Source organism: Azospirillum sp. UENF 312511, assembly GCF_058780635.1.
Map to the genome: position 1 here is coordinate 2,917,304 of NZ_JBSNCG010000003.1, position 55,355 is coordinate 2,972,658.

Consider the following 55,355-nt stretch of genomic DNA (forward strand, 5'->3'; position numbering starts at 1 on the left):
GAGCGTCTGGAGCTTGGCGCCGAATTGCAGGTCCAGTTCCTTTAGGCGGGGCAGGGATTTGTCGATGACAACGACCTTCGCCTCCAGACCCATGGCCATGCGGGCGGCGTTGGTGCCGACCACGCCGCCACCCAGCACCACCACCTTGGCCGCCGGAACGCCGGGCACGCCGCCGAGCAGGACGCCGCGCCCGCCCTGGGCCTTCTCCAGGCAATGGGCACCGGCCTGCACCGACATGCGGCCGGCCACCTCGCTCATCGGCGCCAGGAGCGGCAGGCCGCCACGGGAGTCCGTCACCGTCTCGTAGGCGATGGCGACAGCGCCGGAGTCCAGCAACAGCCTGGTCTGCTTCGGATCGGGGGCGAGGTGCAGATAGGTGAACAGGATCTGCCCCCGGCGCAGCATCGCGCATTCCTGCGGCTGGGGCTCCTTCACCTTCACCACCATCTCCGCGCGGGCGAAGACGGTTGCGGCGTCCGGCACGATTTCCGCCCCGGCGGCTTCATAGTGCTCGTCGTCCAGCCCGATGGCGGCGCCGGCTCCCGCCTGCACCAGCACGCTATGCCCGTGATGCGTCAGTTCACGGACCGAGGCGGGGGTCAACCCGACGCGGTATTCATGGTTTTTGATTTCCGTCGGCACGCCGATGAGCATGGGCATCCTCCGCGGGTGGGCCGGTGCCGGACCAGGACGGGCAGCGCGCCGGCTCAGGATTTCCTACCTCAGAATTTGGGGTGTGCTCCGGCGATCCGCATCTCACTTGCGGTGCTGCTTGGTAATTTTCTTTGGATCAATTAAAACACTCCATGAAATTTGATGTAAAACTCACTGCAATAAATCCTGGTGGAGACTTCTCTATATCCACAAAAAAGTAGGTAAGGTTAGTTTTTAGAGTTGTGGAACTATTCTTCGCCACCATGGTATATGGATGTTTGTGTCGCACTGCACAAAAATCGCGACACTCAAGAAAAATGGGGGGAGCGTCCGATTCGGACGGAACGAAACCAGGAGCAAGGCAGATGGCTTCAGAGAAGGACGCGCAGACCATCGCGCGCGACACCGCCGCCAAAGGCCGGAATGTTGCCGAGGACACCACGCGCCGCATGGCGGAAACCGCCGCAGAAACGACCCAGCGCGGCGCCGACACGGCCAGCGACATGATGGGAAAGGCGACCCAGGTGGCTGGCCAAGTTGCCGGCCAGACCACCGATCAACTCAACCGCATGATGGGCCTGTCCGCGGAGGCTCAGGGCGAGGTCGCCCAGCAGGCCCGCGAGAACATGGACGTCATGACGCAGTGCGGGTCCGTGCTGATGGACGGGATGCAGTCCATCATGCGCGAATGGATGGGCTTCGCCCAGGAGGCCATGGCCCGCAACGCCGAAGGCATCAACGCGATGATGCGCAGCCGGTCGGTCCAGGACCTCTATGCGGCGCAGAGCAGCATGGTCAAAGACGAGATGGAACTTCTGCTCAACCGCAGCGTCAAGGTGTCGGAGCTGTCGGCGAAAACCGCGAACGACGCGGTGCGGCGGCTGAACGCGCGGGTCGAAGGGGCCGCGCGCCACGTCCGCCGCAGCGCCTGACGCTTCACCAACGATCCATCCTGGCCTTGCGCCCCCGGACCAGCCGGTCCAGGGGCGTTCTTTTTTGCGCGCGCTCCGGTCACTTCGCGACGATGCGGCCTTCGACCTTGGGGGCGACCGTCTTCTTCGCCTCCACGTAATCCATGACCATCGTCGCCATCAGCACGGCGCCGGAGGCGTCCACCACCGTCCGGCCGCGGGACAGCGCGGCGTAGCCGTCGCCGCCCTTCAGCATGTAGTCGTTGGTCGCCACGCGGTAGGTCCGGGTGGGGTCGAGCGGCTGGCCGCCCACCGTCACGCCGGTCACGCGGGTGCCCGACGGCAGTTTCGGGTCATAGGTGAAGGTCAGGCCCGACACCTGGGGGAAGCGCCCGGCCTTGTCCTCCACCTTCGACACGCCATGCTCCAGCGCGGCCAGAATGTCGGCGCCGGACAGCAGGGTCAGCACGGCGACGTTGCCGAAGGGCATCTCCGCGAAGATGTCCTTGCGGGTCAGCGAACTGCCCGCTGGATGCAGCGTGTCGGCGCGGATGCCGCCGCCGTTGGTGATGGCGACGTCGGCCTTCAACCCGTCGCGCAGCGCGTCGGCGATCAGGTTGCCCATCGTCGTCTCCTGCGAACGGACGACGTCCTTGCGGCTGTCCAGGTCGGTTTCCGTCCGCCCGATCACCCCGGCCAGCGTGGCGTCGAGCTGGTCGGTGTAGCGCTTGACCAGCGCCCCGACCTCGGAGTCCGGAGCCACCCCGGCGGTGGTGACGAAGCGCCAGCCGGCCGGAGCGACGGTGGTCGCCGGCCCCTTTTCGGTCGCTTTGGTGCTGACCGCCAGATCGATGACGCCGAGGTAATGGCTGTCCGCCCCGGCCTTCAGGATCAGGGTCGATCCCTCGTAGAAGCTGATAGGGTCGTGGTCGTGGCCGCCCAGCACGAGGTCGATGCCCTTCACCTTGATGGCCAGTTCACGGTCCTCCGTGATGGTCTGGTGGGTCAGCGCCACGACGATGTTCGCCCCCGCGTCGCGCAGCGCCTTCACCGCCAGGGCCGCGGCGGCCTGCACGTTGGTGAAGGTGGCCTCCGCCCCGCCGCTGGACAGATGCGCGGTCTCCGGCGTCAGGACGCCGAGGAAACCGACCTTGACGTCGCCGACCGTCTTCGTCCAGGTGGCGACCGAACCGGGAAACGGTTGACCGTCCGGTCCGGCGATGTTGGTGCCGACCCAGGGGAACTTCGATTCGGCGATGCGGGCCTTCAGCACCTCCGTGCCGAAGTCGAACTCGTGATTCCCGAAGCCGACGACGTCCACGCCCATGGCGTTGAACAGGTCGGGCATCTGCGCGCCCCGCGTCGTCCCGGAGAGCAGGGAGGGGGACAGGAAATCGCCGCCCACCGTCGTCAGCGCACCGGCGCTGCGTTCCCGCTCCGTCTTCAGCACCGTCATCAGGGGGGCGAAGCCGCCGCGGCCCTTCACCGGGGAAATCTCGTAGATGTCGTTGAAGTGCAGGAAGGTCACCGTGCCGTTCTGCGCGGCGGCGGAGGTCGGGAACAGCAAGGTCGCGGGGAACAGCAGGGTGCCGGCAAGGGCGGCGGCCCCCGCCAGCGTGCGAATCCGGGTCAGCATCGATCTCGTCTCCCTGGGGAAGTTGAAAGGCTTCCTTCGCGTCATCGCACTGTACGCCGTCCCGCGGCGCGGCGCATAGCCGCCTTGCGCCGCTTGATTTCGCCGCCTCTGCCGCTCATGAACGGGGCATCCGCTTTCACCGACGTGGCCCCTCCATGCGCATCCTGGTCGTTCAGAACAACCGAAACGCCCCCGCCGGACTCGTCGGGGACGCGCTGACCGAGTTCGGCGCGACGCTGGTCACTGTCGCCACTGACGAAGGGGAGGTTCTGCCCGCCACGCCGGAGAGCTATCACGGGCTTCTGGTTCTGGGCGGACCGCAGGACGCCTGGAACGACGGTCAGGGGCCGCACTTTCCGCGGGTCATGGAACTGATCCGCGCTTTCTCGGCGGAAGAGCGCCCGGTGATGGGCATCTGCCTGGGGGCGCAGTTGGCCGCCCGCGCCTTCGGCGCCCGCGTCTACCGCCATTCGGTGGCGGAGATCGGCGTGGGCGCGGTGCGGCTGTTCAACGCCGCTTCGGACGATCCGCTGCTCGGCGGGCTGGCGCCGGAGCTGCACATGGTGCAGTGGCACTACGACACCTTCGAATTTCCCGAGGGCGCCGTGCCACTGGCCTGGAGCGAAGCCTGCATGCGTCAGGCCTTCCGGCTCGGCCGCAACCTCTACGCCTTCCAGTTCCACCCGGAGGCCGACGCCGCCATCGTCCGCGGCTGGGCGGAGAAATTCGGCGTCGACTCGCGGGAGCGCAACCGGGCCGTCCTCGACGGGCTGGACGCCGCGCTGGAGCGGCACCTGCCCGCCGCCGAGGCGGTCGCCCGGACGATCTCCCGCCGCTGGCTGGATCTGGTGATCGAACGGGCGGCCTGACCTTACCCGCGAAGCTCCGCCAGCAGGTCCGGCGTGTCCACGTCGTAGAGAATGCCGCCGTCCTCCACCGGCACCTCGACCACCTGATCGGCGTGGGTGGCCAGCAGGGTTTTGGCCCCGGCATCGCCGCTCAGCTTCGCCATCTCCGCGAAGAAGCCGCGGTCCCACAGGACGGGATTGCCGCGCTTGCCATGGATGGTCGGGACGCAGACGGTCCGACCCTCCAGCGGGTTATAGGCGGCGATCAGCCGGTCGATGGCCTGCGGCGTAACTCGCGGCATGTCGCCGAGGCACACCACCACACCGTCGATATCCGCCGGCAGGGCGGCCAGCCCGGCGCGCAGCGAGGCGCTGAGCCCGTCGGCAAAGGACGGGTTGTGGACGATGGTCAGCGGACGCCCGGCCAGCGGCGCGGACACCGCTTCCGCCATGTGGCCGGTCACCACCACCACCGGCTTGGCCTGCGAGGCCAGCACCGCTTCGACCGTGCGGACGATCAGCGGCTCCCCGCCGACATCGGCGAGCAGCTTGTTGCTGCCGCCCATCCGGCTCGACCGCCCGGCGGCCAGAACCAGCGCGGCGATGCGCGGCGCCCGCGGCGGTTCCACCGCGACGGCGCCGGAACGGGGCAGGGGGCGGCTGGGAATCTCGGCCAGCAGGCCGCCGACGCCCATCCGCATCACGTCGGCCCGCGTTACCGGAATGCCCGCGGCGATGCGCTGGAGCACCCAATCGAAGCCGTTCAGCTTGGGCGACCGGGCGCAGCCGGGCAGGCCGAGCACCGGCGTCTCCCCGATGTGCGCGATCAGCAGCAGATTGCCGGGGTCGACCGGCATGCCGAAATGCTCGATCACGCCGCCCGCCCGCTCGATGCCCGCCGGCAGCACGTCGCGCCGGTCGGTGATGGCCGAGGCCCCGGCGATCAGCAGCAGGTCGACGCTCCCCGCCGCCGCGATTGCGTCGGCGAGCGCCGCCTCGCCATGGTAGCAGCGCGAATCGCGGACCAGCCGCCCGCCCATCGCCTCCAGACGTTGCCGCGTCACGGCCACGGTCTTGTCGAGGACGCTGTCCTTCACGCCGGGCAGGCGGGTCTGGATCAGCGCAGCGGTCAGCGGACGGAAGGGGGCGACGCGCAGCGCCGGCATCCCGGCGGACGCCTCGACCTCCGCCCCCTCCACGGCGCCGCGGGGGGCGGCGAAGGGGATGATCTTGACCGTGGCGACCATCTGGCCGGGCTCGACCGGCGCAAAGGCGGGCAGGGTGGCGACCGTTACGCTTTCGTCGATGAGGTTCAGCGCGTTGATCCGTTCGACATCCGGAACGAACAGGCCGCGCGATTCGGCAAACAGGTTGACGCGCCCGGTGAAGGCGGCCCCGACGGTGATCTCCTGCCCCTTCAGGGCGGCGGCGATGCGGGCGGCGGCGGCGTCCTCGCCCACGTCGTCAGGACCGGGCTTGGCGACGGTCACGGTGGTAAGGCCGGCGTCGCGCAGCGCCGTCACGTCCTCGGCGCTGAGGACGCGGCCCTTCTTGAAGCTGACGGAGCCGCGGCGGACCGAATGCGCCAGAATGGCGCCCTCCAGCTCCCGCAGGGGCAGCGGGCCGAAAAACATGGTGATGAACTCCTGTCAGGCCGCGCCGGCCTTACGCCGCACGGCGGTGATCTGAGCTATGACCGACAGGGCGATTTCCGCCGGGGTCACGGCGCCGATGTCCAGCCCGACCGGCGCGTGGATGCGCGCCAGTTCCGCGTCGGTCACGCCCTGCTCCTTCAGCCGCTCCAGCCGCTTGGCGTGGGTGCGCTTGCTGCCGAGCGACCCGACGTAGAAGGCCGGGGAGCGCAGCGCCACCAGCAGCGCCGGGTCGTCCAGCTTGGGGTCGTGGGTCAGGGTCACCACGGCGGTGCGGTTGTCGATCGTCAGGGCGGACAGCGCCTCGTCCGGCCAGGAATCGTGCAGGGAAACGCCGGGAAAGCGCGATTCCGTGGCGAAGGAGCCGCGCGGGTCGATCACCGTGACGGCGTAGCCGGTCAGCGCGGCGAGGGGAGCCAACGCCTGGGCGATGTGCACGGCGCCGACCACCAGCAGCCGCAGCGGCGGGTTGTGGGTCTGGACGAACAGCTGGACGCCGTCCTCATCCTCCTCCGGATCGGTGAGGAGGCCGGAACGATCCTGGCGCAGCCGCTCCCTCACCTCCTCCAGAAGGTCGTCCTCCAGCCCGAAGCCGCCGTGGATGGCGTCCTCGTAAACCAGCGTCTGAAGGCCGGTGCCGAGGTCGGTGACCAGGGCCACGGGACGCCCGGCCTTGCGGGCGGCCAGCAGCCGTTCGGTGATGTCGCGCTTCATTCCACGGCCTCGACATAGACCTGCACCCGGCCGCCGCAAGCCAGCCCGACCTCCCAGGCCATTTCGTTGCTGACCCCGAACGAGATCATCCGGGGCTCGCCATCCTCCATGGTTTTGCGCGCCTCGTGCACCACGGCCCCCTCGATGCAGCCGCCGGAGACCGAGCCGATCATCGAACCGGCGTCGTCCACCGCCATCTGGCTGCCCACCGGGCGGGGGGAGGACCCCCAGGTGGCGACCACCGTCGCCACGGCCACCTTGCGGCCCTCCGCGCGCCAGCCCGCGGCCTGCTCCAGAATATCGTCCTTCATGCGGCCTCCTTCAGCCACTTGCGCAGGCTTTCGGCCCGTCGCGGCCCGTCGCGGTTCAACGCGTCGGCGAGCCCGGCCAGACTGTTCAGGTTGTGGACCGGGCGGAAGTCGTCCACATGCGGCAACAAGGCCCGGATACCGCTGGATTTTGGTGCGAACCCCTCCCACCGCAAGAGCGGGTTCAGCCATACCAGACGGCGGCAGCTCTTGTGCAGCCGTTCGGCCTCCGTCGCAAGCCCTTCGCCGGCATCCCGGTCCAGCCCGTCGGTGATGAGCAGAACCACCGCCCCCTGGCCGAGAACCCGACGCGCCCAGGTCCGGTTGAAGGCGTGCAGCGCCGTGCCGATGCGCGTCCCACCCGACCAGTCGGCCACCGCCGCCGACACGGCGTCCAGCGCCACATCGACGTCCTTGTGCCGCAGATGGCGGGTGATGTTGGTCAGGCGGGTGCCGAAGACGAAGCTGTGCACCCGGTCGCGGTCGTTGCTGAGCGCGTGCATGAAATGCAGCAGCATCCGTGAATAGCGCGTCATGGAGCCGGAGATGTCGCACAGCACGACCAGCGGCGGCGGCCGTGTGCGGTGGCTGCGCCGTGCCAGATCGGCGAGATCGCCGCCGGAGCGCAGCATCCGCCGCAGCGTCGCCCGCGGGTCCACGCGTAGCCCCCGCGGGTCGGGGCGGTGGCGGCGGGTCGTCACCTCGGCCACCGGCAGGGCGATGCGGGCGAGCATCCGCTTGGCCTCGGCCATCTCCGCCGCTGACATTTTCTCGAAATCCTTCTCCTGCAATCGTTCCTGGGCCGAAACGGTGAAGGCGGCATCCACCTCGATCTCCGACTTCTCCGGACCCTCGGCCTCCGGCGCGGTTCCGCGCAACGCATCGGCGACGCGGCGGGACATTGGGTCCTGCGTGTCCGGCGACTCCGTGCGGATGGTCGGCAGCATCAGCCCCATCATCCGCTTCAGGATGTCGGGGTTGCGCCAGAAGACGTGGAAGGCTTGGTCGAAGACTTCGCGCTGGTCGCGCCGGTTCACGAAGACGGCGTGCAGCGCCCAGTAGAAGTCCGCCCGGTTGCCGATCCCGACCGCCTCAACGGCTTCCACGGCCTGGAGCAGCTTGCCCGGCCCGACCGGCAACCCCGCCGCCCGCAGCGCGCGGGCGAAATGCATCAGGTTGATGGCGAGGCCGCCTTGCATGGCCGCTCACCGCGCCGTGCCGGCAGCGAGTTCCGTCTTGACCTGGGCCAGGATGCGCGCGGCCTCGCTGCCCTGGATGCGGGCGATGTCGTCCTGGTATTTCAGCAGCGTGCCCAGCGTGTCGTTGATGACCGAGGGCTCAAGCTCCAACTGGTTCAGCTCGACCAGCGCCTGCGCCCAGTCCAGCGTCTCCGCCACGCCCGGCGCCTTGTAGAGGTCCATCCCGCGCAGGCTCTGTACGACGCCGACGACCTGGGCGGCCAGCCGCGCGTCGGCCTCCGGCGCCTTCACGGCCAGGATGGCACGCTCCCGCTCGGCGTTGGGGTAGTCGACCCAGTGGTAGAAGCAGCGCCGCTTCAGCGCGTCGTGAATCTCGCGGGTGCGGTTGGAGGTCAGGATGACGATGGGCGGCTCCGGCGCGGTGACGGTGCCGAACTCGGGGATCGAGACCTGGAAGTCGGAGAGGATTTCGAGGAGATAGGCTTCGAACGGCTCGTCGGTGCGGTCCAGCTCGTCGATCAGCAGGACGGGAGGACCGGCCAAGTCGGGTTCCAGCGCCTGGAGCAGCGGGCGCTTGATGAGGAAGCGCTCGGAGAAGAGATCGGCGCTGAGCGCGTCCCGGTCGCGGTCGCCCGACACCTCGGCCAGCCGGATTTCCATCATCTGCCGGGCATAGTTCCACTCATAGACCGCCGCGGCGACGTCCAGCCCCTCGTAGCATTGAAGCCGGAGCAGGCGCCGGCCCAGCGTGGCGGACAGCACCTTGGCGATCTCGGTCTTGCCGACCCCGGCCTCGCCCTCCAGGAACAGCGGGCGCCGCAGCTTCAGCGCGAGGTACAGCGCCGTCGCCAGCGAGCGGTCGGCGACGTAGTTCCCCCGCCGCAGCAGGTCCAGCGTGTCATCGACGGAAGCGGGGAGGGTGTTGGGCATGGTGGGCGGGATGCCTTACAGGGTGCGGTAACCCTCTCCCCTCCGGGGAGAGGGTGGCCCGGAGGGCCGGTGAGGGGGATGTACATGGCGGTACGTTCGGCAAAAGCGCAACCCCCTCACCCTAACCCTCTCCCCAGAGGGGAGAGGGGACTTTCACAGTGAAGGGACTTTTACCCACACGCCTCCACCGCGCGCCGCGCCATCACCCGCACCAAGTGGGCGCGGTAGTCGGCGCTGGCGTGGATGTCGGCGTTCAGCCCGGCCGCCGACACCGACGCGCCGTTCAGGGCGTCGGCGCGGAAGTCCTGGGCCAGCGCCGCCTCCATGTCGTCGGCCCGGAAGACCGACGGGCCGGCGCCGGTCACCGCCACGCGGACCTCGCTGCCGAACACGGCCACGAACACGCCGACGATGGCGTAGCGGCTGGCCGGGTTGCGGAACTTGGCGTAGGCGGCCTTGTCGGGCGTCTGGAAATGCACGGCGGTGACGATCTCGCCGGGCTCCAACGCCGTCTCGAACATGCCGGTGAAGAAGTCGTCGCCCGCGATCTCCCGGCGGTCGGTCCGCAGCGTGGCCTTCAGCGCGACGACCGCAGCCGGGTAATCGGCGGAGGGGTCGGCGTTGCAGATCGACCCGCCGAGTGTGCCCATGTTGCGCACCTGCCGGTCGCCGATGCCCTCGGCGAGGCTGGCCAGCGCCGGGATGACCCGTTGCACCGTCTCGGAATGGGCGACCTGGGCGTGGCGGGTGAAGGCGCCGACGGTCAGGCCGCCGGCCTCCTCCCGGATGCCCTGGAGCTCCGGAATCTGGCCGAGGTCGATCAGGTCGCTCGGCCGGGCAAGGCGCTGCTTGAGCGTCGGCAGGAGCGTCTGTCCGCCGCCCAGCAGTTTCGGGTCCTCGAACTGGCCGAGCAGGGCGACGGCGTCGGCGACGCTCTTGGGGCGGTGATAGGTGAAGGCGTACATGATGTCTCCTCCCTCTTATTCGGCCGCCTGGGCGGGGGTGTGGCGCCGGATCGCCTGCCAGACCCGTTCGGGGGTCGCCGGCATGTCGAGATGGGTGACGCCGTACTCGGACAGGGCGTGCACCACCGCGTTCATCACGGCGGCCGACGCGCCGATGGTCCCGGCCTCGCCGCAGCCCTTCACGCCCAGCGGGTTGTGGGTGCAGGGCTGGTCCTCGTGGTAGCGCACCGTGAAGGACGGCACGTCGTCCGCCCGCGGCATGCAGTAGTCCATGTAGGAGCCGGTGATGAGCTGGCCCGAGTCCTCGTCGTAGACGCAGTTCTCGTAGAGCGCCTGCCCGATGCCCTGTACCAGCCCGCCATGCACCTGCCCCTCGACGATCAGCGGGTTGATGACCCGCCCGAAATCGTCCACCGCGGCGAAGCTCGCCACCTGGACCACGCCGGTGTCGGGGTCGATCTCCACCTCGCAGACGTGGCAGCCGTTGGGGTAGGTGAAGTTCTTCGGGTCGTAGAAGGCCTGCTCGTCCAGCCCCGGCTCCAGCTCGTCGAGCGGGAAGTTGTGCGGGACGTAGGCCTGCAGGGCGATGTCGCCGATGGTCAGGGCCTTGTCGGTGCCCGCCACGACGAAGCGCCCGTCCTTCACCTCGATGTCGGCCTCGGCGGCCTCCAGCATGTGGGCGGCGATCTTCTTGGCCTTGCGCTCCACCTTGTCCATCGCCTTGACGATGGCCGACCCGCCGACCGCCAGCGAGCGCGAGCCATAGGTGCCCATGCCGAAGGGGATCTTGCTGGTGTCGCCGTGGACGATCTCCACATTCTCGATGGGCACGCCGAAGCGCTCGGAGACGAGCTGCGCGAAGGTCGTCTCGTGCCCCTGCCCATGGCTGTGGGAGCCGGTGAAGACCGTCACGGAACCGGTCGGATGGAACCGCACCTCCGCCAACTCGTACAGTCCCGCCCGCGCGCCCAGCGCGCCCGCGACGTTGCTGGGAGCGATGCCGCAGGCCTCGATGTAGGTGGCGAAGCCGATGCCGCGCAGCTTGCCCCGCCGGGCGGACTCGGTCTTGCGCGCCGCGAAGCCTTCGTAGTCGACCAAGGGCAGGGCGATGTCGAGATTTTTGGCGAAGTCGCCGGTGTCGTACTGCAGCGCCACCGGCGTCTGGTAGGGCATGGCGCTGGCCGGCACGAAGTTGCGGCGGCGCAGCTCCGCCTTGTCGATGCCCGTCTCGGCGGCGGCGACCTCGACCAGCCGCTCGATCAGGTAGCAGGCCTCCGGCCGCCCGGCCCCGCGGTAGGCGTCCACCGGCACGGTGTTGGTGAAGACCGCCTTCACCTCGGCGTAGATCGCGGGGGTCTTGTACTGGCCGGCCAGCAGTGTGGCGTAGAGATAGGTCGGGATCGACGGCGCGAAGGTCGACAGATAGGCGCCCATGTTGGCGATGGTCGCGACGCGCAGCGCCAGGAAGTTGCCGTCCCGGTCCATCGCCAGCTCGGCGTGGCTGACATGGTCGCGGCCGTGGGCGTCGGTCAGGAAGCTCTCCGAGCGCTCGGCGGTCCATTTCACCGGACGCCCGACCTTCTTCGCCGCCCAGGTGACGACGGCCTCCTCCCCGTAATGGAAGATCTTGGAGCCGAAGCCGCCGCCGACGTCGGGGGCGACGACGCGCAGCTTGTGCTCCGGGATGCCCAGGACGAAGGCGCCCATCAGCAGGCGGATGACGTGCGGATTCTGGCTGGTGGTGGTCAGCGTGTGCTCGCCGGTCGCCCGGTCATACTCGCCGAGCGCCGCCCGCGGCTCCATCGCGTTGGGGACGAGCCGCTGGTTGACGAGGTCCAGTTTCGCTACATGCGCCGCCTGCGCAAAGGCCGCGTCCACCGCCGCCGCGTCGCCGAGATGCCAGTCGAAGCAGAGGTTTCCGCCGACGTCGTCGTGGACCAGCGGCGCGCCGCCCTCCAGCGCCTTCAGCGAGGTCACCGCCGCCGGCAGCTCCTCGTAATCGACCATCACCAGTTCGGCGGCGTCCTTCGCCTGCTCGCGCGTCTCGGCGATCACCACGGCGACGGCGTCGCCAACGTAGCGCGCGCGGTCGCGGGCGATGGGGAAGTGCGGCGGCTCCTTCATCGGGGAACCGTCCTTGGAGTGGATCTGCCAGCCGCAGGGCAGGCTGCCGACCTTGTCGGTCTCCATGTCGGCGCCGGTCAGCACGGCGATCACGCCGGGGGCCTGCATGGCCTCGGCCGCGTCGATCCCGATGATGCGGGCGTGGGCGTAGGGGGACCGGACGAAGACCGCATGGGTCTGGCCGGGCCGGTTGATATCGTCGGTGTAGGTGCCGCGCCCGGTCAGGAAGCGCGCGTCCTCGCGCCGGCGCACGGAAGCGCCGATGCCGGTGGGGTTCGCCATCTTCGTGTTCCTCCCATGTGAGCCTTGCTTCTGCCCGTTATTCGGCGGCGGCCTTCATCGTGCCGCCCTGCATCGCTTCCGCCCCGGCCATCACCGCCTTGACGATGTTGTGGTAGCCGGTGCAGCGACAGATGTTGCCCTCCAGCCCTTCGCGGACCTCGTGCTCGCTGGGGGAGGGGTTGGTGGTCACCAGATCGACGGCGCTCATCACCATGCCCGGCGTGCAGAAGCCGCATTGCAGGCCGTGATGCTCGCGGAAGGCCGCCTGCATCGGGTGCAGCGTGCCGTCCGCCGCCGCCAACCCCTCGATGGTGGTGACCGCGGCGCCGTCGGCCTGGGCGGCAAGCATGGTGCAGGACTTCACCGACCGCCCGTCGATGTGGACGACGCAGGCGCCGCACTGGCTGGTGTCGCAGCCAACATGGGTGCCGGTCAGGCCGAGCTGGTCACGGAGGAAGGTGACCAGCAGGGTCCGCTCCTCCACCTCGCGCGAGACCGCCTTTCCGTTGACGGTCATGGAAACGGTACACGACATCCGCTGTCCTCCCATTGTTTGGTGACGTTCTGTTGCCTCGGACTTTCGCGACGCTTCTTTCGACGGGTTCTTTCGACTCTGCGGGATAAAGTGTGGCGCAGGACCAACCGGAACAAGGATAGGGGGGCGCCGTCCTATCCGGTCAAGACGCCGTTCGGCCTCCTCCGAAGGGAGAGTGCTTGTGCCGAACCGCCGCGCGCCTATCGGTTCCTACGGACTGGCGGACCCACCGACCACAAGTTAGGATAGCCAACAATCCGACGCAAACCAAAGCGTCTTACGAACGATCCGCAACGGACAGCCTTTTGGGAGGGCAGAAGTATGAAGCGTTTCCTGGCCGCGGTCGGCGTCTGCATGCTCACCGCGCTGCCGGCCCAGGCCGAGCAGTTCGTCACCGTCCTGACCGGCGGCACCAGCGGCGTCTATTACCCGCTGGGCGTCGCGCTGTCGGGCATCTACGGCAAGGCCATCCCGGGGGCGAAGGTCACGGTCCAGGCGACCAAGGCGTCGGTGGAGAACCTGAACCTCCTTCAGTCGGAGCGCGGCGAGATCGCCTTTTCGCTCGGCGATTCGCTGAGCGGCGCCTGGAAGGGCGACGAGGAGGCCGGCTTCAAGACCAAGCTGACCAAGCTGCGCACCGTCGCCGCCATCTACCCCAACTACATCCAGATCGTCGCCAGCAAGGACTCCGGCGTGAAGACGCTGGCCGACCTGAAGGGAAAGCGCGTGTCGGTCGGTGCGCCGAAGTCGGGCACGGAGCTGAACGCCCGCGCGATCTTCGCCGCCGCCGGGCTGGGCTACAAAGATTTCGCCAAGACCGAGTATCTGCCCTTCGCCGAATCGGTGGACCTGATCAAGAACCGGCAGCTCGACGCGACGCTGATCTCCGCGGGGCTCGGCGTGGCGGCGATCAAGGATCTGGCGACCTCGCAGGACATCACCATCGTGTCGATCCCGGCCGACGTGATCCAGAAGGTCGGCGATCCCGCCTACATCGCCGAGACCATCCCGGCCAACAGCTACAGCGGCCAGAGCGAGCCGGTGCCGACCGCGGCGGTGCGCAACCTGCTGGTCACCCATTCCGGCGTGTCGGACGACGCGGTCTACGCGATGACCAAGGCGATGTTCGAGAATCTCGACGCGATGGGTGCGGCCCACGCCGCCGCCAAGCAGATCAAGCTGGACGCCACGACCATCCAATCGCCGGTGCCGCTGCATCCGGGGGCGGAAAAGTTCTACAAGGAAAAGGGCCTGATGTAAGCGCGCCGCGTCGTCCCGGAACCCCCGTGCGATGAGCGCATCCCCCCAAGAGGCGGACAACAAAATCCGCCAAGCCATCGACCGTGAGAACCCCTCCACGGTCGTGGCCTTCGAAGGCGTGGCGGGCAAGGCCGTCTTCGCCATCGCCGTCGCCTTCTCGCTGTTCCAGATCTGGACGGCGGCCTTCAACCCGCTGTCCAGCATGGTCGTCCGGTCGGTCCATGTCGGCTTCCTGCTGCTGATGACCTTCACCCTGTTCGGCTTCCGGCAGGAGGCGGAACGGCGCAGCGTTCCCTGGTACGACTGGCTGCTCGGCCTGGGCGCGTTCGCACTGGGCCTCTACCATTACGTTTTCGAGGTCGATCTCATCCAGCGGGCGGGCGATCCGAACACCACGGACCTGATCGTCGGCGCGCTGACCATCGCGCTGGTGTTCGAGGCGGCGCGGCGCATCATGGGGTGGGCGCTGCCGATCATGTGCGGCGTCTTCATCCCCTACGCGCTGTTCGGGCGGCATCTGCCCTTCGGGCTGGCCCACCGCGGTTACGACGTCGATCAGGTGATCGACAACCTGTACCTCTCGACCGAGGGCATCTACGGCACGCCCACCTTCGTGTCGGCGACCTTCATCTTCCTGTTCATCCTGTTCGGTGCCTTCCTGGAGCGCGCCGGCATGATCAAGCTGTTCAACGACGTGTCGCTGGGCCTCGTCGGCCATGCCAAGGGCGGGCCGGCGAAGGTAGCGGTGATTTCCTCCGGCTTCATGGGGACGATCAACGGATCGGGCGTGGCGAACGTGCTGACCACCGGCCAGTTCACCATCCCCTTGATGATGCGCTTCGGCTACCGCCCGGCCTTCGCCGGGGCGGTGGAGGCGACGGCCAGCATGGGCGGGCAGATCATGCCGCCGGTCATGGGGGCGGCCGCCTTCATCATGGCGGAGACCATCGGCGTCCCCTTCAGCGACATCGCCATCGCCGCGGCGATCCCGGCCATCCTCTATTTCGGCAGCGCCTTCTGGATGGTCCATCTGGAGGCCGGCAAGAACAACCTCGTCGGCCTGCCAAAGGACCAGTGCCCCAGCGTCCTCAGTGCGCTGAAGGAAAGCTGGTACCTGATCCTGCCGCTGGCGGCGCTGGTCTATCTGCTGTTCTCCGGTTTCACGCCGCTGTTCGCCGGAGTGATCGGCATCGCCCTGACCGTCGCGCTGATCCTCGGCACGCGGATCGTCGGATTCATCGGCCCGACGGTCCTGCGCGTCGGCTTCTGGGTCGTCCTCGGCCTGATCGCCGCAGCGCTGTGGCGGATGGGGCTGCGGACGGAGCATCTGGCCTTCGCCATCGTCGGTCTGCTGGTTCTGCCCTGTCTGGCGCTCAAGGGTGGGCGGGAAACGCTGGCGCTGCTGGTGCAGAGCCTCGCCGACGGCGCCAAGAACGCCGTGGGGGTGGGCGTGGCCTGCGCGCTGGTGGGCGTGCTGATCGGCATCCTGACGCTGACCGGACTGGCCTCCAGCTTCGCCTCCACCATCATGGACCTGTCGGGCGGCAATCTGCTGATCGCGCTGCTGCTGACCATGCTGGCCTGCATCGTTCTGGGCACCGGCCTGCCGACCACGGCGAACTACATCATCACCGCGGCCATCGCGGCGCCGGCCCTTCTGCAGATGGGCGTGCCGCTGATCGTCTCGCACATGTTCGTCTTCTACTTCGGCATCATGGCCGACCTGACCCCGCCGGTGGCCCTGGCGGCGCTGGCCGCCTCGTCCATCTGCCGGGCCGGGCACATGGAGATCGGCTGGATCGCCACGCGCGTCGCCATGGCGGGCTACGTCGTGCCCTTCATGGCGGTGTACGACCCGGCGCTGATGCTCCAGACCGACGACCCGCTGGCCGTGGCCTACGTCCTGTTCAAGGCGCTGATTTCCATCGGCCTGTGGGGCGCGGCGACCATCGGCTATTTCTGGACGCCGATGAACTGGGCGGAACGGGTGTTCGCGGCGGCGGCGGCTTTCCTGTTCGTCCTGTCCCTGCCCGTGACGGACGAGGCCGGCTTCGTCATGACGGCGGCCTTCCTGCTGTGGCAGCGCCATCGCCTGCGCCGCCTGGGGCGGACCAGCGCCCCGGCATGATGGAGGCGGCATGATGGCGGCGGTATGAGCGTGGCGTTATGCCTGTCGGCGCTCGGTGGGGCGGTTCTGGCCGCCCTGCCGGGGCCTGCCTTCACCCTGTCCTGGACCCATTCGGTGGAAAAGACCGAATGGCGGGAGGACTGGCGCATCGAGGATGGACGTCTCGTCCTGACCGAGGCCCGTGTGAAGGGCACCGGCGCCGGGATGGAGCCGCCCGCCGAGTCCCGCTTGGCCGACGGCTGGTGGGTCTGGGTGCCGACGGTGCCGCCACTGGAACGGCTGGTCCTGGCCGCTTCCTCCTTCACCCCGGACCACGAGTTGTGCGCGGGCGGCGCCTGCCGTCCGCTTCACGGCTGGATCGACGGACCGGTGCCAAGCCCTTTAGAAATCAAACCCTGCCTGTAACCCCGCTGTCCACGCACGGCCGCAAAGGGGATTCGGCAGGGCCGTTCCGGCTTGGCTTAAGCCATGGTGGGACGCATACTTGCGCAACTGATATTACAGCCGAATGCGTATGATGACCGACGCCCGACCGAACCGACATCTCACCCGTTCCCTGGCCGCCCTTGCCGGCCTCGCCGCCGCCGGACTGCCGGGGCTGGCCCTGGCGGCGGAGGCAGCGGGCGCCCCGCATCTCGACGGGCGCGACCTGAACGTCTTCTGGGTGATTCCCTTCGTCGGGATTCTGCTGTCCATCGCCCTGATGCCGCTGCTGGCGCCATCCTTCTGGCACCATCATTTCGGCAAAGTCGCCGCGGGATGGGCCATTGCCTTTCTGCTGCCCTTCGCGCTGACCTTCGGGGCGGGGCTCGCCACCTACGAGCTGCTGCACACGCTGTTTCTCGAATATATCCCCTTCATCGTGCTGCTGACCGCCCTGTTCACGGTGGCGGGCGGCGTGCGGATCGCTGGGACGCTGGTGGGGACGCCGCTGGCGAACACGCTGGGGCTGGGGCTGGGCACGCTGCTGGCGAGCCTGATGGGAACCACCGGCGCCTCGATGCTGCTGATCCGCCCGCTGATCCGCGCCAACGAGCACCGGCGACACAAGGTGCACACCGTCGTCTTCTTCATCTTCCTGGTGTCGAACGTCGGCGGTTCCCTGACACCGCTGGGCGATCCGCCGCTGTTCCTGGGCTTCCTGAAGGGGGTCAGCTTCTTCTGGCCGACCATCCATCTGTTCTGGCCGATGGTTCTGGTGTCGGGCTGCCTGCTGGCGATCTACTTCGTGGTGGACCTCTACCTGCACACCAAGGACCCCGGAAAGCACCCGCTGATCGAGGGCGTGCATGAGCGGGAGCCGGTGCGGATCGAGGGAGCGGTCAACCTGCTCCTGCTCGTCGCCATCGTCGGTGCGGTGCTGCTCAGCGGCGTCTGGCATCCGGGGGTGGGGGTGGAGATCTACCACATCCAGGTGCCGCTGGAGACGATCGTCAGCAATCTGCTGCTTATCGGCATCACCGGCCTGTCGCTGAAGCTGACCAGCGCGCACAGCCGCCGCCTGAACGCCTTCACCTGGGGGCCGATCCTGGAGGTGGCGAAGCTGTTCGCCGCGATCTTCCTGACCATCATCCCGGCCATCGCCATTCTGCGGGCGGGCACGGACGGCGCGCTGGGCGCCATCATCGCGGCGGTGAACCAGGACGGCCAGCCGGTCCCCGCGGCCTATTTCTGGGCGGCGGGCATCCTGTCGAGCTTCCTCGACAACGCGCCGACCTACCTGATCTTCTTCAACACCGCGGGCGGCGACGCGCAGGTGCTGATGGGCGATCTGGCGGTGACGCTGGCGGCCATTTCGGCGGGCGCGGTGTTCATGGGGGCCAACACCTACATCGGCAACGCGCCGAACTTCATGGTCAAGGCCATCGCGGAGGAGCGCGGCGTGGCGATGCCGAGCTTCTTCGGCTACATGCTGTGGTCTTGCGGCATCCTGGTGCCGCTGTTCGTCTTGGTGACCTGGGTGTTCTTCCTCTAGCTCCAGGTCCAATCTGCCGGGCGGCCCGTCGCCGCCCGGCGTTTCCCTGTCAGTGCGACATCAGCACCGGCACTTCCAGCTTCGCCAGAACCGTTCGGGTGGCGCCGCCCAGCACCATCTCCCGCAGGCGGGAATGGCCATAGGACCCCATCACCAGGAGATCGCCGCCCAACTCGCGGCAAGCGCTGACCAGGACGTCGCCCACATCGCCGCCCTGGAAGATGTTGGCCTGATGCTGACTGCGCACGCCGTGGCGCTCCAGCCAGATCATCAGATCGCGCCCGCTGTCCAGCGCATGGCCCGGCGGGTCGATGGTGACCACGGTGACCCTCTCCGCCTCCTTCAGGAAGGGCAGGGCGTTGCGCACGGCGCGTCCGGCCTCCCGCGTGTTCTTCCAGGCCACCACCACATGGCGCCCGATGGCCGCCGCGGACGGCTTGGCATAGGGCAGGACCAGCGTGGGGCAGGGGCTGGTCAGCGGCAGCCGGTCGGGTACCTGGAGCATCACCCGGTCGCCGCGCTCGTCGTCGTGGCTCTGCGTCACCACGGCGAGATCGGCGTAGACGGCGCGGGCGGCCAACAGCTCCACATGGTCGCCTTCCTCAATCGTCCAGGAGTAGGAGCAGTCCTTCAGCGCCTGCCGAACCTCCTGCTCGATCTGTTCGGCCTTCTCGTGGGCGATGGCCGTGGCCTCCGCGATGTAGGCGTAGGACGCGGCGCGGCCGGTCACGGCGGCGGGCATGGACACCGGCGTGGCGACGAACAGCACCTCGACAAAGGCGGAAAAGCGCCTGGCCAGACCGACAGCGGCCTCCAGCCGCTGGGAATGGCGGTCGTCGTTCGACATGTGCAGCAGGATCGTCTTGATCGGCATGGTCTCGCTCGCAGGTTTCGAACCGGATGACCGGCCCTCCATAGGTAATGTTTGTTGAGCCAATCTGGCAACGATCCGGCTAACGGCTGGCGAGGCCGGTGCGTGCGCCCGCGCCGGGATCTGGGGTGAGGCCGGAGATTTCCAGAAGCAGCTTGCTCAGGATGGCGTCGGCGAAGGCTTCGAAGCTGACCGCGGGCACCAGGAAGGCGCCGGGTCCGCCGATCACATGCTCCTCGTAATAGCCGTCGAGGTTCGTCGGTGCCGCCCCGCCCCAGGGATTGGGCCGGTCGTTGAGGATCGGCAGGCCGTTGATGGTGATCCCGGCGGCGACCGCCTCGTCGCGCGCCCATTGCACGGGACGGCCGCGGTTGTTGACACCGTCGCCCGACACGTCGATGACCCGCCGCGTCCCTTCGAATCCGTTGTCGTTGAACAGGCGGGCGCTGAAGTCGATGGCCGCGCTGATCGAGGTCCACTGCGCGCTGAGGGTGGGCGATTCGGCGATGGAGGAGGCGAAGGCTTCGACGCTGCCGTGGTCGCTCAGCAGGGTCCAGGGCACAGTGATGCGCTGGAAGCTGTCGCCGGCCCATTCGACGTAGGTGACGGCGATGCGCCCGAAGGGACCGCCGCGGATCGCCGCTTGTATCTTGGGGTCGGTGAGGGCGGCGACGTAGCCCTCGCGCTGGAGACGGCCTTCCTCGGCGTCAACGCTGCCGGACACGTCCACGGCCAGCACCAGTTCCAGATCGACCGGCGTGTCGGCCAGAGCCGGCGCTCCCGCTCCGCCGGCCACAAGAATCGCAACGGCCACCCCCGCCAGACGCCACGCACCGTCCATGCCGTGCCTCCCCCGCGGATGTTTTCGCCCATACCCCTCAAGAAAAGAGATCGCTGCGCGGCCACGACAAGGGGCCCTGTGCACGAGACGTTGACGGACGGGCGTCGCCGCTCCACCTCTCCACCCCATGCCGACCGATTTTCCGAACGAACTTCCGCCAGCGTTTCCCGCCATCCCGCTGTTTCTCGGCAGCGAGATCTACCGGGGCTCCAGCTACGGCGCGAAGCACCCGCTGGCCATCCCGCGGGTGTCCACCGCCATCGACCTCAGCCGCGCCATGGGCTGGCTGCCCGACGCGGTCTACCGCGACAGCCCGCTGGCGACGCCGGAGGAACTGGGCCGCTTCCACAGCCCGGACTACATCGCCGCCCTCCACCGCGCGGAGGCGGACCAGCGGGTGGATGCCGAAACCGGGGAGCGCTACAACCTCGGCCGGCTGGAAAATCCCGTCTTTCCCGAAATGTACCGCCGCCCCGCCATCAGCACCGGTGCGGCCATCCTGGCCGGGCGCCTGCTGGCGGAGCAGCCGGCCGGCATCGTCTACAGCCCGGCCAGCGGCACCCACCACGCCCGTCCGGGGCGGGCCAGCGGCTTCTGCTACCTCAACGCTCCAGTGCTGGGCATCCTGGCCCTGCTCGATTCCGGGATCGACCGGGTGCTCTACGTGGATCTCGACGCCCACCACGGCGACGGGGTGGAGGATGCCTTCGCCGACGACGACCGCGTGCTGACCCTGTCGGTCCACGAGGACGGGCGCTGGCCCTTCACCGGCAAGGCGGAGGATCGCCCCGGCGCCATGGCCGTCAACCTGCCGGTCCCGCCGGCGTTCAACGACACGGAGATGGATTACCTTCTGGAGACGGTGATCCTGCCGCTGGGGCAAGCGTTCCGCCCCCAGGCGCTGGTCATCCAGACCGGCTCCGACGCGCTGGCCGAGGACCCGCTGAGCCGGCTGGAACTGTCGAACGGTGCGCTGTGGCGGGCGGTGCGCGCTCTGATGGGGCTGGCACCGCGCCTGATGGTGGTTGGGGGCGGGGGCTACAATCCCTGGTCTGTCGGGCGCTGCTGGGCAGGAATCTGGGCGGTGCTGAACGGCATCGACCCGGCGGTGCCGCCGACGCCCGAGGCGGAAGGCGTTCTGCGGTCGCTGTCCTGGTCGCGCGCCGCCGGGCGCAACCCGCCGGAGCATTGGTTCACCACGCTCGCCGACGCGCCACGTCCCGGCCCGCTGCGCGACGAGGTGCGTCGCGTTGTCGCTGCGGCAATCGCGAAGATGGTCCGCACTGGATAATCTTTGGAAAGTTTTTTATTCGCATATGTCACGCAGTTGACGTATTGGGACGAATCGGCCAGCGCTGATTCGCGCGAACTCGCGCTGTCCGCAGGCCGATCCAACCAGCCACGTCATGCTGGGGACCGGGAGCTGGAGAGAAGGAGAGGGGGCAGGCCGCCGATGTCCAACACCACCTTGCTCCTGCTGACCATCGCCGCAATGATGTTGGCCGCCGTTCCGGTCGCCATGATGCTGAAGCGTTTCCTGCCCGATTTTCTCCATCGATCCGCAGGAATCGGCCAGCTTGAGAGCCGCATTTACGTCCTGCATTCGGAAATCCACGAGCTTCAGGACCGGGTGAACGTCAAGGTGCAGCGGCGCAATCAGGTGTCCGCCGAGAAGCACCGCGCGGAAACCGAAAACCGCAAGATGGAGCGGGCGATCGCGGAGATCGCGCTCCAGCCGCCCGTGTTCGTGCATGAGGTGGGCGATCCCAAGGCTGGTCTGTCGAAGTTCCTGGTGAACCTCGCCCAAGAGAAGGCGTCCTCCGGCGGGGACAAGTCCCAGGTCAACCCGATCTGGCGCTGCGCCAACGTGGCGGAGGTCTGGGCGTCCAACGCGGAGGAGGCCAAGCAGCTCGTCGAGGTGGCGTTCCCCTTCAAGATGGGCTTCACCAAGACGTTCCAGAAGAACTCAGGGCCGCCCAAACCCCGGCCGGATCAGGGCACCCGCGTCATGATGATCAACTTCCTCATCATCCTGGGGATCATCGCCATCGGGGCGTGGCTGGGCAACGTGCTGCTGGCGGTCGATGCTCAGGTGGCGCAGAGCCGCAGCCGGATGCGCGCCGCCAAGGACTCCACCAGCAAGCTGGAAGCGACGATCCGCCGGCTCCAGCGCGAGGAGGAGAACCTCGTCACGGAGATCGACGAGTGCATGGCCGACACGGTCGAGGCGCGCCGCAAACAGTCGGACATCCAGCGGCGCCTGTCCGAGGCGCAGACCAAGCAGCGGCCCCAGCTCCTGATCCTGACCGACCGGCGCAACCCCAACGACAAGGAGTGGCTGGTGACGGTCGTCAACACACAGATCGGCGAGATCGACGCCCTGCACCCGCTGGCCGTCGAATGGGCGCGCGGGCGCGACTATCTCGTCTGGGCCGAGAGCGACCGGGAGGCCGGGGAGCGCGCCATCCGCCGCTTCAGCGCCCGACCCGGCTATCAGATCAAGCAGGTCAAGCCATTGACCAAGGACATCTACACCACCGCCACCGACCGGACGGCGGCGTAACGCCGTCGAAGAGGCCGCTGGACAGCCGCACATCACGGCGGCATCGTCCAAGCTCTGAACGTCAAGGAATGGGTTGGTCGCGATGATCGGACGGGCTGTGCGTGGCCTCTTGGGTGGGCTTCTGATGGGGGCCGCGATTCTGCTGTCGGCCCTGCCGGCGACGGCGCTGGAGAGCTTCGCGCGCTCCTCCCTGACCGTCGAGACGGCGGGCGGCGGCAAGTACCGCTTCGACGTGGAACTGGCGGAAACCCCGGCGCAGCAGGCGCAGGGGCTGATGTTCCGTGAGAAGATGGCCGCCGACTCCGGCATGCTGTTCATCTACGACCGGCCGCAGCCGGCCAGCTTCTGGATGAAGAACACGCTGATCCCGCTCGACATGATCTTCATCGGGACGGACGGCCGCATCGTGAACATCCACGCCAACGCCGTGCCGCAGTCGCTGGACGCGGTGAACTCCGCCGGTTCGGTGAAAGGCATCCTGGAGATCAACGGCGGCATGAGCGCCCGTCTGGGCATCCGTCCGGGCGACCGCGTGGTGCATTCGACCTTCGGCACCGCGAAGTGAGGGCGCCGCGGCGCTAAAGCGAACTTCCGTTCGCTTTAGACTCTTATCGCCTCATTCGCCGGCGGGCTCCGGTCGCATGTGCGACCGGGACCGCAGTCGCGGTCCAAAGCGGATTGCAATCCGCTTTAACGGACCTCGTCGGGCAGCCCGAAGGCAGCCAGGACGAGCCGGGCGGCCTCGTCGGGGGGTGTGGTGCCGCCGCTCACCACGATGCAGGCACGCGGATGCAGCCACGCCCGCAAGGTGCGCCGCACCCCGCCGTCGGACGGCGGCTGGTCCTCCAGCACCGCCGCGGGCGTGCCCCGCCGCGCCAGCCGGACGGCGCCAAGGGTGACGAGTCCGGCATCCCCTCCCACCCCGATGAGCCCGGCCGGCCGCCGCTCCGCGACGATCCGCGCGAGAGCGAGGACGGAAGTGCCGGTGTGGCGCTTGGCAAGGTCGATCTGGCCGATGCCGGGGTGCAGCGCCGCCCGCAACGGTCCACCTCCCATGGGGGCCATGACGTCAATCCCATACCCCCACAGCCGCAGGGCATCGGCCAGAGCCACGGCGGCGCGTCCGGCCGGGGTGTCGTCCAGCCCGGACACGAAGACGGCGAGACGGGGCGGGGAAGAGGTGTTCACGGAAGGGGTGGCCGACGCGGTCGAAAGGGGCGGCATCATACGGAAGGTCCACCCTGCGGGATAGATGCGGCAGCGTCTTGCCGTCCGCGCAGGGTTCGTGTATTCCACTGCGCGACGTCGGGGCGTAGCGCAGTCTGGTCAGCGCGCCAGTTTTGGGTACTGGAGGCCCCCGGTTCGAATCCGGGCGCCCCGACCAACGAAATTCGAACGATGCACCACGCACGTATCAGAGGAGATGCCGCGTCATGAAGGTCCGGATCTACCAGCCGAGCAAAGCGGCCACTCAGTCCGGGCGTGCCAAGACGCATCGTTGGTTGCTCGAGTACGAGATCGAAACCCCGCGCCGTCCGGAGCCGCTGATGGGCTGGATCAGCTCCGGCGACACGCTGAACCAAGTGCGCATCGGTTTCGAGACGTCGGAGGAGGCGGTTGCCTTCGCCCAGCGCAAGGGCTGGGACTATACGGTCCAGGACGCGCCGGTGCGCCGCGTCCGTCCGCGCAACTATGCCGACAACTTCCGTATGGACCGTCCGCGCTTCTGATCCGGACCGGGGCCCCATAGCTCAGTTGGATAGAGCAATCGCCTTCTAAGCGATAGGTCGCAGGTTCGAATCCTGCTGGGGTCGCCACCTTCTTTTGAAACACCAGATCGTCCCGATCGATGTGCGCCGTCCGCGGACTTCCGCCAGCGGACGGGCTTCCAACTCCCAAACGGTCAACACAGTTATCCCCATATCCTTTTTGTCGTAGGCAAAGGGATCGTGAAGCCTTTGGTTGCGGTGCGACTCTGACGAATTGCAATGTATCCAATGGTTTCGCCTCGCGATGACCATGCCCAATTTAGGGGCATAACGGCAAGCTGTGGCCACCCCAACGGGCTTGAGGACTCATCCACAAAGTTATCCACAGAAAATGGGGATAACCCGAAAGCGCCTGGGCGAGGTTGGGCTAAGGCGTTCTCATGCGCCGCCACAATAACCATCTACCGCAAAGAACGCGCTCCGTGCCGGTGGCGTTTCACGGGGCGCTTGATCAATCCCACGCCGTTCGGCGTCAATACGAGGTGATGTCTTGGTGGGTTGGGTCGTCAGAACGCTTCTGCTGTGCTTCGTGGTCGGGTTGGTTCTGTCCTTCCTGGACATCAATCCGGCCAGCATCCTGACCAACAGTTGGGCCACCATCCAGGACATCGCCCGGCTCGCCGCGGACATGTTCCATTGGGCGCTGCCCTATATTCTGATCGGAGCGGTGATCGTCGTTCCGCTGTCCGTCATCGGAGCGGTCATGCGCTGGTCCCGCACGCGGCACCGCCCGTAACGCAATTCCGATCTCCACCACCCGCAAAAGAAAAAACCGGAGATCCAGTGGATCTCCGGTTAAGTGAATACAGGGAGGGTTAGAGACAAGGACTGTTTAACTGTTCGGACGACCCGCTTCGTTGATCTGTATCAATCTGCGATAATTTTATCGATCCGCTGCAACCGGACCGGCTTTGACTTTGGATAAAAAAATAGCCGAGGGTTCCATTGGAACCCCCGGCATAGGCGAATACAGGGAGGGTTAGAGACAAGAGCTTTCTACCTCTTCCCGCCCCGGGCTACGTTGACATAGATCAAACACTTTTCGCATTGCAGCGAAGGTTTAGCGTCTTACTTATGCGTGTGTCCGTAGAGAACCGAAGGATCGGTCTCAACATCCTGAATAATTTCCAGTTTTCCATCGCGCAGCGCGCGGTAGAAGCAGCTGCGCCGCCCAGTGTGGCAGGCCACGCCGTCCTGCTCCACGATCACCAGCAGGGTGTCGCCGTCGCAATCGACGCGGAAATCCTTCAGCCGCTGCATCTGGCCGGAGGTTTCGCCCTTGCGCCACAACCCCTTGCGGGACCGCGACCAATAGCAGACGCGCCCCGTGCGCAGCGTTTCCAGCACGGCGTCGCGGTTCATCCAGGCCATCATCAGGATCTCGCCGCTTCCTTCCGCCTGGGCGATGGCCGGGACCAGCCCGTCGGCGTTGAAGCTGATGGCGGCGATCACGTCATCGAACGACGGCTCGATGGGTGCCCCGGGCGCGGTGGCGTCCGTCATGATGTTCAATCCTCGTGTGTGTGCGCTCGTTGGGACCCACCCGTTACAGGGCGGCCCTCAGGCGGGCGAAGGCGCCGTCCAGGTCGCGGATGAGATCGTCCGCGTCCTCCAGCCCGGCGTGCAGGCGCAGCATGGTGCCGGGATCGGTCCAGCGGGTCGCCGTGCGGACGGCGGCAGGGCGCGCCGGCAGGATCAGGCTCTCGAACCCGCCCCAGCTGTAGCCCATCCCGAACAGCTCCAGCGAGTTCAGCATGGCCGACAGAGCAGGCTTCGGCACGGCGTTCATGACGATGGAGAACAGGCCGGAGGAGCGCCCGATGTCGCGCTTCCACAGTTCATGGCCCGGGCAGTCCGGGAGGGCCGGATGCAGGACGCGCGTGACCTCGGGTTGCTTCGACAGCCACTCGGCCAGGGCGAGCGCGCTTGCCTCATGCTGCTTCAGACGGACGGCCAGGGTGCGCAGGCCGCGCAGCCCCAGATAGATGTCGTCCGGGCCGGCGCAGGTGCCCGTCCGCGTGGCGGCCTTTTTCACGGCCAGCCATTGCGCCTCGTTGGCGCAGGAGATCACGCCCAGCATCGCGTCGGCGTGGCCGACGATGTATTTGGTGGCTGAGTGGATCGACACGTCCACCCCATGCTGCAATGGCTGGAAGAAGAGGGGGGTGGCCCAGGTGTTGTCGATCATCACTGTGGCGCCCACCGTCTTGGCCGCGGCGGCGATGGCCGGGACGTCCTGCACCTCGAAGGTCAGGGAACCCGGCGATTCGAGGAACACCACGCTGGTGTTCGGCTTCAGCAACCCGGTGATGCCGGCGCCGATGGTGGGATCGAAATACTCGACCTCCACGCCGTAGGGGACCAGCGTGTCGTTGGCGAATCGGCGGGTCGGACCGTAGGCGCTGTCGGTGATCAGGACATGGTCGCCCGTCTTGGTGAAGGCGAAGAGCGCCGTTGCGATGGCGTTCAGGCCCGAGCCGGTGTTGACCGCGCGATAGGCGCCCTCAAGCTCCGCGATGGCCTGCTCAAAGGCCAGCGTGGTCGGAGTCCCGATGCGCCCATAGTTGATGCGGTCGAAAGGAGCTTGGTCGCCTGCTTCCAGATCCTCCAGCGTCGGGAACAGCACCGTCGAGCAGTGGTAGACCGGCGGATTCACGATTCCGTGATTCTCGCGCGGGCTGCGCCCGGCATGTCCGAGGACCGTATCTTTTCGTGCGTCTTTCATGGGTCTTCCCGCAACAACAGTGATGGCGGTCGTATCCCGACATTCCAGGATGGACCCGGCCGCCAAAGATTCTTTTCCCTAAGCCTCTGTAAGGGATAACCAAGCCAAATGCACGGCTTAAGGATGATTCGACAAGCCGGATGCTGTTGGTGCACTCTTGTCACACGCGCGTGTCCGCCATGCGGAGCGCGCAATGCATGAACCTAAGCGTAAAAACGCAAGAACAGGGTGGAGCTTAATATGAAATCGGGAATCCTCGCCGCTGCTGCCGCGGCCGTGGTGTTCGGCGCCGTCACCGGTGCCCAGGCCGGTCCGACGCTGGACGCCGTCAAGGGCCGCGGCTTCGTTCAGTGCGGCGTGAATGCCGGCCTTCCGGGCTTCGGCAACCCCGACAGCTCGGGCAACTGGACCGGTCTCGATGTCGATTACTGCCGCGCGGTCGCGGTTGCGCTGTTCAACGACCCCAACAAGGTCAAGTTCACCCCGCTGTCGGCCCAGCAACGCTTCCCCGCCATCCAGTCGGGCGAGGTCGATCTGCTGTCGCGCAACACCACCGTCACGCTGACCCGCGACACCTCGGTCGGCCTGAACTTCGCCCCGGTCACCTATTATGACGGCCAGGGCTTCATGGTGAACAAGAAGCTCGGCGTGAAGAGCGCCAAGGAGCTGAACGGCGCCACCGTCTGTGTCCAGGCCGGCACCACGACCGAACTGAACCTGGCGGACTACTTCCGCACCAACAACATGTCTTACAACCCGGTCGTCATCGAGTTCGAACGACGAGGTGAACGCCGCCTACTTCGCCGGCCGCTGCGACGTGCTGACGACCGACGCCTCCGGCCTGGCCGGCACCCGCGCCGGCGTGGCCCCGGTTCCGGACGACCATATCATCCTCCCGGAGATCATCTCCAAAGAGCCGCTGGCCCCCGCCGTCCGCCATGGTGACGACCAGTGGTTCGATGTGGTGAAGTGGACCGTCTACGCCACGATCCAGGCCGAAGAGATGGGCATCACGTCCAAGAACGTCGACGAGTTCGTGAACAGCAAGAACCCGGAGATCCAGCGCATCCTCGGCACCTCGCCGGGCATGGGCAAGGCGCTGGGCCTGGACGAGAAGTGGGCCTACAACATCATCAAGACCATGGGCAACTATGGTGAGATCTTCGAGCGCAACGTCGGCACGAAGACCCCGCTGAAGCTGGAGCGCGGCCTGAACGCGCTGTGGACCAACGGCGGTCTGCAGTACGCGATGCCGATCCGCTAAGGACGGAAAGGGGGACCGCGGACCACAGGGAGGCCCGCGGTCCATCCTTTTTTGACGACGGGCAGGGCGGTTTCAGGGCGACAAGAATCAAGGCCCGTGCCGCAGCCCGTTTGGGAGACGATATACGTGGCGCAAGATGCGTCGGACGTTCGGGAGGCGGCCGACGCCCTTATGCCATGCTGGTGAGGGGAGAGAACCGTGGCCAGCGAGACCCGGGACACCGCGCGCCCAAGCGCGCCTGGCGGTGTTTCATTTTCCCTCAGCGACCCGACGGTCCGTGCCGTGTTCTACCAGGTTCTGGTGGTCGGCATCGTCATCGCGGTCGGCTGGTTCCTTATTCACAACACGCTCGACAACCTGTCGAAGCGGTCCATCGCGACGGGATTCGGATTCCTGGACCGCGAGGCCTCCTTCGGCATCGGTGAGAGCCTGATCGACTACCATCCACGGGACAGCTACGGCCGGGCCTTCCTGGTCGGCGTGCTGAACACGCTGAAGGTGTCGATCATCGGCGTCGTGCTGGCGACCGTGCTGGGCACGCTGATCGGCGTCGCCCGCCTGTCGAGCAATTGGCTGATCGCCAAGCTGGCCTCCACCTATGTGGAGATCGTCCGAAACATTCCGCCGCTGCTCCAGCTCTTCTTCTGGTACGCGCTGGTCTCGGAAAGCATGCCACCGGTGCGGCAGGCGCTGAACCCGATTCCCGGCGTGTTCCTGTCACAGCGCGGCCTGTTCGTGCCGGTGCCCTCCGCCGACCCGGTGTGGGGCACGATGGGCTTCGCGCTCGCCATCGCGGTGATCGGCGTGATCTTCCTGCGGCGCTGGGCCAAGGCCCGGCAGGAGCGGACGGGCCAGCCCTTCCCGATCGGATCGGCGAGCCTGGGTCTGCTGATCGGCCTGCCGCTGATCGCCTACATCGCCGGTGGCGCGCCGACGGCGCTGGACGTACCGAAGCTGCAGGGCTTCAACTTCGTCGGCGGCGTGGTCCTCACTCCGGAGTTCTTCGCGATCCTGGTCGGCCTGGTCGTCTACACCGCGGCCTTCATCGCCGAGGTGGTGCGCAGCGGCATCCTGGCGGTCAACTGGGGCCAGACGGAAGCCGCAAGGGCGCTTGGCATCGACAGCGGCAAGACGCTCCGGCTCGTCGTCCTGCCGCAGGCCCTGCGGGTGATCGTGCCGCCGCTGACCAGCCAGTATCTGAACCTGACCAAGAACAGCTCCCTGGCGCTCGCCATCGGCTACCCGGATCTGGTGTCGATCGCCAACACGACGCTGAACCAGACCGGTCAGGCGATCGAGGGCGTGGCGATGATCATGGGCACCTATCTGGTCATCAGCCTGGGCATCTCGATCTTCATGAACTGGTACAACAAGCGCATCGCGCTGGTGGAGCGCTGACGGCCATGACAGACAACGTCCATACCGGCAACGTCCCCACCGGAAGCATCCCCGACGAGCGTCCGCCGTCCAACACCGTCGGCCCCGTGGCGTGGCTGCGCAACAACCTGTTCAACACCTGGTACAACGCGCTCCTGACCATCCTGATCGCCTGGCTGCTGTTCAAGGCGATCCCGCCGCTTCTCGACTGGCTGATCTTCAGCGCCAACAGCTTCGGCACGCCGCCCCAGGTGTGCCGGCAGGAGGGTGGCGCCTGCTGGACCTTCGTCAGCGAGAAGCTGCGCTTCGTCATGTTCGGTACCTTCCCGTACGACGAGCAGTGGCGGCCGCTGATCACCATCGTGATCATCATCGCGCTGGTGCTGGCGAGCTGCGACCGCCGCTTCTGGAAGCCCTGGCTGGCCCTCGTCTGGATCGCCGGCCTGACCGCGGTGGGCGTGCTGATGTGGGGCGGCGTGCTCGGCCTGACCTACGTCGAGAACACGCTGTGGGGCGGCCTCCCGCTGACCCTGATGCTCTCGGTGGTTGGCCTGTCCGTGGCCTTCCCGGCGTCGGTCCTGCTGGCGCTCGGCCGGCGGTCGCAGCTTCCGGCCATCCGCGTCATCTCGGTGACCTACATCGAGCTGATCCGCGGCGTGCCGCTGATCAGCCTGCTGTTCATGGCGTCGGTGATGTTCCCGCTGTTCCTGCCGACCGGTGTAAACTTCGACAAGCTGCTGCGCGCCCAGATCGCCTTCATCATGTTCGCCGCCGCCTACATGGCGGAAGCGATCCGCGGCGGTCTCCAGGCCATTCCGAAGGGCCAGTACGAGGCGGCGGACGCGCTCGGCCTGAACTACTGGCAGGCAATGGGCAAGATCATCCTGCCGCAGGCGCTCGCCATCTCCATCCCGCCGCTGGTGAACACCTTCATCAGCTTCTTCAAGGACACGTCGCTGGTCATCATCATCGGCCTCTACGACCTGCTGGGAACCGCCAAGGCGGCGCTCTCCGATCCGGCCTGGCGCGGCTTCTACCGCGAGGCCTACCTGTTCATCGGCGTGATCTACTGGGTGTTCTGCTACTCGATGTCCAAATACAGCCAAAAGCTCGAACGCGACCTGCGTCGCGGTCACCGTCGCTGAGGGAAGGGGAAAAGAGATGACCATGGCCCAAACCGCCGGCGCCGCGCGCAGCTTCCCGAAAGGGGAGGCGATCATCCAGTGCCAGGGCGTGCACAAGTGGTACGGCGAGTTTCACGTCCTGAAGAACATCGACCTGTCGGTCGCCAAGGGGGAGCGGATCGTGATCTGCGGCCCCTCGGGTTCCGGCAAGTCGACCATGATCCGCTGCCTGAACCGGCTTGAGGAACACCAGAAGGGCTCCATCGTCGTCGACGGCATCGAGCTGACCGGCAACCTGAAGAACATCGAGCTGGTCCGCCGCGAAGTCGGCATGGTGTTCCAGCACTTCAACCTGTTCCCGCACCTGACCGTGCTGGAGAACTGCACGCTCGCCCCCATCTGGGTCCGCAAGAAGCCGAAGGCCGAGGCGGAAGAGATGGCGATGCGCTACCTGAAGCGGGTGCGCATCGCCGAGCAGGCGCACAAGTACCCCGGCCAGCTTTCCGGCGGGCAGCAGCAGCGCGTGGCGATCGCCCGCTCGCTGTGCATGAGCCCGAAGGTCATGCTGTTCGACGAGCCGACCTCCGCGCTGGACCCCGAGATGGTCAAGGAGGTTCTGGACGTCATGATCGGTCTGGCCGAGGACGGCATGACCATGCTCTGCGTCACGCACGAGATGGGCTTCGCCAAGTCGGTCGCCGACCGCGTGATCTTCATGGACCGCGGCGAGATCGTTGAGCAGAACACGCCCAACGAGTTCTTCAACCACCCGCAGTCGGACCGGACGAAGCTGTTCCTCAGCCAGATCCTGAACCACTGATGCTCATAACCGCGCCGGAACGGCTTGTTCCGGCGCGGTAAACCAGCGCAACCCGCAAGGAACGCTGGCGGGTTGCCCCGGTTTCGGGTTGAATGCAGTCCGTTCGTGCTGTCTGCCGCTATGCACAACGGAGCCTGCCTGATGGAGCTGCTGAGTCCCCGTCCTGGAATTGGCCAGATCAAGCCCTACCGTCCCGCCCGACCACCGGAGGACGGCGCCGCCTGGGTCGATCTGTCGCTGACGGTCAATCCGCTGGGACCCGGCAAGAAGGCGCTCACCGCCTACCGCCACATGGCGGCGCAAATCCACCGCTATCCCGACTGGTCGCAGGATCGCCTGCGCCACGCCATCGCCCGGCGCTACGATCTGGACGCCGGCCACATCACCTGCGCCAATGGCTCCGACGAGATGATCCACCTCGTGACCCAGGCCTTCGCCGGGCCGGGAGACGAGGTGCTGTGCCACGAGCACGGCTATCGCGGCTTCATGAAGGCGATCCGCGCCGCCGGGGCGACGCCGGTGATCGCCGCGGAGCGCGATCTGGTCGTCGATGTCGAGGCGATGATCGACCGGGCGAACGAGAAGACCAAGCTCTGCTTCCTCGCCAACCCGAACAACCCCACCGGCACCTACATACCGTCGGAGCTGGTCCTGCGGCTGCGCGCCGGCCTGCCGTCGCACACGCTGCTGGTGCTCGATTCGGCCTACGCCGACTATTGCCGCCGCGACAACTACAGCGATGGAACGGCGATCGTCGAGAATTCCGACAACGTGCTGATGGTGCGCACCTTCTCCAAGCTGCACGGGCTGGCCGGGCTGCGCGTCGGCTGGGCCTACGGTCCGGCGGGGGTGATCGAGGCAGTCAACCAGACGCGCGGCCCCTTCAACGTCGGGATCGCTGCCCAGGCCGCGGCGGAGGCCGCCGTCGGCGACACCGAGCATGAGGAGGCGACCTTCGCCCACAACAGCGCGTGGCTGCCCTGGCTGAGCCACGAGCTGGAGCAGCTCGGCGTGCGCGTCTATCCCAGCGTCTGCAACTTCATCCTGGCGCGCATCCCGACCGACCCGTCGCTCGGCGTCCAGGCGGTGCTGGACCATCTGGCGCGCCGCGGCATTCTGGTGAAGCCCACCCAGGATTACGGGCTGGCCGACTGCCTGCGCATCACGGTCGGGCGGGAGGACGAAAACCGGGCTCTGGTCGCGGCTCTGGGAGAGATTCTGAGCTGATATCCGGCTCCAAATCGGGAACCGGTTCGGGGATGGGGCCAGGGATAGGATCGGGATGGCGGGCGTGCTCGCGGGCGAAGATGAACAGCCCGGAGCCGACGACGATGACGATGCCGATCAACGACAGGACGTCCGGCCACTCGTCGAAGAAGATCGCCCCGATGGCCAGCGCCCATAGGATCTGGCTGTACTGGGCCGCCCCCACCCGGTCGGCCGGGGCGAAGGCGGCGGCCAGGGTGAACAAAGCCTGGGCGGCGAAGGTCGTGGTGGCGAAACCCACCGTCAGAATCCACTGCTCGCGCGTCGGCCACTCGAAACCGGGGATCATCAGCAGGCCAGACGCGACGGCAGTCGACAGGAACACGGTTCCGATCAGGGTGAAGCGTTTTTCCGTATGCCCGATCATCCGCCCGGTGATGACCACGACGGCCGAGCTGAAGGCGCAGCCCAGCGCCGCGAAATGGCCGGGCAGCAATTCGCGGAAGCCGGGGCGGGCGACGATCAGCACGCCGATGAAGGCCGCTCCGATGGCCAGCCGCCGGCGCCAGCGCACCGGCTCCTTCAGCACGACGATCGACAGCAGCGTCACCAGGCTGGGCATCAGGAAGATCATCGCAAAGGCTTCCGCAAAGGGAAGGCTTCGGAACGACATGACGCTGAGCGGGGTCGAGGCCGCCACGAAGACCAGCCGCACCGTCATCAGCCAGGGCCGGTTCCAGCGCAGCAGGTCGCCGACCCGGTCGCCCTTGGTCATGAAGACCGGGGAGAGCAGCAACGGCAGGATGTAGGCGAAGAAGGTGACCTCGAAGGGGTCCAGCCCATGCCCGATCGCCTTCACCAGCGCATCGCCCCAGGCGAAGAAGGCGAAGGCCAGGAACGCGAACAGAATGCCCTTCGTCATGGCGTCGGTGTCCTGGCGTTCGGAACGGCGGAGAGCGGGCCGGGGCGGCCCGTCACTCGTTGATCGGAATGTGCGGGGCCGAGGTCCGCGGCAGCCAGCCGAGGAGGCGCGGATCACGGATCTCGCGGGTCACATGCCGGATGGGCACGAACCCCATCGACTGGTAGAGCGGCAGCGCCTTCGGGTGGTCGAAGGTGCAGGTGTTGACGAGAAGCCGCTTCGTCCCGCCCTGCCAGGCCAGCCGGATCGCCGTGTCGAGCAGCCAGGGGCCGAGCTTCAGGCCGATGAAATCGGGGATCAGCCCGAAATAGGCCAAATCGGTATCCTCCTCCCGCCGGTCGATCTCGGCGTAGCCGGCGGGCGTGCCGTTCACGTAGAGGACCCAGATCTCGACCCGCGGGTCGGTGACGACGCGCCCAAGTTCCGGCATCGGCATCCGCCGCCGCTCGTGCCACAGCCAGGGCTCCCCCACCGTGTCGTAGAGATAGCGGTAGTAGGAGGCGGTTGGCGGGTTGGCCCGCACCAGCGCCACGTCACCCGCCGGGCGGGGCAGGGGCGCGTGGGCCGGTGGGGCCTTCATCTCCAGATAGGTGACGATGACGGACAGGCAGCCGGGCGGCACCGGCGCCACGATCCGGGACTGCGACAGGGACGTCCGGGGAGGCGGCGTCAGGGAGAATTGGTCTTCAGCCATTTCTGCATCACGGTAACGGGACCGGTGGCATAGCCCAGCCGCTCATAGAACGCCACCACGGCGTGGTTCGTCGCGCGCACCATGAGTTGCGCCTTGGGCATGCCTGCCTCCACAAGCCAGCCCTCCGCCGCCCGGACCATCGCCCGGCCGTGCCCGTGCCCGCGGCAGGCGGGATCGACCGCCAAGTAGTAGAACCAGCCGCGGTGCCCGTCATGACCGACCATGACGGACGCCACGGTACGGTCTCCGTCGCGGCCGATCAGGATCGTGGCGTTCGGCTTCGACACGGCGAGCGCGATGTCGGCCACCGGGTCGTTCCACGGCACCACGAGGTTGCAGGCGGTCCACAGCGCCACCACGTCGTCGCGGTCCGCCGCCTCGTAGTGGCGGATGCTCAGCGCTTCGGTCACTGATTCACCGGTCCGGTTTCCAGAGGCAGATCGGAGCGCAGGCCCCATTCCGCCCAGGACCCGTCATAGACGGCCACATCCTCCTTGCCGGCCGCGGCCAGCCCGAGCGCGAGCACGCAGGCGGTCACCCCGCTGCCGCAGGAGGCGACGATGGGACGCTCCAGATCGAGGCCGGCGCCCTTCGCCCGCTCCGCGATGGCTTCCGGCGGCAGCAGGGTCTTGCTCTCCGCGTCGACCAGCTCGTTGAAGGGCAGGTTGAGGCTGCCGGGGATGCGCCCGCTGCGGCGGCCCGGCCAGGGTTCGGTGACGGCGCCCTCGTAGCGGTTCGCGGCCCGGGCGTCCACCACCTGATCGACCCGCGAGTTGATGTTGGCGAGAACCTCGTCGGCCCGGCGCAGCAGGCCGGGTCGCAGCGCCGCCGTGAACGCCGCCGGGGTCGGGGCGGCCGGACCGGATTCCAGAGGCCGGCCTTCGGCGATCCATTTCGGCAGGCCGCCATCCAGCACGGCGACACGGCCATGCCCAAACAGGCGGAACATCCACCAGACGCGCGCGGCGGCGGTGGCCATGCCGGCGCTGTCATAGACGATCACCGTGTCGCCGCTGCCGACTCCGAGCGCCCCGACCTTGGCCGCGAAGGTCGCCTCGTCCGGCACCATGTGCGGCAGGGGGTGGGTGTCCGGCTGCGCCACATCGTCGATGTCGATGCACACGGCGCCGGGGATGTGCCGCTCCAGGAACTCGGCACCCGGGTCGCGGTCGGAGCCGGGCATGAACCAGGAGGCGTCGAGGACGCGCAGGCCCGGCTGGCCCAGCCGTTCGGCCAGCCAGCCCGTCGGGACGATCTGGCCGGGGAGGGTGAGCGTGGTGTGTGAATTGGTCATACGATGTCCTCCCCGTTCAATCGCGCAGTGCGACGATCACGCGCCGGTTCTGCTTGCCCTTGTTCTCGATCTTCACGACATCGAGCCCGCCGATCTCGCCCAGCCGCTTCACATGGGTACCGCCGCAGGGCTGGCGGTCAACCCCGGCGATGTCCACCAGCCGGACGCGGCCATGGCCGCGCGGCGGCTTGACCGTCAGGGTGCGGATCAGCTCGGGGTTGGCGTCCAGCTCCTCGTCGGTGATCCACAGCGAGCCGACCGGCGTGTCCGCAGCGACCAACCGATTCAGGGCCGCCGCGATGGCTTCCTTGTCGAGCCCCTCGGTCGGCACGTTGAAGTCGACCCGGCTGCGCTCCGCCCCGACCTGGGCGCCGGTGATCGAGGCGCCGGGTAGGACCGCGCAGACGAGGTGCAGCGCCGTGTGCATCCGCATGTGGCGGTGCCTGCGGTCCCAGTCGATCTCGGCCTCCACCGGGGTGCCGGGGGCGGGCAGGGCCGCACCGGGCTCGGGCACATGAAGGACGTCGTCCGGCCCGTCGCCCTTCACCGTGTCGACGATGCGCAGCGTGGCGCCGGCGACACGCAGCAGCCCGGTGTCGCCGGGCTGGCCGCCGCCGTTGGGGTAGAAGACCGTCCGGTCCAGTCGGATGCCCCGCTCGTCCGCGGATGTCACGGTGGCGGTGCAGGAGGTGGCGTAGGCGTCCTCGCGGAAGATCAGCTCCATGAGACCTCAGGTGCGTTTACGAATCCAGCCAATCGGGCACGGGCAGATTCTTCTCACGCAGGAACTCCGGATTGAAGAGCTTCGATTGGTAGCGCTGCCCTCCGTCGCAGAGAATCGTCACGACGGTGTGACCCGGCCCCATCTCCTTGGCGATGCGGATGGCCGCCGCGACGTTGATGCCCGACGAGCCGCCCAGAACCAGGCCCTGCGACTTGATCAGGTCAAAGATGACCGGCAGGGCTTCCTCGTCGGTAATCTGCAGCGCCTGATCGACCGGAGCGCCCTCCAGGTTGGCGGTGATGCGGCCTTGGCCGATGCCTTCGGTGATCGAGCTGCCCTCGGCCTTCAGCGTCCCATGGGCGTAGTGATGGTAGAGGGAGGCGCCCATCGGGTCGGCCAGAACGATGCGGACATCCGGGTTGCGCTCCTTCAGAGCCAGCCCGACGCCGGCCAGCGTGCCGCCGCTGCCCACCGCGCAGGTGAAGGCGTCGATCCGCCCCTCGGTCTGGGTCCAGATTTCCGGACCGGTGGTCAGGCGGTGGCCCTCGCGGTTCGCCACATTGTCGAACTGGTTGGCCCAGACGGCGCCGTTCGGCTCGGTCTTCGCCAGTTCCTCGGCCAGCCGGCCGGAATAGCGGACGTAGTTGTCGGGGTTGGAGTAGGGCACCGCCGGCACCAGACGAAGGTCGGCGCCGACGAGGCGCAGCATGTCCTTCTTCTCCTGGCTCTGCGTCTCCGGCATCACGATGACCGTGCGGTAGCCGAGCGCGTTGCCGACCAGCGCCAGCCCGATGCCGGTGTTGCCCGCCGTGCCTTCGACGATGGTGCCGCCGGGGCGCAGCAGGCCCCGGCGTTCGGCGTCGCGGACGATGGCCAGGGCCGCGCGGTCCTTCACCGAGCCGCCGGGGTTGAGGAACTCCGCCTTGCCCAGGATCTCGCATCCCGTGGCCTTCGACGGCCCTTCCAGCCGAATCAGCGGCGTGTTGCCGATGGAGCCGATGAAGCCGGTGCGGATGTCCACGAACTGTCTCCCGAATCGAATGATGAACCGGGCAACACTATCGGATTGCGCACCAGGGAATTCAAGGTCGGCTTGTGAAATGCAGCATTGAACGAGATCGAATCGTTCTTTCTGTTTCTCAACGTCCTCTATTTCCCACGCCACTGACTGCGCAACCGGTCGCGGTTCCGCGCGAACCAGCCCAGCGCGATGATGGCGATGGAATTGTTCAGCCGGTTCTCGTCGAGCAGACAAATCGCCTCGTCGGCCGGCACGACCATGATGCGGATGTCCTCATGCTCTTCCGCCAGCCCGCCCGTTTCCGCGAGTCCCCGGCTGTCCACGCTGCCGCAGAAGACGGTGACATGCTCGTCGAAGGCGCCGGGGCTGGGATAATAGTCGCAGATCATCTCAACGTCCCGAACGGTGCAGCCAGCCTCTTCCGTGGCCTCGCGCCGTGCGACCTCCTCCGGTGTCTCGCCTTCGTCCAACAGGCCGGCGACGATCTCCGTCAGCCACGCCTGCCCACCGGTGGAGGCGGCGCCGACCCGGAACTGCTCGATCAGAACGACGCTGTCGCGGTCCGGATCGTAGAGCAGGATGCCGACGGCCTGACCGCGCACGCAGACCTCGCGCGGCGGCAGGACACCGGTCCAGGAGCCGTCGAACTTCCTGTGGCGCAGGCGGTAGACGTCGACCTTCAGATAGCCGTTGTAGGCTCTCTTCTTTTCTTGGATCTCGATGTCCGGGTGATCCACGGGCGGGGACTCCTTGGCTTGGGCGAGCACGGTCCAAGGATGTAGCGCATCCGCCGGTCCGGGGCGAGGCGGCCAAAGGGTCTCTCAGAAGGTCGGGTTCAGCTTCAGCGTGCTGTAGCGGTCGGCGGAGGGGACGGCGACCGGCTCCAGCTTGGGACCGCGCAGGAGTTCCAGCGGCACGGTAACGCCGGCCGGCCCGAGACCCCAGACCTTGCGGTAGAAATCCGCCAGCCCCTTCGGCCGCTGGCCGGCGACCCCGACGATCATGTCGCCCGGCTGGATTCCCACGGTCGCGGCCGGGCTCTGCGGGGTGACCCGTTCGACCATCAGGCGGCCCTGTTCCTCGCGCAGCGTGACGCCCAGCCAGGGGCGCGCCGGCTCCTGCCGCCGTCCGAAGGCCAGGAGATCGGCCAGGATCGGCTTTAGCGCGGAGACCGGAACGAACATGTTGCCAGGGATGCCGCCATGGGCCGGCACCGCGTCGCGCACGATCAGCGAGCCGATCCCGACCAGTTCGCCCTTGCGGTCGATCAGGGCGGCGCCGTTGAAGCCCATGATCGGCGGGGTGGTGAAGATCGCCTCGTCCAGCAGATACTCCCAATAGCCGGCGAACTCGCGTTTCGCTGCGATCAGCACCGGTTGCACCCCGGTGGATCCCTGGCGGGTGAGCACCATGGCGCGCTCCCCTTCCTTGATCGCGTCGGAGTCACCGAGCCGGACGGGCGCGGCGCTGAAGCCCATGCCGGCGCGCAGCAGCCCGAATCCGCTGGCCTGATCGTAGGCCACGAACTCCGCGGGATAGCCGCGCCCCTCGCCGGTGGTGACCTGGAGCTGCGACGCCTCCAGGATCGTGTAGCCGATGGTGAGGATCAGCCCGGACCCGTCGATGACGACTCCGGTCCCCTCGCGCTCCGTGCCGAGCGAGCGGGCGCTCTGGCTGTCGGGAAGAATGGTGGCGGAGATGCGGACGAGGGCGCCCGACAGCTTCGCCGCGTCGAGCTGGTCCGCCCGTGTCGCGGTGACGGGGACAATCACTGAAAGGAAGGCTGCAAGGCAGGTCGCAAAGCAGGTTATCGTCCAGGGGATGCGGCGCCAGCGACCCGTCATGCTTCCCTCCCTTGCCGGAGTCGAGTTCGGGCGGGACGCCGGATTGCTCGAACCCCGGATTAAACATGAGCGCCAGCACGCGTCCATCAAGGGGTTCCCTGATTCGACGGGGGCGGACTTGTCCGGGTCATGAAACCTCCGCCCGCCGGCAACGTTACCCGCAGCAACGACACGACGAAGGACGGGACCGATGCCGATCAACAGCGAACGCGAACTCGAACAGGCGGTGGCGGAGTTCCAACGTCTCGCCGACGAACCCGCCGGTTCGTCCGGCGAACGCCGGAAGCTCGAACTGGATGCCGAAATCAAGGCCTTCTACGTCCAGCACTCCGACGACATGCGCAAAGGCAAGCCACGGCACGAGTGACGCGCCCCCGCCGACACCGGCGCGCATTTCTTCATCGACGCGGAGGGGGCGGCTGACCGACACTGCCGCCGCTCCCGGGCCGGGTCGTCGGGCCGGGACGCCGCTGTTGAAGCAAGGAGCGCGTCCCCACGATGAAGCGAATCGACAACTGCTACACCTGTCTGTTCTGGGAAGGGCAGGGCATCCGCCAGAGGGGACCGAAGGGCTTGTGCCGCCGTTTTCCGCCGCAGGTGACCCCGCGCGACACCGAAGGGCGCTTTCCGATCACCCTGTCCACAGACTGGTGCGGCGAATGGAAACGCGACATCGGTGACCCTGCAGGCGAGGCCGCGGACAACCGCCTGATCTACGACGACCCGCAACCGCGATAGACCAGCCGCGGAGGATGGTCCGACCGATCGTCGGGCCATCAGGCGTCCCGGTTCAGCGCGGCATCGGTGCGACCACCATGGAGCGCTGGTTTTCCGGCAGCACCGCGTCGCCGGGGACCAGCATGCGGTGCCAATCAACGCCGAGCAGGGCGATGGCCACCGCCATGGACAGGACGATGATCGCCACCGCGCCAACCCAGCCACTGTCCTCCTGCCGGCCGTTGGGCCGTGGAGTGCCACCCTTGGACGTAAGGGGCCGGAAGTTGAGAGGGAGTAGGGTCATGGGTCGCCTCCACCGCTGAACAGGCGCAATCCCGACTCGAAGGGCATCCGGTGGGATTGTAACGCCGGGAGAGGCGCGGCGGCATCGGGCCTTCGGTCGGAACGCTCGTTCCTTCGGATGATGCCGGAAGCGGTGGAGAAGAATTCCGCTATGAGAAAAGGCCGAGCCCACGAGGGACTCGGCCTTTTCATCGAAGTGGCTCCCGGTGCTGGACTTCGAACCAGCGACACGCGGATTAACAGTCCGCTGCTCTACCGACTGAGCTAACCGGGATCAGTCTGGCCGGCCTTGCGAGGCGCAACGTCCGGCGTGGGCGGCTATATAGCGGACCCTCCGACGCTTGCCAAGTCTTTTGATCGCAAAAAAAACGACCGATCGAGCAGGGCAGAGGGCAGGGTCCACGGAACGCGAAAACGCGGAAAAGCACCGGGCCGTTCAGGCGCGATGCTTGTCGAACGCATTGATTTTGCTGATCTTTCAGCCGGATCAAGGATGGAGGCACGGGCGGGAATCGAACCCACGTACACGGATTTGCAGTCCGCTGCATCACCACTCTGCCACCGCGCCATCCTTGCGTCCGGCACCCCCTAGCGGGAGCGCCGCGGCGTGGGAGCGGACGTATACTGCTGTTCATGAGGGTGGTCAAGCGCCTTCGTCGCGTTTTCTCGATGATCCGGTGCGGCGTTGTGTTCGTGAGACTTTGAAGATATATACGCGACGAGGCAGCGAGGCCGCGAACCACGGCTTGGCGCCGCGCTCCGTCCACCAGATTGTAAGCGACCGCCATGTCCGAATACGCCGCCGCCCGCCTCAACATGGTCGAAGGGCAGATCCGACCGAACAAGGTGACCGACCAGCGTCTGGTCGATGCCATGCTCGACATTCCCCGCGAACAATTCGTGCCGAAGGCGGCGCGCGGCATCGCCTATGTGGACGAGGACCTCGCCATCGGCAAAGGCCGCTATCTGATGGAGCCGATGGTCTTCGCCCGCATGCTCCAGGAAGTGGGCATCGACGAGACCGACGTCGTGCTCGACATCGGCAGCGGCTCCGGCTACTCGACCGCCGTGCTGGCCCGCCTCGCCGCAACCGTCGTCGGCATCGAGTCCGACGACGAACTGGCCCGGCAGGCCACGGAGTCGCTGACCGCCGTCGGTGCCGACAACGCCGTCATCATCTCGGCGCCCCTGGCCGAGGGCTATCCGCAGCAGGCCCCTTACGACGTGATCGTGATCGAAGGCCTGGTGTCGGAGGTGCCGGACGGCATCCTGGCCCAGTTGGCCGAGGGCGGGCGCCTGGTTACCGCCGTCATGGGCGACCGTGGGGTCGGTGAAGTGAAGCTGTATCAGCGCAGCGGCGGGGTCGCTTCGGCCCGCACGCTGTTCGAGGCGCACACGCACCCGCTGCCCGGTTTCGAAGCCAAGCCGAAGTTTGTATTCTGATTTCTGAGTGAGTGACACCAGGGGCTCCGGCTCCTTTCGACCTGTCCCATCAGCCTGTCACCTTGCCTTTCACCGGCCGCGGTCCTGCGGCCCGCAGCGGAGAATCAAGGCATGCCGGCGCCGTTTGACATGGACGTCGAGGACCTCGACCGCATCCGGACATCCGGCGGCGATCCGCTGGTCCTTGATGTGCGGGAACCGGGGGAAGTGGCCATCTGCGCCCTTCCCGACAGCCTCCACATCCCGATGGGGGCGTTGCCCGCCCGCGTCGGGGAGTTGCCGCGGGACCGCGACATCGTGGTCGTCTGCCACCACGGCGGGCGCAGCGCGCAGGTGACCATGTGGTTGCGTTCCCAGGGATTTTCCCGAGCCACCAATCTGAATGGCGGGGTGGATGCCTGGGCGCGCCGAATCGACCCGAACATGAAGGTCTACTGAACATGACTGTGCGAAGCCGTTTCGCGCGCCATTTGATGGCGACCGCCCTCACGCTGGGGGTTGCCTTCGTCGGGGGCATCGACACTGCGTCGGCCCAATCCCTCGAAGACGCGCTAGCGCAGGCCTATTCCAACAACCCGGCGCTCGCCGCCCAGCGCGCCCGTCAGCGCGCCGTGGACGAGAGCGTTCCGCAGGCCCTGTCCGGCTACCGGCCGACGGTGCGGGCGACCGCGGGTGTCACCCGCAGCGCCAGCAACAGCAACGGCCGGGATCTTAGAACCGGTCAAACCACGGAATTCGAGTCGGAAAACAACGCCAAAAGCGTCGGCATCTCCGCCACCCAGCCGCTCTACGACGCGACCGTAGGTCCGGCCGTCCGCCGCGCCGAGCGCACCGTCGAAGCCCAGCGCGCCACCGTGCTCGCCAACGAGCAGCAGATCCTGCTGAACGCCGCGGCGGCCTATCTGGACGTCGTGCAGAACCAGGCGGTGCTGGAACTCCAGGCCAACAACGAGCAGGTCCTGCGCCGTCAGCTTGACGCCGCCCGCGACCGCTTCCGCGTCGGCGAATACACCCGCACCGACGTCAGCCAGTCGGAATCGCGCCTGGCCGCCTCTATCGCCGCCCGCATCTCCGCCGATGGCACGCTCCAGGCGTCACGCGCGACCTACGAGCGCGTCGTCGGCTCGATGCCGGGCAAGTTGAAGGCGCCGAAGCCGAAGTTCAAGCTGCCGGGGACGCTCGACGAAGTCGTCGAGATGGCCCGTTCCAACAACCCGTCGGTGCTGTCGGCCACCTACACCGAGGCAGCGCAGCGCGAGGCGGTGGACCAGCAGTTCGGCCGCCTGCTGCCGTCGGCCAACCTGTCGGCGCAGGGGACCCGCACCATCGACGCCGGCAGTTCGTCGGGCCTAGAGATCAAGCGGCAGGATGGCTTGCAGCTCACCGCGCAGATCACCATCCCGCTCTATCAGGCCGGCCTGCCGGAAGCGCTGACCCGCGAGGCGAAGCACACGGCGAATCAGGCCCGCCTGCAGATCGACGACACCCGCCGTCAGGCGGTCGAGGCGGCGATCAGCGCGTGGCAGGGGCTGCAGGCCGCCCGGGCGAGCATCGAGTCCTACAACTCCCAGATCCGGGCCGCCGAAATTGCGCTGGAAGGCGTGCGGCAGGAAGCCCAGGTCGGTTCGCGCACCGTGCTCGACGTGCTGAACCAGGAGCAGGAACTGCTGAACGCCCGCGTCAACCTCGTCCGCGCTCAGCGGACGGAGATGGTCCAGGCCTTCACGGTCTTGGGCGCCATCGGCCAGTTGACGGCGCGGCAGCTCAACCTGCCGGTCCAGTATTACGATGCTGATACACACTACAAGCAGGTGCGCAACAAGTGGATCGGAACCGGCGTGCCGGAGTGATCGCACTTGAATGCCCCTTCCTGGGTGATCGTTCCCGGATGATCGAAACGGCCCGCTTCGGCGGGCCGTTTTTGTCTGGTGGCTTTTTACCCAGTCCTGCCCTAGTGTCCGCGTCAGGATGACGTCCCCGGGTTTGCCACGATGAGCGATAAAGGCCAGCAAGAACCGTCGATGGAGGAGATCCTCGCCTCCATCCGCCGCATCATCTCGGAGGACGGCGAACCCGCGAAGGCGGAAGCGGCGCCCCCTCCGCCGCCTCCACCACCCCCTCCGCCACCGCCCCCGCCGCCCCCGCCGCCTCCCCCCATGGAGGATGACGACGATGACGTTCTGGAACTCACGCAAATGCTCCAGGACGAGGGGAGGGACGAGCCCGACGAACCGGAGCCCGATCCGTGGCGCGACGAGCCGGCCTTCGGTGGCATGGCCGACCCGGAGCCGGCGTATCACGCGCCGGACCCCGAACCGCCGCCTCCGCCGCCGCGCCCCGCCGCGAAGCGTCCGGCACCGGCCTTCGACGATTTCGATGACGACGAACCGCCCCCGCCGCGGCCGCGCATCCGTGCGTCGGGTCTCGACGACGGGCTGATCTCCCGCCGGGTGGCCGAGGAATCGTCCCACCATTTCACGCATCTGGCGCGCCAGCTCGGTGACGACCTGTCCATCGGCCCGATGCCCGTCGGCGTCCGCACCGTGGAAGAAGTCGTCCGCGAGCTGTTGAAGCCGCTGCTGAAGGAGTGGCTGGACGAGAATCTGCCGACCATCGTCGAACGGCTGGTGCAGCAGGAAATCGACCGGATGATCCGGCGCTCCCAGAAATTCTGAGCGGCGTCACGCCCGCCACGCATTCCGTTTGAATTCGTAAGCGAAAGTTCCTGGTGATGTTGGAAAAGACGTACCGGCCCGCCGAGGTCGAGGAAAAGCACTACCGGCTGTGGGAAGAGACGGGCGCGTTCGCGGCGAAGACCGAGTCGAACGGCAAGCCCTACACCATCATGATGCCGCCGCCGAACGTGACCGGCAGCCTGCACATGGGCCATGCGCTGACCTTCACGCTCCAGGACGTTCTGACCCGTTACAACCGGATGCGCGGGCGCGACGCCCTGTGGCAGCCGGGCACCGACCACGCCGGCATCGCGACCCAGATGGTTGTGGAACGGAATCTCGCCAAGGAAGGCAAGACGCGCCACGACTTCGGCCGCGACGCCTTCATCGACAAGGTGTGGGAGTGGAAGGCAGAATCGGGCGGCACCATCACCCGCCAGCTGCGCCGGCTGGGCGCCTCGCCCGACTGGCCGCGTGAGCGCTTCACCATGGACGAGGGGCTGAGCCGCGCCGTCCGCAAGGTGTTCGTGGAACTGCACAAGCAGGGCCTGATCTACAAGGATAAGCGGCTGGTCAACTGGGACCCCAAGCTGCACACCGCCATCTCCGACCTCGAGGTCGAGCAGAAGGAGATCAAGGGCAACCTCTGGCACTTCCGCTACCCGATTGAAGGCGAGACGGACCGCTTCATCGTGGTCGCCACCACGCGCCCGGAAACCATGCTGGGCGACACCGGCGTCGCCGTGCATCCGGAGGATGAGCGCTACAAGGACCTGATCGGCAAGAACGTCGTCCTGCCGCTGGTCGGCCGCCTGATCCCCATCGTCGGCGACGAGTACGCCGACCCGGAGACCGGCTCGGGTGCCGTGAAGATCACCCCGGCCCACGACTTCAACGACTTCGAGGTCGGGCGGCGCAACAACCTCGCGGCCATCAACATCATGGACCGCGACGCCCGCATCACCGGCGACGAGGTTCCCGAGGCCTACCGCGGGCTCGACCGCTACGAGGCACGCAAGAAGGTCGTGGCCGAGCTGGAGGCGCTGGGCCTGCTGGAGAAGATCGAGCCGCACACCCACATGGTGCCGCACGGCGACCGCTCCGGCGTGGCCATCGAGCCCTGGCTGACCGACCAGTGGTACGTGGACGCCGCCACGCTCGCCAAGCCGGCCATCGAGGCCGTGGAGACCGGCAAGACCGTGTTCGTTCCCAAGCAGTGGGAGAACACCTATTTCGAATGGATGCGCAACATCCAGCCCTGGTGCATCAGCCGCCAGATCTGGTGGGGCCATCAGATCCCCGCCTGGTACGGCCCGGACGGCCATTTCTTCGTCGAGGAGACCGAGGAGGCAGCCATCGCCGCGGCCAAGGCCCATTACGGCGAGGACGTGGCGCTGACCCGCGACCAGGACGTGCTGGACACCTGGTTCTCGTCGGCCCTGTGGCCCTTCTCCACGCTGGGCTGGCCGGACGAGACACCGGAGCTGGCGCGCTATTACCCGACCGACGTCCTGGTGACGGGCTTCGACATCATCTTCTTCTGGGTCGCCCGGATGATGATGATGGGCCTGCATTTCATGAAGGACGTGCCTTTCCGGACGGTCTACATCCACGCCTTGGTCCGCGATGAGAAGGGCCAGAAGATGTCGAAGTCCAAGGGCAACGTCATCGACCCGCTGGAACTGATCGACCAGTACGGCACCGACGCCCTGCGCTTCACCCTGACGGCCATGGCTGCCCAGGGGCGCGACATCAAGCTGGCGGTCAGCCGCGTCGAGGGCTACCGCAACTTCGCGACGAAGCTGTGGAACGCCGCGCGCTACACTCAGATGAACGGGGTCGCCCCGGTCCCCGGCTTCAAGCCGGTCGGGCTGAGCCAGACGGTGAACCGCTGGATCGTCGGCGCCCTGGCGGAGGCGGCGAAGAAGGTCGGCGAGTCCATCGAGGCCTACAAGTTCAACGAGGCCGCCAACACTGCCTATGCCTTCACCTGGGGCACCTTCTGCGACTGGTACCTGGAGTTCACCAAGCCGATCCTGAACGGTTCGGACGAGGCCGCCATCGCCGAGACGCGGGCGACCACCGCCTGGGTGCTGGACGAGATCCTGCACATGCTCCACCCGCTGATGCCCTTCATCACCGAGGAGCTGTGGGAGCAGCTGTCCACCGACCGGGCGAACCGCCTGATCTCCGCCCGCTGGCCGGAGCATGGCGCGGAGCTGGTCGACCCGGCCGCCCGCGACGAGATGGATTGGGTGGTGCGGGCGATCTCCTCGGTCCGCTCCATGCGGTCGGAGATGAATGTGCCGCCCGCGGCGCAGATCGAGCTGAAGCTGAAGGATGCTGGTCAGGAGAGCCTGAAGCGGCTGGACACGCACCGTGACCTGATCCTGCGCATGGGCCGTCTGGCCAGCGTCGAGCCGCTGTCCGGCCCGGTGCCGAAGAGCGCTGTCCAGGCGGTGCTGGACGAGGCCACGCTGATCCTGCCGCTGGAAGGCATCGTCGACCTCGACAAGGAGCGGGCGCGCCTGACCAAGGAGATCGAGAAGCTATCGGGCGAGATCAAGAAGATCGACGCCAAGCTGTCGAACGAGCAGTTCGTCGCCAAGGCGCCGGAAGAGGTGATCGAGGAGCAGCGCGACCGCCGCGACACTGCGGAGCAGGCCCGCGACAAGCTGCAGAAGGCGCTGGAGATGCTGGCTGCGTAAGGCCGGTCATCCAGACCCCCAAAAAGCGAGAAAGGGCAGGGGCTTCGGCACCTGCCCTTTCTCTTTGTCTGAAGAGTTTCCGACTGCCTGAGGACTCAAATCTTGATGGAGGACACAAAGCGGTCGGCGTCGGCTTCGAGCTGCCGGAGTTCGTCCGCCAGCTGGGCGGCGGAGTAGATCATCTCGATGGCCGACTTGCCGGTCTCCGCGGCGGTGATCGCCATGGTGCTGACGCTCTCGGTCACCTCGTGGGTGTTGTCGTTGGCCCGGCCCACCGCACCGACGATCTCCTCGGTCTGTTCGAGCTGGTCGCGCACGGCGGCGGACACGTCCTCCGACAGGTGGGCGACCTCCTCCACGGTGGTCCGGATGGCCCGGATCGCCTCGACGACGGAGCCCGTGGCCTCCTGGATCGCGCCGACCTGACCGGCGATGTCTTCGGTCGCCTTGGCGGTCTGGTTGGCCAGAACCTTGACCTCCGACGCGACGACGGCGAAGCCCTTGCCGGCCTCTCCGGCGCGGGCGGCTTCGATGGTGGCGTTCAGGGCCAGCAGGTTCGTCTGCCCGGCGATGTCGTTGATCAGACGGACGATCTCCCCGATCCGCTGCGAGCTGTCGGCCAGCGCCGCCACCGCCGAGTCGCTCTGCCGGGCGTGATCCACGGCGCGGCGGATCGCCGTGCTGGAGGTGGTCACCCGCCCGCCGATCTCACCGATGGAGGCGGAGAGGGTGCGCGACACGTTGTTGACGATGCCGACCACCTCGGAGGTCTGCTCCGCCTTCTCCGACGTGTCGAGCGCCTGTTCCTTCATCTTCTCCGCGGTGTCGCGCAGGATGTGGGCGCCGTTGCGGATCTGGTCGGCAGCGTGGCTGACCGTGTGGAGCACCCGCCCGAAGGCCGAATCGAAGTCATGGGCGATGGCGCGCAGCGCGGTTTCCCGCTCCTCCTCCGCCCGCCGTTCGGCCCGGCGCGACTCCTGCTCCAGCTCATGCGTGCGCTGAAGATTCTCCTTGAACACGCTGACGGCGCGGGCCATTGCGCCGATCTCATCGCGCCGCCCGGTCTCCGGAACGGTGGCCGTCCGGTCGCCGCCGGCCAGCCGCTCCATGACACCCTCGATCAGGCGCAGCGGCCGGGTGATGCTGCGGGCGACGAGCAGGCTGATGATCGCAAAGCCGACCAGCAGGACGGAGCCGACCTGGAACACGTTGGCGATCACCTCGCCGCGCACCCGGTTCTGAGTCTCCACCGCTCCGGCCATGCCGGCGTTGGCCGACTCCAGCAGGGCTTCGAAGCGCGGCACCATGGCCTGGAAGGCATCGTTGAAGGTCTGCACCTCGGCCCGGAACGCCTTGGTGGCGTCCACGAACCGGCCGAGGTCTGTGCGGTAGGTGCGGGCCTGCTTCTCCAGCCTGGTCTGGGTCGCCGTGTCCAGGCCCGAATCGGCGAGGAAGAAGGTGAATTCGTTGAAGGCCTTGCGGTGTCCGGACAGCAGCGATTCGTCGCTGTAGATAATGAAGTCCTTCTCCATCTTCCGCATGGACTCCATGCGGCCGGTCAGCTTGTCGGCGTTCGGCCACTGCTTCAGCTCGTCCTCGATGGCGCGGGCCGAGGCGCGCAGGACACCGCGCAGGCCGCTGTCGTCGGACAGACCCAGTTCCTTTGCCCGCGCGACCACCGACGAGAAGCGCTCCTTCAGCGTGCCGATGCCCTGCGACAGATGGTCCAACTCCTCCTGCGGCAGGCGCTCCACGCCGCGTTCCTTGAGATTGTCCAGCAGGCGCGAGGCTTCCTCGGCGTTCTTCGCGAAGGCCTCGGCCGCCGTCTCGTCGCGGTCGGCCACGAAACGCAGCGCCTGGAAGCGCAGACGGCTGGCCCGGCGTTCGATGGCGGCGGTGTGCTCATAGGCGTCGCGGAACTGGTCCAGTTCGGCGGTCGCCTCGAACATGCGCTGGGCGCCGACGGTGACCGTCCCGCCCAGCAGGCCCAAGGTGACCACGGACGCGGCGACCAGCAGCGCGATTCGCGTGCCGATGGAAATGTTCGACAGCATATGCGGTAAATCCTTGGTTGCGCCGCGGACCTTACGCGCCGCCGAAGACGCCGCTGTTACGGATTGATGGCGGATTCGTTACCGTGCCGTCGCCCCCTGGGCATTCATGGTGAACGCCCGTATCTAGAAGCCGCTGGAAATCGAAAGGGGAGGTCGGCTGTTGTCCTTCGTGCTGTCGAAGCTGCTGTGGCTCCTGGTCTCGCCGGGCAATCTGCTCGTGCTGATCCTCACCGCCGGGACGGCGCTGCTGTTCACCCGCCGCTTGGCCCATTGGGGGCGGCGGCTGGTCGTGGCGGTCACCGTCGGCTTCGTCGTCGTCATGGTCACGCCGATCGCCTCATGGGTCGCGCTGCCGCTGGAGGAGCGTTTTCCCCGGCCCGACCTGCCGGAACGGGTGGACGGCATCATCATGCTGGGCGGGGCGGTGAACCCGCCGATCACCCGCGACCGCGGGGAGCCGTCCGTCAACGACGCGGCGGAGCGTATCCTGGGTTTCGCCGAACTGATCCGCCGCTATCCGCAGGCGCACGCGGTGTTCACCGGCGGCTCGGGACGGCTGGCCGGTCAGGACGCCCTGGACCTGCGCGAGGATCTCGCCGTCCGCGGCGCGCTTCGGCAGGTCGGGATCGACCCGGACAGCGTGACCTACGAGAACGAGTCCCGCAACACCTGGGAAAACGCCCTGTACAGCCAGCGGCTCGTCAAGCCGAAGCCGGGGGAGACCTGGGTCCTCGTGACCTCGGCCATGCACATGCCGCGGTCGGTCGGCATCTTCCGGCAGGTCGGCTGGGAGGTGATTCCCTATCCGGTCGATTACCGCACGCGCTTTGGCGGACGGCCCTTCGTCCGCTTCGAATTCGACAAGCAGATCGACGCGCTCCAGGACCCGATCCGCGAATGGATCGGCCTCGTCGCCTACCGCCTGATGGGGCGGACCGATTCGCTGTTTCCGGGGCCCGCCCATGACCGCACTGCAGCACAGGCGGGCTCCTGAGGGGTGTTGCGCGGTTGGCGCGGCGAGGTAACTCGGCTAGAGTGGCGCCACCAGATTTAGCGGGGTGGGACCATGCGACGCGCGCATATGCTGAGGGGGGCAGTCGTGCTCGCAGGAGCGCTGACGCTCGCCGCCTGTGCGTCAGCGCCGCCCGCGCCATCCTCGTCCGGACTGCCGCGCAGCGGCGTCTACAAGGTCGGCAAGCCCTATCAGGTCAACGGCGTCTGGTATTATCCCGCCGAGGATTACTCCTACAGCGAGACCGGGATCGCCTCTTGGTATGGTCCGGGATTCCACCAAAAGGTCACCGCCAACGGCGAGGTTTACGACCAAAATGAGCTGACGGCCGCGCACAAGACCTTGCCCATGCCAAGCCTCGTGCGCGTCACCAATCTCGACAACGGCCGGTCGTTGGTTGTTCGCATCAACGACCGCGGCCCCTACGCCAACGGGCGAATCATCGACATGTCGCGGCGCGGTGCGCAACTGCTTGGGTTCGAAGGCACCGGCACGGCCAAGGTGCGCGTGCAGATTCTGGCGGAGGAAAGCCGCGCGGTCGCCGCCGCGGCCCGCCAGGGCACGCCGGCGCCGATGCTGGCGGAACTGGACGGCCCGCCGCCGAAAGCCGCCCCGCGCGGTTCGGTGGAGGTCAACGGCACCGCCCGTCCGACCCCCGCCGCGGTCACCCGTGCCCCGGTGCCGCCGCCCACGACGGTGGCCGGCGACATGGTGGATGGCCGCTTCGTTCCGGCCCCGGTGGTCGCCGAGCTGCCGGTGAAGCCCTACGAGCAGATCTATGTGCAGGTCGGTGCCTTCGGCAGCCCGGACAACGTCACCCGCGTGCGGGCCCGTCTGGCCTCGCTCGGCCAGCAGGCGCAGGTCACCCAGACGGTCGCCGGACGGCAGCGTCTGCAGCGGGTGCGGGTGGGGCCGCTGGCCAGCGTGGACTCCGCCGACGCTGTTTTGAACCAGATCCTCCAAGCCGGCCTTACCGACGCCAAAATCGTGGTTGATTGATCACCCGCGAGCCCAGTCCAAGCTTGGCCCGGCACCGGGCCTCGTTCCGTTTCACGTCTTGTCCAGTCCGCGTTTCGAAGGGAGTTGTCATGGTCGCTGTCGTCCGCACCCGCGTTGCCCGCACCCGTTTCGCCATGGGCCTTGCGGTCGCGCTGTTCGCGGCGGGGGTGGGGCCGGTGGCTCACGCCGCCAGCATCGAAACCATCGCCAAGCAGGCGATCCTGGTCGATATCACCTCGAACACCGTGCTGTTCGAGAAGAGCCCGGATCAGCGCATGGCGCCGTCCTCGATGAGCAAGATCATGACCATGTACATGGTCTTCGACGCGATCAAGGAAGGCCGGCTGACGCTGGACAGCACGCTGCCGGTGTCGGAGCGCGCGTGGCGGATGCAGGGCTCCAAGATGTTCGTGGAGCTGCACAACAACATCAAGGTCGACGACCTCATCAAGGGTGTGATCGTGCAGTCGGGCAACGACGCCTGCATCGTCTTCGCCGAAGGTCTCGCCGGCTCCGAATCGGCCTTTGCCGAGCGCATGAACAAGCGCGCCCGCGAGTTGGGTCTGAAGGACACCAACCTGACCAACGCGACGGGCTGGCCCGACCCGAACCACTACATGACCGCCCGCGATCTCGCGATCCTGGCCGAGCATCTGATCAAGGATTTCCCGGAATACTACCATTATTACTCGATCCGGGAGTTCAAGTACCACGGCATCAACCAGGGCAACCGCAACCCGCTGCTCTACCGCGGCATGGACGTGGACGGCATGAAGACCGGCCACACCGAGGCCGGCGGCTATGGCCTGACCGCCTCGGCCGAGCGGGAAGGGCGCCGTCTCATCCTGGTGGTCAACGGCCTGCCGAACATGCAGGCCCGCGCCGACGAATCGGCCCGGCTGATCGAGTGGGGCTTCCGCGAATTCGCCACCTACGCCCTGTTCAAGGCGGGCGAGACGGTCGATCAGGTGCCGCTCTGGCTGGGCGCGCAGGACAGCGTGCCGGTCACCGTGCCGGAGGACATGAAGGTCACCATGGCCCGCGCCGACCGCAGCGGCATGAAGGTGTCGCTGGTCAGCAACGCCCCGGTCGCCGCGCCGGTGAAGAAGGGCGACGTGGTCGGCAAGGTGGTCGTCTCCGCGCCGGGCTTCCCGGGCAAGGAGTTCCCGGTGGTCGCCGCCCAGGACGTGGAGAAGCTGGGCTTCGTCGGCCGCGCCCTGGCGGCGGCGAAGTTCCTCATTTTCGGGGCGAGCTGATTGGTGTAAGCCGGCCCGTCACCGCCGGAGTCCGGAACGCGGCGGGCCTCATCACCATCGGGAGCAGACCATGACGCGCGGGCGGTTCATCACGCTGGAGGGCGGTGAAGGGGCGGGCAAGACCACCCAGATCCGCCTGCTCGCCGACGCGCTGATCGGTTGGGGGAAGCGGGTGGTGCTGACCCGCGAGCCCGGCGGTTCGCCGGGGGCCGAGGAGATCCGTGGCCTTCTGGTGTCCGGCGAGACCGGGCGCTGGGGTCCGGTGACCGAGGCGCTGCTGCACACCGCCGCCCGCCGCGACCATCTGGAGCGCACCGTCTGGCCGGCGCTGGAGGCCGGGCACTGGGTCATCTGCGACCGCTTCTTCGACAGCACCATGGCCTATCAGGGTTATGGGCTGGGGCTGGGGCGCGATCTGGTCGCCACGCTGCAGACCACCGCCCTGGGCGACTTCCGGCCCGATCTGACGCTGATCCTCGATCTGCCGGTGGAGGACGGGCTGGCCCGTGCCGTCGCCCGGCGCGGCGGAGAGGACCGCTACGAGCGGATGGACGTCGCCTTTCACCACCGCCTGCGCGATGGCTTCCTCGATATCGCCGCACGGGAACCGGAGCGTTGCGTGGTCGTCGACGCCGGACACCCCGTGGAAACGGTCCAGGCGGCCATTCTGGACACGGTGACCCGCCGCCTGGGAGCCTCCTGAGGTGAGCCGCGCCCGCGCGCCCGAACCGGTCGCGGAGGAGGATGCCCTCGCCCCGCGCCGCAATCCGGAGCTGACCGGCCATGACGACGCCGAGCGCCTGCTGCTCGACGCCTGGAACTCCGGGCGCCTGCCGCACGCCTGGTTGATCGGCGGCCCGCCGGGGATCGGCAAGGCGACGCTGGCCTTCCGCTTCGCCCGCTTCGTCCTGTCGCAGGGGCTCGAGCCGCCGGACGCCGGCCTGTTCGGCGCACCGCCGCCGCCCGCCTCGCTGGCGCTGCCCCCGGACGCCCCGGTCTTCCGCCGCGTCGCCTCGGGCGGGCACGCCGACCTGCTGACCGTGGAGCGCCAACGCGACGAGAAGCGCGACCGGCTGAAGCGTGACATCGCCGTGGACGACGTGCGCAAGATCGGCCCGTTCCTGCGCAAGACCGCCGCCGAGGGCGGCTGGCGCGTTGCGGTGATCGACGGCGCGGACCGTATGAATCTCAGTGGCTTGAACGCCATTCTCAAGATTTTGGAAGAGCCGCCGCCGGGCGCCCTGCTGCTTCTGGTCAGCGACAACCCCGGCGGCATGCTGCCGACCATCCGCTCCCGCTGCCGCAAGCTGACGCTTCAACCGCTTCCTGAGGAAACGGTCCTCAACCTGTTGGCCCAGCATCGTCCTGACCTCGACGGTGAGGACCGGGCGGCGCTCGCCCGGCTGGCGGAGGGCAGCATCGGGCGGGCCATCGGGCTCGCCGAGGCCGGCGGGCTCGATCTCTACCGGGAACTGATCGGCCTGCTCGGCACCCTGCCGCGGCTGGACATCACCGCCGCCCACGCTTTCGGCGACAAGCTGACCCGCAAGCAGGACGACGGGCTGTACGAGACGGCCACCGACCTGCTCGTCTGGTGGCTGGCCCGCTTCGTCCGGTCGCTGGCCCGCGGCGCCTGGCCGGCGGAGGTGGTGGCCGGGGAGGCTGCCCTGATGACCCGTCTGGCCAACGCCCGCGGCCTTGAACGTTGGGTGGAGGTGTGGGAAAAGGTCCAACGCCATTTCGCCCGTGCGGAATCCGCCAATCTCGACCGCAAACAGGTGGTCCTGAACGCCTTGGCGACGCTGGAAGCGGCTGCTACTTAACACGGACGACACACCACGCCCATCCGGGCCGGCAACGCGCCGGGCCGGCGCATTCTCGGGAGAGCCTCTGCCATGACCGGGTCGAAGACCTTCTACCTGACGACTCCGATCTATTACGTGAACGACGTGCCGCACATCGGGCACGCGTACACCACGCTCGCCTGCGACGTGCTGGCCCGCTTCATGCGGCTGGACGGCTATGACGTGAAGTTCCTCACCGGCACCGACGAGCACGGCCAGAAGGTGGAGAAATCCGCCATGAACGCCGGAATCGCGCCGCAGGAGTTTACCGACCGCGTGTCGAAGAACTTCCGCGACCTCGTCGCGCTGATGAACTTCTCCAACGACGACTTCATCCGCACCACCGAGCCGCGGCACATCGCGTCGGTTCAGGAGCTGTGGCGCCGCTTGGAATCGGCCGGCGAGATCTATCTCGGCAGCTACGCCGGCTGGTACTCGGTGCGGGACGAGGCCTTCTACGGCGAGGACGAGCTGACCACGTCGCCTTCGGGCAAGAAGATCGCTCCGACCGGCGCCGAGTGCGAGTGGGTGGAGGAGCCGTCCTACTTCTTCCGCCTGTCGGCGTGGCAGGACCGCCTGCTGGAATTCTATGAGCAAAACCCGGACTTCATCGCCCCCGCCGGCAAGCGCAACGAGGTGATGTCCTTCGTGAAGTCGGGGCTGAAGGACCTGTCGGTCAGCCGCACCACCTTCAAATGGGGCATTCCGGTGCCCGGCAACCCCGACCACATCATGTATGTCTGGCTGGACGCCCTGGCCAACTACATCACCGCGGTCGGCTTCCCGGACGAGAGCGGCGAGTACGCCAAATACTGGCCGGCCAACCTGCACATGGTCGGCAAGGACATCCTGCGCTTCCACGCCGTCTATTGGCCGGCTTTCCTGATGGCCGCCAAGCTGGCCCCGCCCAAGCGCGTCTTCGCGCATGGCTGGTGGACCATCGAAGGCCAGAAGATGTCGAAGTCGCTGGGCAACGTCATCGCGCCGGAGACGCTGGTCAACACCTACGGCCTGGACCAGACCCGCTATTTCCTGCTGCGCGAGGTGCCCTTCGGCAACGACGGCGACTTCTCGCACAAGCAGATGGTGCAGCGGATCAACGGCAACCTCGCCAACGATTACGGGAACCTCGTGCAGCGTTCCCTGTCGATGATCGGCAAGAAC

The 55,355-nt window shown here is 67.5% G+C and carries 53 protein-coding genes, 4 tRNA genes and 1 pseudogene (2 of these 58 running past the window's edge); 31 read left to right on the forward strand and 27 right to left on the reverse strand.

Annotated features, from left to right (window positions below; all coding sequences use genetic code 11):
* Positions 1-654: the 5' portion of an alanine dehydrogenase gene (ald, locus tag ACWPN7_RS25270; protein WP_137102960.1), read on the reverse strand. The gene continues 465 nt to the left of window position 1, outside the view; 654 of the gene's 1,119 nt are visible here — the first part of the coding sequence; its start codon is at positions 652-654; the stop codon falls past the left edge of the window.
* Between the two features lie 365 nt (positions 655-1,019).
* Here ald and ACWPN7_RS25275 point away from each other — a divergent pair, with 365 nt between their 5' ends.
* Entirely contained in the window at positions 1,020-1,586 is a 567-nt protein-coding gene (locus tag ACWPN7_RS25275; RefSeq protein ID WP_038527757.1) for a phasin family protein, read from the forward strand.
* Between the two features lie 79 nt (positions 1,587-1,665).
* Here the strand turns inward: ACWPN7_RS25275 and ACWPN7_RS25280 are convergent, their stop codons facing one another.
* Positions 1,666-3,201: a bifunctional metallophosphatase/5'-nucleotidase gene (locus tag ACWPN7_RS25280; protein WP_459196584.1), complete on the reverse strand. Its 1,536-nt coding sequence runs from the start codon at positions 3,199-3,201 to the stop codon at positions 1,666-1,668.
* A 155-nt stretch (positions 3,202-3,356) separates the two neighbouring features.
* Here ACWPN7_RS25280 and ACWPN7_RS25285 point away from each other — a divergent pair, with 155 nt between their 5' ends.
* Entirely contained in the window at positions 3,357-4,070 is a 714-nt protein-coding gene (locus tag ACWPN7_RS25285; RefSeq protein ID WP_459196585.1) for a type 1 glutamine amidotransferase, read from the forward strand.
* Positions 4,071-4,072: 2 nt separating this feature from the next.
* Here ACWPN7_RS25285 and ACWPN7_RS25290 read toward each other — a convergent pair whose 3' ends face one another.
* The 8 genes from ACWPN7_RS25290 to ACWPN7_RS25325 all read right to left on the reverse strand — a co-directional run bounded on the left by ACWPN7_RS25290 (position 4,073) and on the right by ACWPN7_RS25325 (position 12,758).
* Positions 4,073-5,683: an NTP transferase domain-containing protein gene (locus tag ACWPN7_RS25290; protein WP_459196586.1), complete on the reverse strand. Its 1,611-nt coding sequence runs from the start codon at positions 5,681-5,683 to the stop codon at positions 4,073-4,075.
* 15 nt (positions 5,684-5,698) lie between these two features.
* Positions 5,699-6,415: an XdhC family protein gene (locus tag ACWPN7_RS25295; RefSeq protein ID WP_103039023.1), complete on the reverse strand. Its 717-nt coding sequence runs from the start codon at positions 6,413-6,415 to the stop codon at positions 5,699-5,701.
* The gene (locus tag ACWPN7_RS25300) at positions 6,412-6,726 is read right to left on the reverse strand and encodes an XdhC family protein (RefSeq protein WP_103039024.1); all 315 of its coding nucleotides are present in this window, start codon (positions 6,724-6,726) and stop codon (positions 6,412-6,414) included. Before ACWPN7_RS25300 ends, ACWPN7_RS25295 begins: the two co-directional genes overlap by 4 nt.
* Entirely contained in the window at positions 6,723-7,922 is a 1,200-nt protein-coding gene (locus ACWPN7_RS25305; RefSeq protein ID WP_459196587.1) for a vWA domain-containing protein, read from the reverse strand. Before ACWPN7_RS25305 ends, ACWPN7_RS25300 begins: the two co-directional genes overlap by 4 nt.
* A 6-nt stretch (positions 7,923-7,928) precedes the next feature.
* Positions 7,929-8,852: an AAA family ATPase gene (locus ACWPN7_RS25310; RefSeq protein WP_459196588.1), complete on the reverse strand. Its 924-nt coding sequence runs from the start codon at positions 8,850-8,852 to the stop codon at positions 7,929-7,931.
* A gap of 170 nt (positions 8,853-9,022) precedes the next feature.
* A complete protein-coding gene (locus ACWPN7_RS25315; RefSeq protein WP_459196589.1) occupies positions 9,023-9,817 on the reverse strand; it encodes an FAD binding domain-containing protein in 795 nt (264 codons plus the stop codon).
* Between the two features lie 15 nt (positions 9,818-9,832).
* Positions 9,833-12,223 carry a xanthine dehydrogenase family protein molybdopterin-binding subunit gene (locus ACWPN7_RS25320; RefSeq protein ID WP_492273479.1) on the reverse strand — a complete coding sequence of 797 codons (2,391 nt, stop codon included), beginning with the start codon at positions 12,221-12,223 and terminating at the stop codon, positions 9,833-9,835.
* Between the two features lie 37 nt (positions 12,224-12,260).
* Positions 12,261-12,758 carry a (2Fe-2S)-binding protein gene (locus ACWPN7_RS25325; RefSeq protein WP_038527771.1) on the reverse strand — a complete coding sequence of 166 codons (498 nt, stop codon included), beginning with the start codon at positions 12,756-12,758 and terminating at the stop codon, positions 12,261-12,263.
* A 321-nt stretch (positions 12,759-13,079) separates the two neighbouring features.
* Here ACWPN7_RS25325 and ACWPN7_RS25330 point away from each other — a divergent pair, with 321 nt between their 5' ends.
* From ACWPN7_RS25330 to ACWPN7_RS25345, 4 genes are all read left to right on the forward strand, one after another.
* Positions 13,080-14,018 carry a TAXI family TRAP transporter solute-binding subunit gene (locus ACWPN7_RS25330; RefSeq protein ID WP_038527773.1) on the forward strand — a complete coding sequence of 313 codons (939 nt, stop codon included), beginning with the start codon at positions 13,080-13,082 and terminating at the stop codon, positions 14,016-14,018.
* Between the two features lie 31 nt (positions 14,019-14,049).
* Positions 14,050-16,146 carry a TRAP transporter permease gene (locus tag ACWPN7_RS25335; RefSeq protein ID WP_038527776.1) on the forward strand — a complete coding sequence of 699 codons (2,097 nt, stop codon included), beginning with the start codon at positions 14,050-14,052 and terminating at the stop codon, positions 16,144-16,146.
* A gap of 24 nt (positions 16,147-16,170) precedes the next feature.
* The gene (locus tag ACWPN7_RS25340; protein ID WP_407823423.1) at positions 16,171-16,551 is read left to right on the forward strand and encodes a DUF1850 domain-containing protein; all 381 of its coding nucleotides are present in this window, start codon (positions 16,171-16,173) and stop codon (positions 16,549-16,551) included.
* Between the two features lie 112 nt (positions 16,552-16,663).
* On the forward strand, positions 16,664-18,121 hold the full coding sequence (locus ACWPN7_RS25345; protein ID WP_459196591.1) for a sodium:proton antiporter: 1,458 nt from the start codon (positions 16,664-16,666) through the stop codon (positions 18,119-18,121).
* A gap of 49 nt (positions 18,122-18,170) precedes the next feature.
* Here ACWPN7_RS25345 and ACWPN7_RS25350 read toward each other — a convergent pair whose 3' ends face one another.
* Together ACWPN7_RS25350 and ACWPN7_RS25355 are read right to left on the reverse strand one after the other, a co-directional pair.
* Positions 18,171-18,995 carry a universal stress protein gene (locus tag ACWPN7_RS25350; RefSeq protein WP_200474481.1) on the reverse strand — a complete coding sequence of 275 codons (825 nt, stop codon included), beginning with the start codon at positions 18,993-18,995 and terminating at the stop codon, positions 18,171-18,173.
* 79 nt (positions 18,996-19,074) lie between these two features.
* On the reverse strand, positions 19,075-19,833 hold the full coding sequence (locus tag ACWPN7_RS25355; RefSeq protein WP_103039029.1) for a DUF1194 domain-containing protein: 759 nt from the start codon (positions 19,831-19,833) through the stop codon (positions 19,075-19,077).
* A gap of 127 nt (positions 19,834-19,960) precedes the next feature.
* Here ACWPN7_RS25355 and ACWPN7_RS25360 point away from each other — a divergent pair, with 127 nt between their 5' ends.
* The 3 genes from ACWPN7_RS25360 (at position 19,961) to ACWPN7_RS25370 (ending at position 22,961) form a co-directional block, all read left to right on the forward strand.
* Positions 19,961-21,124 (forward strand): acetoin utilization protein AcuC, encoded by a 1,164-nt coding sequence (locus ACWPN7_RS25360; protein ID WP_201042488.1) that lies wholly within the window; start codon positions 19,961-19,963, stop codon positions 21,122-21,124.
* 162 nt (positions 21,125-21,286) lie between these two features.
* Positions 21,287-22,396 (forward strand): hypothetical protein, encoded by a 1,110-nt coding sequence (locus ACWPN7_RS25365; protein WP_492273480.1) that lies wholly within the window; start codon positions 21,287-21,289, stop codon positions 22,394-22,396.
* Positions 22,397-22,520: 124 nt separating this feature from the next.
* On the forward strand, positions 22,521-22,961 hold the full coding sequence (locus ACWPN7_RS25370; RefSeq protein WP_247891394.1) for a DUF192 domain-containing protein: 441 nt from the start codon (positions 22,521-22,523) through the stop codon (positions 22,959-22,961).
* A gap of 125 nt (positions 22,962-23,086) precedes the next feature.
* Here ACWPN7_RS25370 and ACWPN7_RS25375 read toward each other — a convergent pair whose 3' ends face one another.
* A complete protein-coding gene (locus tag ACWPN7_RS25375) occupies positions 23,087-23,584 on the reverse strand; it encodes a hypothetical protein (RefSeq protein ID WP_456522104.1) in 498 nt (165 codons plus the stop codon).
* A 118-nt stretch (positions 23,585-23,702) separates the two neighbouring features.
* Here ACWPN7_RS25375 and ACWPN7_RS25380 point away from each other — a divergent pair.
* The 4 genes from ACWPN7_RS25380 to ACWPN7_RS25395 all read left to right on the forward strand — a co-directional run bounded on the left by ACWPN7_RS25380 (position 23,703) and on the right by ACWPN7_RS25395 (position 24,901).
* Positions 23,703-23,780: transfer RNA gene (locus tag ACWPN7_RS25380), tRNA-Pro, on the forward strand.
* Positions 23,781-23,829: 49 nt separating this feature from the next.
* Entirely contained in the window at positions 23,830-24,126 is a 297-nt protein-coding gene (locus tag ACWPN7_RS25385; RefSeq protein ID WP_014240426.1) for an ETC complex I subunit, read from the forward strand.
* A 10-nt stretch (positions 24,127-24,136) separates the two neighbouring features.
* Positions 24,137-24,213: transfer RNA gene (locus ACWPN7_RS25390), tRNA-Arg, on the forward strand.
* A 445-nt stretch (positions 24,214-24,658) separates the two neighbouring features.
* Positions 24,659-24,901 carry a DUF6460 domain-containing protein gene (locus tag ACWPN7_RS25395; protein ID WP_247881637.1) on the forward strand — a complete coding sequence of 81 codons (243 nt, stop codon included), beginning with the start codon at positions 24,659-24,661 and terminating at the stop codon, positions 24,899-24,901.
* 332 nt (positions 24,902-25,233) lie between these two features.
* On the opposite strand, the gene hisI is transcribed toward ACWPN7_RS25395, so the two are convergent.
* On the reverse strand, positions 25,234-25,668 hold the full coding sequence (gene hisI / locus ACWPN7_RS25400) for a phosphoribosyl-AMP cyclohydrolase (protein WP_038527789.1): 435 nt from the start codon (positions 25,666-25,668) through the stop codon (positions 25,234-25,236).
* 43 nt (positions 25,669-25,711) lie between these two features.
* Positions 25,712-26,890, reverse strand: a complete 1,179-nt coding sequence (gene metC / locus ACWPN7_RS25405; RefSeq protein ID WP_038527791.1) for a cystathionine beta-lyase — start codon at positions 26,888-26,890, stop codon at positions 25,712-25,714.
* Positions 26,891-27,130: 240 nt separating this feature from the next.
* Between metC and ACWPN7_RS25410 the strand changes: the two are divergent.
* The 5 genes and pseudogenes from ACWPN7_RS25410 to ACWPN7_RS25430 all read left to right on the forward strand — a co-directional run bounded on the left by ACWPN7_RS25410 (position 27,131) and on the right by ACWPN7_RS25430 (position 32,702).
* Positions 27,131-28,154, forward strand: a pseudogene (locus ACWPN7_RS25410) (amino acid ABC transporter substrate-binding protein).
* 198 nt (positions 28,155-28,352) lie between these two features.
* Entirely contained in the window at positions 28,353-29,552 is a 1,200-nt protein-coding gene (locus tag ACWPN7_RS25415; RefSeq protein ID WP_145686250.1) for an amino acid ABC transporter permease, read from the forward strand.
* Between the two features lie 5 nt (positions 29,553-29,557).
* On the forward strand, positions 29,558-30,676 hold the full coding sequence (locus ACWPN7_RS25420; protein ID WP_038527795.1) for an amino acid ABC transporter permease: 1,119 nt from the start codon (positions 29,558-29,560) through the stop codon (positions 30,674-30,676).
* A gap of 22 nt (positions 30,677-30,698) precedes the next feature.
* The gene (locus ACWPN7_RS25425) at positions 30,699-31,475 is read left to right on the forward strand and encodes an amino acid ABC transporter ATP-binding protein (protein WP_038530854.1); all 777 of its coding nucleotides are present in this window, start codon (positions 30,699-30,701) and stop codon (positions 31,473-31,475) included.
* 141 nt (positions 31,476-31,616) lie between these two features.
* A complete protein-coding gene (locus ACWPN7_RS25430; protein ID WP_149648727.1) occupies positions 31,617-32,702 on the forward strand; it encodes a pyridoxal phosphate-dependent aminotransferase in 1,086 nt (361 codons plus the stop codon).
* On the opposite strand, the gene ACWPN7_RS25435 is transcribed toward ACWPN7_RS25430, so the two are convergent.
* From ACWPN7_RS25435 to ACWPN7_RS25470, 8 genes are all read right to left on the reverse strand, one after another.
* The gene (locus tag ACWPN7_RS25435; RefSeq protein WP_459196593.1) at positions 32,638-33,603 is read right to left on the reverse strand and encodes a DMT family transporter; all 966 of its coding nucleotides are present in this window, start codon (positions 33,601-33,603) and stop codon (positions 32,638-32,640) included. The genes ACWPN7_RS25430 and ACWPN7_RS25435 overlap by 65 nt on opposite strands.
* Positions 33,604-33,655: 52 nt before the next feature.
* Positions 33,656-34,297 carry a GNAT family N-acetyltransferase gene (locus ACWPN7_RS25440; RefSeq protein ID WP_492273481.1) on the reverse strand — a complete coding sequence of 214 codons (642 nt, stop codon included), beginning with the start codon at positions 34,295-34,297 and terminating at the stop codon, positions 33,656-33,658.
* Positions 34,273-34,707: a GNAT family acetyltransferase gene (locus tag ACWPN7_RS25445; protein WP_492273482.1), complete on the reverse strand. Its 435-nt coding sequence runs from the start codon at positions 34,705-34,707 to the stop codon at positions 34,273-34,275. Before ACWPN7_RS25445 ends, ACWPN7_RS25440 begins: the two co-directional genes overlap by 25 nt.
* Positions 34,704-35,591, reverse strand: coding sequence for a 3-mercaptopyruvate sulfurtransferase (gene sseA / locus ACWPN7_RS25450; protein ID WP_492273483.1), 888 nt, complete (start codon positions 35,589-35,591; stop codon positions 34,704-34,706). The genes ACWPN7_RS25445 and sseA overlap by 4 nt, the downstream gene beginning before the upstream one ends.
* Positions 35,592-35,607: 16 nt before the next feature.
* Entirely contained in the window at positions 35,608-36,315 is a 708-nt protein-coding gene (locus ACWPN7_RS25455) for an alanyl-tRNA editing protein (RefSeq protein WP_149648733.1), read from the reverse strand.
* Positions 36,316-36,331: 16 nt separating this feature from the next.
* Positions 36,332-37,336 (reverse strand): cysteine synthase A, encoded by a 1,005-nt coding sequence (locus ACWPN7_RS25460; RefSeq protein WP_200474472.1) that lies wholly within the window; start codon positions 37,334-37,336, stop codon positions 36,332-36,334.
* Positions 37,337-37,464: 128 nt separating this feature from the next.
* Complete coding sequence (locus ACWPN7_RS25465; protein ID WP_451992011.1) at positions 37,465-38,073, reverse strand: NUDIX domain-containing protein; 609 nt, start codon at positions 38,071-38,073, stop codon at positions 37,465-37,467.
* A gap of 84 nt (positions 38,074-38,157) precedes the next feature.
* Complete coding sequence (locus tag ACWPN7_RS25470; RefSeq protein ID WP_451992009.1) at positions 38,158-39,180, reverse strand: S1C family serine protease; 1,023 nt, start codon at positions 39,178-39,180, stop codon at positions 38,158-38,160.
* A gap of 190 nt (positions 39,181-39,370) precedes the next feature.
* Here ACWPN7_RS25470 and ACWPN7_RS25475 point away from each other — a divergent pair, with 190 nt between their 5' ends.
* Both ACWPN7_RS25475 and ACWPN7_RS25480 read left to right on the forward strand, forming a co-directional pair.
* A complete protein-coding gene (locus tag ACWPN7_RS25475; RefSeq protein WP_175429608.1) occupies positions 39,371-39,547 on the forward strand; it encodes a hypothetical protein in 177 nt (58 codons plus the stop codon).
* A 131-nt stretch (positions 39,548-39,678) separates the two neighbouring features.
* Positions 39,679-39,918, forward strand: a complete 240-nt coding sequence (locus ACWPN7_RS25480; protein WP_014240444.1) for a hypothetical protein — start codon at positions 39,679-39,681, stop codon at positions 39,916-39,918.
* A 52-nt stretch (positions 39,919-39,970) separates the two neighbouring features.
* Here ACWPN7_RS25480 and ACWPN7_RS25485 read toward each other — a convergent pair whose 3' ends face one another.
* The 3 genes from ACWPN7_RS25485 to ACWPN7_RS25495 form a co-directional block, all read right to left on the reverse strand.
* Positions 39,971-40,201, reverse strand: a complete 231-nt coding sequence (locus tag ACWPN7_RS25485) for a hypothetical protein (RefSeq protein ID WP_137102931.1) — start codon at positions 40,199-40,201, stop codon at positions 39,971-39,973.
* 196 nt (positions 40,202-40,397) lie between these two features.
* Positions 40,398-40,474, reverse strand: a tRNA-Asn gene (locus tag ACWPN7_RS25490).
* Between the two features lie 220 nt (positions 40,475-40,694).
* Positions 40,695-40,768: transfer RNA gene (locus tag ACWPN7_RS25495), tRNA-Cys, on the reverse strand.
* 218 nt (positions 40,769-40,986) lie between these two features.
* Between ACWPN7_RS25495 and ACWPN7_RS25500 the strand changes: the two genes are divergently transcribed.
* The 5 genes from ACWPN7_RS25500 to ACWPN7_RS25520 all read left to right on the forward strand — a co-directional run bounded on the left by ACWPN7_RS25500 (position 40,987) and on the right by ACWPN7_RS25520 (position 47,026).
* Positions 40,987-41,643, forward strand: coding sequence for a protein-L-isoaspartate O-methyltransferase family protein (locus tag ACWPN7_RS25500; RefSeq protein WP_200474470.1), 657 nt, complete (start codon positions 40,987-40,989; stop codon positions 41,641-41,643).
* A 111-nt stretch (positions 41,644-41,754) separates the two neighbouring features.
* On the forward strand, positions 41,755-42,081 hold the full coding sequence (locus ACWPN7_RS25505; RefSeq protein WP_014240448.1) for a rhodanese-like domain-containing protein: 327 nt from the start codon (positions 41,755-41,757) through the stop codon (positions 42,079-42,081).
* Between the two features lie 2 nt (positions 42,082-42,083).
* Positions 42,084-43,493 (forward strand): TolC family outer membrane protein, encoded by a 1,410-nt coding sequence (locus ACWPN7_RS25510; protein ID WP_459196596.1) that lies wholly within the window; start codon positions 42,084-42,086, stop codon positions 43,491-43,493.
* A 141-nt stretch (positions 43,494-43,634) separates the two neighbouring features.
* Positions 43,635-44,318 carry a DUF2497 domain-containing protein gene (locus tag ACWPN7_RS25515; protein ID WP_137114491.1) on the forward strand — a complete coding sequence of 228 codons (684 nt, stop codon included), beginning with the start codon at positions 43,635-43,637 and terminating at the stop codon, positions 44,316-44,318.
* 56 nt (positions 44,319-44,374) lie between these two features.
* Positions 44,375-47,026 (forward strand): valine--tRNA ligase, encoded by a 2,652-nt coding sequence (locus tag ACWPN7_RS25520; RefSeq protein WP_459196597.1) that lies wholly within the window; start codon positions 44,375-44,377, stop codon positions 47,024-47,026.
* A 95-nt stretch (positions 47,027-47,121) separates the two neighbouring features.
* On the opposite strand, the gene ACWPN7_RS25525 is transcribed toward ACWPN7_RS25520, so the two are convergent.
* Positions 47,122-49,080: a methyl-accepting chemotaxis protein gene (locus tag ACWPN7_RS25525; RefSeq protein WP_349619893.1), complete on the reverse strand. Its 1,959-nt coding sequence runs from the start codon at positions 49,078-49,080 to the stop codon at positions 47,122-47,124.
* A gap of 169 nt (positions 49,081-49,249) precedes the next feature.
* On the opposite strand from ACWPN7_RS25525, the gene ACWPN7_RS25530 reads away from it, so the two are divergent.
* From ACWPN7_RS25530 to metG, 6 genes are all read left to right on the forward strand, one after another.
* A complete protein-coding gene (locus ACWPN7_RS25530) occupies positions 49,250-50,074 on the forward strand; it encodes a YdcF family protein (protein ID WP_247881649.1) in 825 nt (274 codons plus the stop codon).
* Between the two features lie 105 nt (positions 50,075-50,179).
* Entirely contained in the window at positions 50,180-51,091 is a 912-nt protein-coding gene (locus ACWPN7_RS25535) for a septal ring lytic transglycosylase RlpA family protein (RefSeq protein WP_247881639.1), read from the forward strand.
* 89 nt (positions 51,092-51,180) lie between these two features.
* Positions 51,181-52,347, forward strand: coding sequence for a D-alanyl-D-alanine carboxypeptidase family protein (locus tag ACWPN7_RS25540; protein WP_201043791.1), 1,167 nt, complete (start codon positions 51,181-51,183; stop codon positions 52,345-52,347).
* Positions 52,348-52,417: 70 nt separating this feature from the next.
* Positions 52,418-53,050: a dTMP kinase gene (gene tmk / locus ACWPN7_RS25545; protein ID WP_459196599.1), complete on the forward strand. Its 633-nt coding sequence runs from the start codon at positions 52,418-52,420 to the stop codon at positions 53,048-53,050.
* 1 nt (position 53,051) lies between these two features.
* A complete protein-coding gene (locus ACWPN7_RS25550; protein ID WP_200475326.1) occupies positions 53,052-54,170 on the forward strand; it encodes a DNA polymerase III subunit delta' in 1,119 nt (372 codons plus the stop codon).
* Positions 54,171-54,242: 72 nt separating this feature from the next.
* Positions 54,243-55,355, forward strand: partial view of a methionine--tRNA ligase gene (gene metG, locus ACWPN7_RS25555; protein ID WP_038527831.1) — the 5' portion only. It continues 438 nt past the right edge of the window; only the first 1,113 of its 1,551 coding nucleotides appear in the window; it begins with the start codon at positions 54,243-54,245; its stop codon lies off the right edge, out of view.

What these genes read in the sequence shown, in the direction of transcription:
- ACWPN7_RS25430 (WP_149648727.1), top strand. Translation starts at nt 31,617, where the DNA reads ATGGAGCTGCTGAGTCCCCGTCCTGGAATTGGCCAGATCAAGCCCTAC.
- ACWPN7_RS25500 (WP_200474470.1), top strand. Translation starts at nt 40,987, where the DNA reads ATGTCCGAATACGCCGCCGCCCGCCTCAACATGGTCGAAGGGCAGATC.
- ACWPN7_RS25280 (WP_459196584.1), bottom strand. Translation starts at nt 3,201, where the DNA reads ATGCTGACCCGGATTCGCACGCTGGCGGGGGCCGCCGCCCTTGCCGGC.
- ACWPN7_RS25310 (WP_459196588.1), bottom strand. Translation starts at nt 8,852, where the DNA reads ATGCCCAACACCCTCCCCGCTTCCGTCGATGACACGCTGGACCTGCTG.
- ACWPN7_RS25370 (WP_247891394.1), top strand. Translation starts at nt 22,521, where the DNA reads ATGGGGGCCGCGATTCTGCTGTCGGCCCTGCCGGCGACGGCGCTGGAG.
- ACWPN7_RS25325 (WP_038527771.1), bottom strand. Translation starts at nt 12,758, where the DNA reads ATGTCGTGTACCGTTTCCATGACCGTCAACGGAAAGGCGGTCTCGCGC.
- ACWPN7_RS25385 (WP_014240426.1), top strand. Translation starts at nt 23,830, where the DNA reads ATGAAGGTCCGGATCTACCAGCCGAGCAAAGCGGCCACTCAGTCCGGG.
- ACWPN7_RS25315 (WP_459196589.1), bottom strand. Translation starts at nt 9,817, where the DNA reads ATGTACGCCTTCACCTATCACCGCCCCAAGAGCGTCGCCGACGCCGTC.
- ACWPN7_RS25340 (WP_407823423.1), top strand. Translation starts at nt 16,171, where the DNA reads ATGAGCGTGGCGTTATGCCTGTCGGCGCTCGGTGGGGCGGTTCTGGCC.
- ACWPN7_RS25335 (WP_038527776.1), top strand. Translation starts at nt 14,050, where the DNA reads ATGAGCGCATCCCCCCAAGAGGCGGACAACAAAATCCGCCAAGCCATC.
- ACWPN7_RS25350 (WP_200474481.1), bottom strand. Translation starts at nt 18,995, where the DNA reads ATGCCGATCAAGACGATCCTGCTGCACATGTCGAACGACGACCGCCAT.
- tmk (WP_459196599.1), top strand. Translation starts at nt 52,418, where the DNA reads ATGACGCGCGGGCGGTTCATCACGCTGGAGGGCGGTGAAGGGGCGGGC.
- metC (WP_038527791.1), bottom strand. Translation starts at nt 26,890, where the DNA reads ATGAAAGACGCACGAAAAGATACGGTCCTCGGACATGCCGGGCGCAGC.
- ACWPN7_RS25425 (WP_038530854.1), top strand. Translation starts at nt 30,699, where the DNA reads ATGGCCCAAACCGCCGGCGCCGCGCGCAGCTTCCCGAAAGGGGAGGCG.
- ACWPN7_RS25360 (WP_201042488.1), top strand. Translation starts at nt 19,961, where the DNA reads ATGCCGACCGATTTTCCGAACGAACTTCCGCCAGCGTTTCCCGCCATC.
- ACWPN7_RS25435 (WP_459196593.1), bottom strand. Translation starts at nt 33,603, where the DNA reads ATGACGAAGGGCATTCTGTTCGCGTTCCTGGCCTTCGCCTTCTTCGCC.
- ACWPN7_RS25540 (WP_201043791.1), top strand. Translation starts at nt 51,181, where the DNA reads ATGGTCGCTGTCGTCCGCACCCGCGTTGCCCGCACCCGTTTCGCCATG.
- ACWPN7_RS25345 (WP_459196591.1), top strand. Translation starts at nt 16,664, where the DNA reads ATGACCGACGCCCGACCGAACCGACATCTCACCCGTTCCCTGGCCGCC.
- ACWPN7_RS25290 (WP_459196586.1), bottom strand. Translation starts at nt 5,683, where the DNA reads ATGTTTTTCGGCCCGCTGCCCCTGCGGGAGCTGGAGGGCGCCATTCTG.
- sseA (WP_492273483.1), bottom strand. Translation starts at nt 35,591, where the DNA reads ATGACCAATTCACACACCACGCTCACCCTCCCCGGCCAGATCGTCCCG.
- ACWPN7_RS25520 (WP_459196597.1), top strand. Translation starts at nt 44,375, where the DNA reads ATGTTGGAAAAGACGTACCGGCCCGCCGAGGTCGAGGAAAAGCACTAC.
- ACWPN7_RS25480 (WP_014240444.1), top strand. Translation starts at nt 39,679, where the DNA reads ATGAAGCGAATCGACAACTGCTACACCTGTCTGTTCTGGGAAGGGCAG.
- ACWPN7_RS25470 (WP_451992009.1), bottom strand. Translation starts at nt 39,180, where the DNA reads ATGACGGGTCGCTGGCGCCGCATCCCCTGGACGATAACCTGCTTTGCG.
- ACWPN7_RS25420 (WP_038527795.1), top strand. Translation starts at nt 29,558, where the DNA reads ATGACAGACAACGTCCATACCGGCAACGTCCCCACCGGAAGCATCCCC.
- ACWPN7_RS25300 (WP_103039024.1), bottom strand. Translation starts at nt 6,726, where the DNA reads ATGAAGGACGATATTCTGGAGCAGGCCGCGGGCTGGCGCGCGGAGGGC.
- ACWPN7_RS25440 (WP_492273481.1), bottom strand. Translation starts at nt 34,297, where the DNA reads ATGGCTGAAGACCAATTCTCCCTGACGCCGCCTCCCCGGACGTCCCTG.
- ACWPN7_RS25505 (WP_014240448.1), top strand. Translation starts at nt 41,755, where the DNA reads ATGCCGGCGCCGTTTGACATGGACGTCGAGGACCTCGACCGCATCCGG.
- ACWPN7_RS25485 (WP_137102931.1), bottom strand. Translation starts at nt 40,201, where the DNA reads ATGACCCTACTCCCTCTCAACTTCCGGCCCCTTACGTCCAAGGGTGGC.
- ACWPN7_RS25455 (WP_149648733.1), bottom strand. Translation starts at nt 36,315, where the DNA reads ATGGAGCTGATCTTCCGCGAGGACGCCTACGCCACCTCCTGCACCGCC.
- ACWPN7_RS25355 (WP_103039029.1), bottom strand. Translation starts at nt 19,833, where the DNA reads ATGGACGGTGCGTGGCGTCTGGCGGGGGTGGCCGTTGCGATTCTTGTG.
- ACWPN7_RS25285 (WP_459196585.1), top strand. Translation starts at nt 3,357, where the DNA reads ATGCGCATCCTGGTCGTTCAGAACAACCGAAACGCCCCCGCCGGACTC.
- ACWPN7_RS25525 (WP_349619893.1), bottom strand. Translation starts at nt 49,080, where the DNA reads ATGCTGTCGAACATTTCCATCGGCACGCGAATCGCGCTGCTGGTCGCC.
- ACWPN7_RS25320 (WP_492273479.1), bottom strand. Translation starts at nt 12,223, where the DNA reads ATGGCGAACCCCACCGGCATCGGCGCTTCCGTGCGCCGGCGCGAGGAC.
- ACWPN7_RS25475 (WP_175429608.1), top strand. Translation starts at nt 39,371, where the DNA reads ATGCCGATCAACAGCGAACGCGAACTCGAACAGGCGGTGGCGGAGTTC.
- hisI (WP_038527789.1), bottom strand. Translation starts at nt 25,668, where the DNA reads ATGACGGACGCCACCGCGCCCGGGGCACCCATCGAGCCGTCGTTCGAT.
- ACWPN7_RS25305 (WP_459196587.1), bottom strand. Translation starts at nt 7,922, where the DNA reads ATGCAAGGCGGCCTCGCCATCAACCTGATGCATTTCGCCCGCGCGCTG.
- ACWPN7_RS25275 (WP_038527757.1), top strand. Translation starts at nt 1,020, where the DNA reads ATGGCTTCAGAGAAGGACGCGCAGACCATCGCGCGCGACACCGCCGCC.
- ACWPN7_RS25515 (WP_137114491.1), top strand. Translation starts at nt 43,635, where the DNA reads ATGAGCGATAAAGGCCAGCAAGAACCGTCGATGGAGGAGATCCTCGCC.
- ACWPN7_RS25510 (WP_459196596.1), top strand. Translation starts at nt 42,084, where the DNA reads ATGACTGTGCGAAGCCGTTTCGCGCGCCATTTGATGGCGACCGCCCTC.
- ACWPN7_RS25295 (WP_103039023.1), bottom strand. Translation starts at nt 6,415, where the DNA reads ATGAAGCGCGACATCACCGAACGGCTGCTGGCCGCCCGCAAGGCCGGG.
- ACWPN7_RS25365 (WP_492273480.1), top strand. Translation starts at nt 21,287, where the DNA reads ATGTCCAACACCACCTTGCTCCTGCTGACCATCGCCGCAATGATGTTG.
- ACWPN7_RS25330 (WP_038527773.1), top strand. Translation starts at nt 13,080, where the DNA reads ATGAAGCGTTTCCTGGCCGCGGTCGGCGTCTGCATGCTCACCGCGCTG.